The following is a 57,280-nucleotide window of genomic DNA, read 5'->3' on the forward strand; positions in this document are numbered from 1 at the left end:
CCGCCGCCGCGATCAATTCATCATGCGAGGGCTCACCGAAGTCCAGCTCAGGGTCGGGTCTTTCCGGAGCCGTTCTTTTCGCTGGCGCGACGCAAGGCTTCGGCAAGCGCCCCGCCGCCGGATTGCGTCGCGGGCTTGCGCGGCAACGACGCTTTCGTGGAGATGCGGGATTCGTCCAGCGACGATCCCTTCGCCTCCTTCTTGCGGCCGGTCTCATCGTCAAGGCGCAGTGTCAGCGCGATGCGCTTGCGGGCGACCTCGACCTCCAGCACCTTCACCTTGACGATGTCGCCAGGCTTGACGACCTGGCGCGGATCCTTGATGAAAGTTTTCGACATCGCCGAGATGTGGACCAGCCCATCCTGGTGCACGCCAATATCGACGAAGGCACCGAATGCGGCGACGTTGGTGACGGTCCCCTCCAGGATCATGCCAACCTTGAGATCCTTGATCTCCTCAACTCCCTCCTTGAACACCGCGGCCTTGAAGGCCGGGCGGGGATCACGGCCGGGCTTTTCCAGCTCGCGCAGGATATCCGTCACCGTGGGGAGTCCGAAGGTATCGTCGACGAAAGCCTGCGGCTTCAGCTGACGTACGATCTCGCTATTGCCGATCAGCGCCTTGATGTCGCTTTTGGTCGAAGCGAGAATCCGACGCACCACCGGATAGGCTTCGGGATGCACGCCCGAGGCATCGAGCGGATCGTCGCCACCATTGATACGCAGGAAGCCGGCGCATTGCTCGAACGCTTTGGCCCCCAGTCGCGGCACGTCCTTCAGCGCCTTGCGCGATTTGAACGCCCCGTTGGCGTCGCGATGCTGCACGAGACTTTGCGCGAGTCCCGGACCAATGCCCGACACGCGCGCCAGGAGCGGGGCAGACGCCGTATTGACGTCGACGCCAACCGCGTTGACGCAGTCCTCGACCACGGCATCGAGCGAGCGCGCCAAATGGCTTTCGCCGAGGTCGTGCTGATATTGGCCGACGCCGATCGCCTTGGGGTCGATCTTCACGAGCTCGGCGAGCGGATCCTGCAGGCGCCGCGCAATCGACACGGCCCCGCGCAGGGTGACATCGAGCTCCGGCAGCTCCTCCGACGCAAAGGCCGAGGCCGAATAGACCGAAGCGCCGGCTTCGGAAACGACGATCTTGGTCATCTTCAGATCCGGCAGCCGTTTTACCAGCTCGGTTGCCAGCTTGTCGGTTTCGCGCGAGGCGGTGCCATTGCCGATGGCAATGAGATCGACACGGTGTTCGATCGCCAGCTTTCCCAGGATCGCCAGCGCCTCATCCCATCGTCGTTGCGGTTCGTGCGGATAGACCGCGGTGGTAGCCACCACCTTGCCGGTCGCATCGACGACCGCGACCTTGACGCCGGTGCGGTAGCCGGGATCGAGACCCATGGTGACCCGGGCGCCGGCCGGCGCCGCAAGGAGCAGGTCGCGCAGGTTCGAAGCGAACACGCGCACGGCTTCCGTCTCTGCCGCCGTCCATAGCCGCATCCGCAGATCGATATTGAGATGCACCTGAATCTTGGTGCGCCAGGCCCAGCGCACGGTCTCAGTCAGCCAGTTGTCGCCGGGACGGCCCTGTTGAGAAATGCCAAAGCGCTTCATGATCTTCAGCTCGTAGGGGCTGGAAACGCCAGGCGCCAACGGCTGCGCTTCGGGCTGGATTTGCAGATCGAGAATTTCCTCCTTCTCGCCGCGGAACAATGCGAGGATGCGGTGCGATGGCAATTTCTGCAGCGGTTCGCTGAAGTCGAAATAATCCTTGAACTTCTCTCCTTCCCTCTTCTTGCCTTTGCGGACAGTGGACGCCATGCGCCCCTGCGACCACATCTCCTCGCGCAGCGCGCCCTTCAGATCGGCGTCCTCGTCAAAACGCTCGGTCAGGATGGCGCGGGCGCCTTCCAGCGCCGCGGCAACGTCCGCCACCCCTTTCTCGGCATCGACGAAAGCGGCGGCTGCGGCCTGCGGATCGTGTTGCGGCTGCGTCAGCAACATCTCCGACAAGGGCTCGAGGCCGGCTTCCTTTGCGATCTCGGCCTTGGTGCGGCGCTTCGGCTTGAACGGCGCATAGATATCTTCCAGGCGCCCCTTGGTGTCGGCGGCGAGGATCGCGGCTTCGAGGACCGCATCGAGCTTGCCCTGCTCGCGGATCGAATCGAGGACGGCAGCGCGGCGCTCCTCGAGCTCGCGCAAATAGGTCAGTCGCTCTTCCAGGTTGCGCAATTGTGCATCATCGAGCGCGCCGGTCAGTTCCTTGCGATAGCGGGCGATGAAGGGAACCGTAGCGCCGCCGTCGAGCAACGTCACCGCGGCCTCGACCTGCTGCTCCCGAACGCCAAGCTCCTGCGCAATCTGCTGATGAATGTTTGCCACGGAAACTCCCACCGAACCACTTGCAGGCAACCGGGCTACCGGCTGCGGGGACGCTGCTTATGGACCATGTTCGAATGATTCATCAAGCCGATTTGGCGTCGCCGGTGTTCATAGAGATTCCGGAAATTTTCCGCGTTCGAACCGCGCCGCTCTTTGCCGCCGCGCGTCGGGGAGTGAGACGAAAAGAGAATGTCAAGCGGCCAGCCTTTCATGGCGAATGTGGACCCATCGTCGCTTTCGCCGCTCGCGATCATGCCGACACACGTCCGCGCTCCCGCGGCATGAATTTGCCCGGGTTTTGAATTTCAACGTCGCCCTCGGATGTCGGAGGGCGCAGGGAATGCCGGATGCAGGCCGCACCCGTGAGCCTTGCGTGCAAAGAAAAGTGCACTTTGCGCACGCAAGCAACAACAGGGCAGCCGGAACAACCGACATTCCCCGCGCGATGGTTTACGGCTTATACGCGATCTCCCCGGAGCGCCGGGCTTGATAGCCTCCGTCGCCTCGCGGTCATCATCCGCAAGACTTGACGCCAGCGTCGGGGCGCCGGGACCACGCGATTTCGCTCGTCCGTGAGAACTGCTTTCGTCGGCGCGGCAAGCCGCGCTGAACACCCTCACGTCCACCGCATCCCAACTCCCACGTCCGTGACGATCGCGAGCCGCCCCTCCTGTGGAATCAGGATGGGCGGGAGAGAACCATGATTTTCTGGAAAACGGAAGCAAAATATTTTTGCACTGAGGGCTGGACAGGGCAAATCAGGTTGATTCCGTTGACGAAAATCGCTGTTTTGGCGCAACAAGTCCTTAGGCACCTTGCCCTTGCCAATCGCCCGTTGCGGAACATCCGCCAACGACGAAGCCGTCTACCGTAGCTTTGGAGCTACAGCAATCAGCACGTCCCGATCCTGCGTGGTGGAGAGGCAGGCGGCTTATCAAAGGAGTCAAACACCCTGTAACATCGGCCTCAGCGTATCTCGCTCGATCAAGCGCGAAAACTTTTTGTAGTTTTGGTGATCGCGCTGCCATCGACCGGCGACGATCGCCACGTGGACGCGCGCGCGCGTTGCAACTGCAACGAGATCGTCGTGAGAACTCGCTGCGCTCCATTCCACTTGGCCTAAGAAATGGTCGGGAATGAGTGACTTGCGTGCAAATTCGTCTGCTTCGCGCTCCTGCATGTCATCGCTACGAATTTCCATGTCGTCGATAAACGGCTCCCTGTTCTGCATCAGGAAATCATAGTGGAGCGCGATATGAGCGACTTCGTGGAGTAGCGTGAACCAAAAACTATCAACTCGATCAAAACGCAATGTGAGGCCAATTACAGGAACTCCGTAGGCCGAAACCATCGCAGCACCATCTAGAAATGTTCCAGGCAAAGGCGGCAACACGGTCACGCAAACACCCAGTCCACTTAGCATTTTAGTGGCTCGAAGCGGGCCGTCACTATGCGTGCTCAGTCTCGCCAAACGCCGAAAATCAGTCGCCCGCAATTCGTTTATATCGAATGGCATTCTTTCGGTTGCTTCCTCGCACTTCTGTAGAACGGCTGCCTGCCAGAGCATCAAAGCCGACTGATCGGTTTTTGAAGAAGTGCGCTGCGTTCTTGTTTTTCGCAAAAGCGCGAGAGGCGCACCTTGATGAAGTGACGAGGGAATAAATGATCGAAGGTTATTTCTTTCAAGACTGAAGCCAAGCGCATTCAATTTATCCAACGCGGGCTCAGATACATGTTCTATTCCAATATTTCGTGGCCGCTCTGAGAAAAGTGACTCATAGGGAATGCGAAGTCCCTCATGCAGCGATCGGATCATGTCGATCGACAGGTGGCGTTTTCCGGATAGAACTTCCGAAACCCGCGCGCGCGAGCCAATAAAAGGTTCAAGCCCTCGCGGAGTTAAGCCTAACTCATCCATACGATATTTGATCGCAGCAATCGGCGTTGGAGCATCTATTCGTGAGAATGAGTCTTCATATTTTTCAACAAGTGTCGAAAGCACCTCTATGTCGTCGTCATGACGCCCCTCGATGTTTTCCGTAACGAGCGTAGCTAAGTGAGCTTTTGCTCGTTTCAAATCGCCAGAGTTTCGGATGGGCTTAATAATCACAAGCAAGCTTCCTATTGGATCGAAGGTTGAGATGATGGGAAGACGAGGCGATTGTCCTTTGGTCGCTGAATGCCGCGAAGAAGTACAACGCTGTTTCGAAAGTCGATAAGCGTCTCAATCTGAAGCGGCGGATCGCGAAGCTGAAAAATTGCTTGCGGCGGATTCGAGGTATCGACACTACGAAAATCGGCGGACAAGGACTCCGCGCTACTCCACTTCCGGTTGCGAATTTCAGACAGCCATGCCTGAATGCGATCGGTTTCCCCAGGCTGAGTGCGCAAAAATTCCGCCAATTCCGTTTGACCCAAAAATCGCATCCCACATCCTACCGCTCCCATTTTGGGAGCGATGACTTGATTCCGACACAATTGAGATCCACGCTCCCAATCTGGGATCGGTCATAGCACGTTTCGGAGCCGGACATGGCAAAAATCAAGATACTTGGAAAAGTCCTTACAAATGAGGAGGTTAAGCAGGCAACGGAATTGGCAGTTCAGGCTGGTTGCGTCGCCGACGACGTCGAAATCGTGGAATCAGTCGGTGACCCGACCGCCGACTGCGAAGAGGACGTTCTCATAGTCGTGATAACGCCGGCTGCATGCGGCGACCCGGGTCTGGAGGGCGAACTCGAGAAGCTCCAGAACGGCGGCCGCCGGGCGGTATGTGTCTGGCCGCGCGGCACCGAGGGTGCCGAGTTGCCCCAGGCCGCCCAGAAGTATGCCTACTCGATCGTTCCTTGGGAACCCAAGAAGCTGGCGGCGGTGTTGGCTGACGATGATGTCACTTGTTTCGAAACGCAGGCCGGCGAGGCGCTGCCGAAGGTCCCGATGGAGCACAACCTGTGCGTCGACGATCCCAAAAACACGAAGTGAGCGTCTTCACCTATGTGATCGAGCACGATCTCGGCTTCGCGCCTAACCCGTTCCACGGCGCGTGCACGCTGGCGTGCTGCAAGCCGGTCATCCGGAAAACGGTGAAGCTCGGCGATATCATTCTGGGTATGGGCGCGGTGAAGCCAAACCTATCGGGCCGCCTCTGTTATTGGATGCGCGTCGATGAAATTTTGACGTTTGACGAGTATTGGAGCGATGCGAGGTTTCGCCGCAAGAAGCCGGTCATGAACGGCACAACGTTTCTGCGCTACGGCGATAATATCTACCACAGCAACCGTAGCGGCGTTTACTGCCAGGAATATTCTTTTCATAGCCTCGAGAACGGTGAAATCTCACTTGGTGATCTTCACCGCGACACGGGCCGAACTGACCGCGTTTTGATCAGCCATGAGTTCGCGTATTGGGGGCGGCGCGGCATCCAAATGCCGGATGAGTTGAAACACTTCGCCATTCGCAGTTCCGGACACAAGCGCAACTTTGAGAAAGTGGAAGTGGCCGCCTTGATGGCGTGGCTCGGCCAGCATCCTGAGCGCGGCTATCTTGGCGAGCCTGCGCATTGGCAATTCCTCGACACACCGAAGCGTCGCCGGAAAAAGAAAGCTTGAGGTTCGCTATGAAAGTGAAGGACTACAACGCCTTCGTAAAGGGAACTGATCAGTACGCCAGCAAGCCGCCGACTGAACGGTACGCGATCGCACTCTATGGGCTGGTCGGCGAAATCGGTTCGATGGTTTCCGCGATTAAGAAGAAGCTGCTTGGCGAGGGCGGCGAAACGACGTGGGACCAGGCGAACGACGAAATCAAGGAAGAGCTGGGCGACGTGCTTTGGTACGTCTTTTCCCTCGGCCAAATCTTGAACAAAGACTACTTCGATATTCTGGCGAACGACATCTCGGTCTTGAGGGACGAAATCGGTAGCGAAAATGAGCGCGCGCGCAGAATCGCGATGGCGCTCGGTCCCGATACAAGGCTGGCTTTTCTCGAGGCTGCAAAGTCCTTCCCGCCAAGCCTTGATTACACATTCGATGACTACCAAAAGCTGGCTTTCAAGACAGCACGCACCGACGGGCGTGTCCTGCTTGAGGTCTGCATCACAGTGCTGTGGCAGCTCGGCGCGGAGCTGCTTCGGTCGAAGCTGCCGGAGATTGAGCTCGAGCTGAATAAAAAAGTAGCCGATAGGCCACCCAATATCGTCCTCGAAGAGATTACGTGGCACCTTTGCGCGATCGCAAGCCTCTACCACTTATCGATGGACGAAGTTGTCGCAGCGAACTGCAAGAAGGTACGGTTTCGCTCCCAGCGAGGGAGTGAGCCAACCCCATTGCACGATGATGACCGGGATCCGAAGGAGCAGTTTCCTCGCTCGTTCGACGTATCGTTCATACCCGTCTCTCCGCAGAAATCGCGTATGTACTTTGCGGGCCGTCCGCTTGGCGATGATCTTACGGACAATGCCTATAAAGACGACGGTTACCGATTTCACGACGTGCTGCACCTCGCTCTGATTGCGCACCTCGGCTGGTCGCCGGTCGTCAGAGGGCTCATGGGAAGGAAACGAAAAAGGGGAGACGAGAAAATTGACGAGGTTGAGGACGGCGGGCGGGCCCGAGTTGTCGAAGAACTGGTTCTGAAAGCAATCCACTCCGAAGGACAGCGACTTGCAGAGGAATCTGATCGATGCGCAATTGACGGCCCGCGCCGTCTTTTTTCGACGCGGAGCCTTATTTCCTTCCGCCTCCTCAAGATGATCCGCATGTTCGTGGAGGGTCATGAAGTATCCCGGAACAAGTTCTGGGAATGGGAGAATGCCATTTTCGAAGGCTGCGAGATTTTTGCACAGCTGCGCGCTGAAGGTCAGGGAACGGTACACGTCGATCTAATGAACCGCCGGCTCACCTTCGCTCCCACCGTGTCACCCGATGTACGGGGCGCCACTGTCGGTATGGGCATGACTGCAACCAGCATTGAAGGCGCGCAGGCACCGGCCGCGGGCCTACTCTCACCGGTAGAAATGGAGCGCACCACCACACCGGAACGGAGGGCTGAGCTCATCTCTATAAAGCAATCTGTCTTGGAAGCTTTGGGCGTGCCGAAAGCCGAACGCCACGATGAGATCGAGGTAACGTTGCTCCCAGAGAACCGCATCAGCGTTAAAGCGACGGGACAAGTACAGGCGCGAGCCTTCGCTCGGCGAGTCGTGGATTATAAATCCGCAGTGACCCGGGTCGGAGACAGCGTGATCAGCACCGTTACAGCGATTGCGGATGTCGGCGACATCGGCAATAGCTAGGCGACAATAGCCGCGTTGATGTTCCACTTTGGCGGATACCACGGCGTTGGCAATTCGCCGCGTTGAGCAAACTTTTGCTTGATGCGGGTCCGGCCAGCAGAGCCCGCTATCTGGGGGAATGCGACCCGTGCATACTTCGAGATTTCGCAGAACACATTCTGGCAGTCGATTAGTTGTAGTCGACGCCCCCAAAGCGTTTTGAAGTCAATCCCAAGTTCGGCAAAGTGCCGCTCCTGATTGTCACACATATAACGAATGACATCGGCCGAGTTCAGCGATTTGCCAGCGACAAAACACTTCTCGATACCATCCAGCGCGCCCGGTCCTGCCACGACAAAATCACCCTCCGAAAAATTGGTCAGCGTGCTGTAGTTGATGTCGGTCGCGTATTGGTAGGCAAGGAACGGTCCGAGCGTGGGAACCGTTCGGAGGAGCGCAAAGGCCTCCGCCATGTTGCGACAATTAGCAAGCCGTGCCGGATAGTCTTTCTTCACGAGGAATTCGAGGAGACGTAGATGATTTTGATGCTTCACATTATTGCCGAAAGCGCTTCCGCCTGACGGCATAATGTACGCGGCTGAATAAATGCGCTCACCCGCCGTACGCTGCGCCGAGAGCACGCGATCGTAGTCGGAAAAGCGATACGAGTCCCACGTGAGCGGACCGAGCCTTTGCTCGAGCTCCTCCCAGGTCTCAATCTTGTTGAAGAGCTTGAACAGCAGAATACGAAAAGCAATGTTCACCTCGTCCGACGGAAGATCGTCCCGGTAAATCACGTTGCGGATGAGGTATTGGCTCGCGCGATCGGATGCACGATAGGAGTTCGTAAACCGATACGTGCTGAGCACAGGATCATTCGTCAGCGCGCTATTTGCGCTCTGCAATCGTCGGAAGAAAATCTCCTGGCGTTCCGCCGCAAACCGCCAATAGGCCTGAAAAACGGGCGTTACGAGCACCTTGTGATCCGCGATCGTAACCGACTCACAAATCCAAGCCGATTTTGTTAAGCCAATGTCGTCGAAATCTAGTTGAGCATTGAGGTCGCGTTTCACAGATATCCATTCCGAATCGTGTAACCTATTTTGCTCTTGTCGCACGGGCCGCGCAACCGTCCAAAATGCCACGTCGTTCCCTATGTCTGGGTGTATGACTTCGCCCGCCTTATGGCGGATCTCGTCGAGCGAGAATCCGAACTCGCGGGCGCGGCGTATGAACACCAGCGTGCGGAGGTGGGTCGAGTCATAGATGCGGCGTCCGCTGCCGGATCGTGGCGGCGGCGGCAGCATCCTGATGCGTTCGTCATAGCGGATCGTATCGATGTTCGCGCCGCTCAGCGGTGACAGCTCGAAAGCGTGCCAGGATTGATCCCGGGGGCGGCTCGGGCCGCCAGGCTCGCGACCGCTTCCATGGCGGCGCAGCCACATGGTAAACTCACGACAGGATCAAGGGAGGAAACCATGGGAGCTTCGCAAGCTTTCAGAGCTGTGTCAGCCGATGACATCGCTCCCGCCGTGCTTGCGATAGGGCGCCCCTCGTTTCCGCAAACTCTGCTCGACACGCTGCGCCGCATCGCGAGCGTCGGCCACTGCATGGTCTTCGCGTTCGAGGGCGAGCGTTCGGCACGGTGCCTGCTGGATATCGGGAACATCCCGATCGGACCGGATCTCGGAGCAGCGTATTCCGAGCAATTTCATTTGGCGGACCCGAACCGGGAAGTGGTTTTTCGCCAGCGCAGCCACGCGTCATCGATTGTGCTCCCCGCCTTCGCGCGCCGCATGTACGACGAAAAGTACCTCAAGATCTTTTTCAACGATGCAGACATCGTCGACAAGTTCGCAACCGCGATCTGGGTCGGAGATGCCTGCTTCTATGTGAATTTCTACCGGACCGCGGCACAGGGCCGCTACAGCCGCGAACAGATCGAGCACCTCAAGCGGGTTGCGCCCACCGTCGGCGCGGCCGTGGCGCGCCACTTCCAGGAAGCGGTAGCGCCGAACCACGATCCGTTCCGCAGGCTCGAGACGTTATTCTCCACCAACGATCCGCTGTTGCGCCTGACCGGTCGGGAGAAGGACGTGTGCCTGCGCATTCTCTCGGGCTTCAGTTCCGAGGCGATCTCGGTCGACCTCGGCATCAGCCTGCAGTCGACCCTCACCTATCGCAAGCGCGCCTACGAGAAGCTCGGCATCTCCTCTCAGAACGAGCTGTTTGCGATCGTGCTGCGCCTTCTGACCTCGCCGCGCCGCCTGAACTGAATCGTAGGGTGGGTTAGCTTCCGCCGAAGCAGAGCGAAGGCGGAAGCGTAACCCACCGCTTCTCTCCCCACAGCTATGTGGTGGGTTACGCCTTCCGCCTTCGTTTGTGGAGCCACCGGCGGATGTGATCGGCTAACCCACCCTACGAGATTGTGTCACATACTCGCAGGATGTCCGGCGAACCCGGTACTTGTCCCATTCTATGGGGACAGACATCCGTTTGCGGCGGACCTACCCTGTGGCCACGAACCTTCGAGGGCAAGACCTTGAGCACCGCTCCGCGCATCGACATCGACGTCGCCGCATTCTGGAACGACCCCTATCCCATGCTCGCGCGGCTGCGCCAGGAGACGCCGATCGCCTTCGTGCCCCAGCTCGGCAGCACGCTTTTGTGCAACCGCGACGACATCTCCATCTCCGAGAAGAAGATCGACGTCTTCAGCTCCGATCAGCCGGAAGGCCTGATGACCAGGCTGATGGGCCACAACATGATGCGCAAGGATGCCGCTGCGCATATGGCGGAGCGCAGCGTGTTCTTCCCGGCCGTCTCGCCCAGGGCCGTCAAAACCCACTGGATGGCGCAGTTTCAGGCACATGCCGATCGGCTCATCGATGCGCCGCCGCGCTCGGGCACGGTCGATTTCGTCGCGGATTTCGCCCTGCCGTTCTCTGCAGAATGCCTGAAGTCGATCACGGGCCTTACCAACATGCGCTATCAGGACATGAACGCATGGTCGCAGGGGATGATTGACGGCATCGCGAACTATGTCGGCGATCCCGCCGTTGAGGCACGCTGTCATGCCGCGACGGCCGGAATAGACGCTGCGATCGACGACATGCTGCCGGTGCTCAGCAAGACGCCCGACAAGAGCCTGCTCGGCGTCATGGTGGAAGCCGGCATGCCTATGGAGAGCGTGCGCGCCAACATCAAGCTCGCGATCAGCGGCGGCCAGAATGAGCCGCGCGACGCCATTGCCGGCACCGTCTGGGCGCTCCTGACGCATCCCGATCAGCTCGCGCTGGTTCGCGGCGGGACGATCCCGTGGCTGCAGGCCTTCGAGGAATATGCGCGCTGGATTTCTCCGATCGGCATGTCGCCGCGCCGCATCGCCAAACCCTGGACCATCCGCGAGGTCGCGTTCGAGACAAACGATCGCGTCTTCCTCATGTTCGGCTCGGCCAATCGCGACGAGAGGCATTTTCAGCATGCCGATCGCTTCGACGTTCGCCGCGACAGCTCAAAAAGCGTGGCGTTCGGCGCAGGTCCGCATTTCTGCGCGGGCGCCTGGGCGTCGCGCGCCATGATCGCCGACGTCGCGCTGCCGGCCATCTTCTCCCGACTTGCCAATCTGCGCATCGTCGACGACCCGCCGGTGCGGATCGTCGGTTGGGCGTTTCGCGGCCTGCTGAACCTGCCACTGACATGGGATGACGTGCTGCCGGCGTCTCGGCGGGCCCGGGATGAGATTTGACGGAATCGTCATGCCCGCGCTTGTCGCGGGCATCCACGTCTTAAACCCGCGGCAAAACAAAGACGTGGATGGCCGGAACAAGTCCGGCCATGACGAGCGTGTGGTTCAATCCAAATACATCATGCGCCATCGGTTGCGGATCAGGCTATCTCCGCCTTGCGCAGAATCGGGATCACCTGCTCTGCGAACAGCTCCGTCGCGCGGATTCGCTGCTCATCAATGGCGCGGCCCAGAATCGCCGCGATATGGCCGGCGCCCGAACTGCGACATTGCGCAATGATCTGCTCGGCCACCCGGGCCGGCGTGCCCGCGATGAATTCATCGGCATGCACCGAGAAGCCGTTGGCGGACTTGGGTGCATCCAGAAGCGAGGACGACTGCTGGCGCACCCGCGGATCGCCCGCGAGCACCTTGAAGGCGGCCTCCCTCGCCATCTGCGATCGCTCCTGCGCCTCCGCTTCGCTCGGCGCGATCGAGATATTGCGGCGGATTGCAAGGTGGTCCGCGCCGCAGGCGATGCCGAGCCGGTCAGCCTCGGCGCGGTAAGCGTCGAAGATCTCCTTGACGCGCGCGACGGATTCGAAGGCCGTGCAGATCCTGGACCGTCGTGCGGCGGATTTGACGGCCGAGGTAGTGCTGACGACCGTGGTCCATTTCGGAGGCGACGGCTGCTGCAGCGGCCGCGGCACGATGCGAAGCTTGTCGAAGCTGTAGTACCGCCCCTGATGCGAGATCACTGGCTCGGCGAGCCAGGCGTCGAGGATCTGCAGGCTCTCGTTGAAGCGTTCGCGGTTCTCTTCCGGCCCCATCCCGGTCTGGATCAACTCCTGCGGCACGCCGCTGGCGCAGCCGATCTCCAACCGCCCACCCGTCAGGTGATCGAGCATGCCGATCTCCTCCAGAACGCGCCAGGGCTGGTAGAGCGGCAGCACCACGCCCATGGTGCCGAGGCGCAGCCGCGTGGTGGATTGGGCGATGGCGGCGATCAAGAGGTTGGGCGACGGGCTGTAGGACAAGCCGAAGTGGTGCTCGCTGAAGAAGATGCCTTCAAACCCGAGCGTATCCAGCCGCTTCCAAAGGGCGATGCCTTTGTCAAACACGGCGGTGGCGATCTGCCGCGCCACCTCTCCGCCGTCCTCGGCGGACGGAGCGTGCAAGAACTCGAAAATCCAGGGCTTGATCATTCGCTTCCAAGTGGTAAGGCAACCTGACTATTTCGTCAAGTCGATCCCGGCGTCCAGGGTATCGAACGTCTCGCCATAGGCTGCGAGCCCACGCAGGATCGTATCCATCACCGCCTTGCCGAGTTCGGCGCGCATCTCGCGCTCGGCGACATCCACCGCGTCGCGAAAGGCCTCCAGCCAGATGCGTCCGGCACCGGTAAACCTGACGATCCGCGCGCGGCCGTCGCTCGGGTCGGCAACGCGCTCGACCAGCCCGAGCTCCGTACATTGATCAACCAGTTCGCCCATGGCCTGCTTGCTCATGGAAGCGCGCCGGGCGAGCTCGGTCAGGCGCGTCCCCTCCACATCGAGATTTCGTGTCAGGCCGACATGAGCGATCCGCGTCCCGGCGTGGCCGCGTTCGTCCATGAGCTCAAGGACGCGGGCTTCGAAGCGACGCACCGCGTTGTTGAGAAGGCGACCGATATTGGCATGTCGCCACGCCGTCCCGGATTTTTTCCTCTTCAAATATCGTGCTTCCGAATCGCTCAGGCTGGGTTGTTGCAATTCTAGCACGAGAGTCTCGCGGCCCATGCCGCGTTTCGCAATTCCCCGCTTAAGGCGTGGGCAAACAAGCGGTGATCAGGAACCATCGAAGGGCACGTTCGCAACGCCGATCGTCTCTCGGGCGGGCGAGCGGATGAACGGAAGGGAAAGCCGGGTCACCACCAGCAGGGCGAATATCGCCAACCCGATCCAGATCATCCGCGCGCCCGCTTGTCTGTTCGATCTATCCCTGTAGCTGTCCGGTCAACCGCCCATGGAAGGCCAGGCTTCGCGGATCGAGGCCGGTCAAAGTGATGGCCCGGCCCAGGTTCCGATACCTGGTCTCGACCGCGTCGAGCGCGGCGACGCTGGATGCATCCCAGATCTGGGAGTGCGTAAGGTCGACCGTGATCTCCTCGGGGTCCATTGCATAGGAGAACTGCTCGACGAGGTCGTTGCTGCTGCCGAAGAAGAGCGGTCCGTGCACGTGGTAGCGGACGGCGCTGCCGTCCTCGCTCGCCGTGCGCTCGACGCGAATGACGTGGGCGACGCGCCGGGCGAACAGCGCCATCGCCAGCAACACGCCGCAGCCCACGCCGTAGGCGAGATTGCCGGTCGCCACGGTGACGATGATGGTCGTCAGCATCACCGAGGTCTCGGAGCGCGGCATGCGCCTGAAGGTGGACGGCGCGACGCTGTGCCAGTCGAAGGTCTTGACGGCAGCGATCATCATCACCGCCGCCAGCGCCACCAGCGGAATCCGTGCCATCAGGCCGCTCAGCACCGTCACCAGCACCAGGAGCACGATCGCCGCGGCCGCGGTCGAGATGCGCGACCGACCGCCGCCGATCTTCACGTTGACGACGGTCTGCGCGATCATGGCGCAGCCGGCGATGCCGCCGTAAAGGCCGGCCGCGATGTTGGCGAGGCCGAGCGCCCAGGATTCCCTGCCCTTGTGCGAGCGGGTGCTGGTGAGATCGTCGACCAGCTTCGCGGTCAGAAGCGTCTCGAGCAGCCCCACAAAGGCAACGCTCAGCGCCGTCGGCCAGATGATGCGCAGCGTGTCCAGGTTCAGCGGCACCAACAGCGGCGTGAGGCCGGGCAACCCCGGCGTCATCGCGCCGCTCTGGCCGCCGACATTCGGAACCGTCAGGTGACCGGAGATCACGATCGCGGTCGCGATCACAATCGCAATCAGCGGAGCCGGAATGATGGTGATGACGCGAGGCGCCAGCAGCACGATCGCGATCGTCAGCGCGAACAGGGGATAGACCGCCGCGGGCACGTGGAGAAGGTGCGGTACCTGGGCGAGGAAGATCAGGATGCCAAGCGAGTTGACGAAGCCGACCATCACCGAGCGCGGAATGAACCGGGTCAGGCGGGCCATGCCGAAGAGGCCAAAGGCGATCTGCACAGCGCCGGCGAGCAGGATGGTCGGCAGGATATAGGGCGTGCCGTAAGTCTTCACCATCGGCCCGATCACCAGCGCGACCGATCCGGCCGCGGCCGTCACCATCGCCGGACGGCCGCCCAGCGCCGACATCACCAGTCCCAGCACGATCGACGAGAGGAGCGCGACCTTGGGATCGACGCCCGAGACGAACGAGAACGAGATCACCTCGGGGATCAGCGCCAGCGCCGTCACCACGCCCGCAAGCGTCTCCCGGGTGAACTCGCGCGGAGAAGTCAGCACCGCGCCGATCGAAGGTGAGTCCTCGAACGCGAATTTGGCCGTACGGTCATCGACGTCTGTCATGTTCGACATCCGTCGTTCACACCGCGCGCCGCAGCGCATCGGCAAGGTCAGTCTTCTCCCAGGAGAAGCCGCCGTCAGCCTCCGGCGTCCGGCCGAAATGGCCGTAAGCGGCGGTGCGCGCATAAATCGGCTTGTTCAGATCGAGATGCCTGCGGATGCCGCGCGGTGTCAGGTCCATCGATTCCGCAACGGCCCTTTCCAGCCGGTCTTCGGCGACCTTTCCGGTGCCGTGCGTGTTGATGTAGATCGACAACGGCCGGGCAACGCCGATGGCGTAAGAGAGCTGCAGCGTCGCCTTCCTGGCGAGACCGGCGGCCACGATGTTCTTGGCAAGGTAGCGCGCCGCATAGGCCGCCGAGCGGTCGACCTTGGTCGAGTCCTTGCCGGAGAATGCTCCGCCGCCATGGGGCGCGGCGCCGCCGTAGGTGTCGACAATGATCTTGCGGCCGGTCAGCCCGGCGTCGCCATTCGGGCCGCCGATGTAGAATTTCCCGGTCGGATTGATGTGCCAGATCGTCTTGTCGGTGATCCAGCCCTCCGGCAGGGCCTGACGAACGTAGGGCTCGACCCGCTCGCGCACCTGGTCGGAGCTCATGTCCTCGACGAGATGCTGATGCGAGACCACGATCTCGCGCACGCGGACCGGCCTGCCGTTCTCGTACTCGATCGTGACCTGGCTCTTGGAGTCGGGGCCGAGCACCTTTTCCTTGCCGGCATGACGCGCTTCCGAGATCAGTCGCAGGATCTTGTGCGCGTAGAGGATCGGTGCCGGCATCAATTCCGGCGTCTCGTCGGTCGCATAGCCGAACATGATGCCCTGATCGCCCGCGCCCTCCTCGCGGTTGGTGCCGGGCGCATCCGCATCGACGCCCTGGGCGATATCCGCCGATTGCGGGTGCAGCAGCACCTGCACGTCGGCGTTTCTCCAGTCGAAGCCATCCTGCTCGTAACCGATGTCCTTGATCGCCTCGCGCGCGACCTGCTCGATCCGCTCAGGGGTCACCGAGGACGGCCCGCGCGTTTCGCCGGCGATCACCACCCTGTTGGTCGTCGCCAGCGTTTCGCAGGCCGCGCGGATGCTCCAGGGGTCGACGCCCTCCCGAGCCCCTTCGCGGAAGAACAGATCGACGATCTCGTCGGAGATCCGATCGCAGACCTTGTCGGGATGCCCTTCGGACACCGACTCTGAGGTGAACAGATAGGATGCGCGCATGGTTTCGATTTCCTTGTCGCTTAAATCAGCTCGGCTCGCGCACGATGCATCGAAATCCGATGTGACAGGTCGAGGAGTCTCTCGTCTCGCCCTGTCGTGCGGCCGGGCGGAAGCGCAGGCAGTAATTGGGAGCGCAGAGATGCGATCCGCCTTTCACCACCTGCAAATGACTGCGTTGGTCCAGCGTCTCACGATGACAGCAGGATTTCTCGGCATCATGGCTCGACGCATAGGGCGTGGAAGTCCACTCCCAGACGTTGCCGACCATGTCGTGAAGCCCGTAACCATTTGGCGGGAAAGCATCGACGGGCGACGTGCCTTCGTAGCCGTCCTCGGCGAGGTTCTCGAACGGAAATCGCCCCTGCCAGGTGTTGGCCATGAATCGGCCTTCGGGATTTGCGGCATCGCCCCAGGGATAGGCCGCACCCTCGAGCCCGCCGCGCGCGGCGTACTCCCACTCGACCTCGCCAGGCAGTGCCTTGCCCGCCCACGCCGCATAGGCAGATGCGTCCTCGTAGGCGACATGGACGACGGGATGGTTGTCCCGATGCGCAATCGAGCTGTTCGGACCGTTGGGATGACGCCAGTTGGCGCCGGGCACATAGGCCCACCAGGCGCGGTAGTCGCGCAAGCTGACCGGCCGCGGCGGCTTGACGAACACGAGCGAGCCCGGAACGAGGAATTCGGCCGCCGCGTCCGGATACATCTCACGCGTCGGCGCGCGCTCCGAAAAGGTAACGTACCCGGTCGCGTCGACGAAGCGGCGGAACTGCGCGTTCGTCACCGGAAAGCGGTCGATCCAGAATCCATCGGTGCTCACGCGTTGGACCGGCCGCTCCTCGCGGTAGAACGCATTCGAGCCCATCAGAAAGGTGCCGCCGGGAATGAAGACCATGTCTTCCCGGCCGACCGTCGCCGCCGCCAGCGCGCCGCGTTGCGGCGGCGCGCCGGGTCTCGAGCAGCAATCTGCTGCGACCTGTTCCACGGCTCAGCGCGCGTACTGTTTCGGCACGAAATCGAGCGGCGCGCCGGGTGGAATCAGCTCCTCCTTCTTCACGCTGTCCTCGAACTCGCGCACGACGCGGTGGGCGTGCTGCATGACCCACCAGCGCACGTAACGCTGGTTGACCGCCTCGCGCTCCTTCGGATCCTCCTGCAGGTGGGTGATGCGCGCAAAGCCGAGCGGCAGCTCGGGATCATGGAAGTGCTGCTGGCGCTTGAAGTTGATCTTGAAGTCCTTCCACTTCACCGCATGCAGTTCGTCCTTGAGCCAGACCATGCAGGACTCGCGGCTGGACTCCTTATGCTTGCCAAGGAAGAACCCGGTCTGATCCTTGCCGTCGATCAGCCGGTCCTTCGGCGGCTCGCAGCCGACGAACTTGAGCAGCGTGGTGAACATGTCGGTGACATGCACCATCTCGTTGCTTTCGACCCCTGCCGGGATGTGAGCCGGCCATCGGATCAGGAGCGGCGTGCGGATGCCGCCTTCGGCCGAGGAGAAGTAGGAGCCGTCGAAGAAGCCGCCGGTGCCGCGGCCGGCGAGATGATCTTCGGCGCCATTGTCGCCGCACATCACGACGATGGTGTTGTCGCGGACGCCGAGCCGGTCAAGCGTGTCCAGCAGGACGCCGAAATCGTGGTCCAGCATGAGCAGGCAGTCGCCCCAGTCGCCGTTGGTGCTCTTGCCGACGAATTCGTCGCGCGGGCTCATCGGGAAGTGCATCAGCGAGTGGTTGAAGTAGCAGTAGAAGGGCTTGTCCTCCTTGACCGCCTTCTCCATGAACTTGATGGCGCGCTTCTGGTATTCGAGGTCGCAGGTCTTCTTGGTCTGCATCGTGAGCTGCTCGTCCTTGAGCGGCCACGCTCCCTTGCCCTTCACGCCTTCATGCATATGCGAGTAACCGTCGCGCTCCGGCTCGTAATGCGGATCTTCCAGCCACATGCATTCGTCGTAGGTCCGAAGCGGCCCGTACCATTCGTCGAAGCCGTGGTCGGTCGGGAAACGCCCGTTCTCGGCGCCGATATGCCACTTGCCGTAGATCGAGGAGGTGTAGCCCGCTTCCGCCAGGATCGAGGCGATGGTGCGCTCCCAGGAGACGATGCCGCTCGCATTGCCGCCGAGCGCAATGGTGTGATTGCCCGAGCGGATCGGAAACCGACCCGTCATCAGCGCCGAGCGCGTCGGCGTGCACTGCGGCTCGACGACATAGTGCGTGAGCTTCATGCCTTCCTTCGCGAACGTGTCCATGCGCCTGGTGTCGGCACCGCGCAGGATGCCGCCGCCGTAGCAGCCGAGCTCGCCCATGCCGAGGTTGTCGACATGGAAGAACAGAATGTTTGGTTTGTTTGCCATCCAATTACTCCAAGTTGTTGGCGCGGCCTGGCGCCAGATCTTGATCCGCAAGATGGTTTCGGGAATACGCAGCTACGCCGGAATGGCGCTGATGCCACCTTGGACCAGGCCCGCGCATGTAGTGGCGTTCGGGCCGGTAGCCCATCATGGTTCCGGTGAGCCTGCGCCACAGCGCTGCGACGCGGCCGAGGCCGCGGTCCCAAAGGCCAAAAGCCCCGGACTGCGCACGGTGTCGCTCATTGCGAAAGCTGGCGCCTGGTCGCGGCAAAGCCTCTCCCTCATGCGGCGCATGTTTCAGCGCCGCATCCTCACGTCCAACGGATCAACAGTTACGTTTCGATCGCCGGTCGCAGATACCAACGAGCTCTGCGATGCAATCGTGCAGTTTCGCAAGATCGCGAGGCCTGCATGGCGATATTCAAGACGGGGCGGGCGAGATCAAACAGAGTTCGCAAAAGCGTGTCGATTAATTGCAAAATTTCTGGCGGCTGACGAAATTTTAGGCAGCCCGGCGCACGACACGCTCAAGAAAGCGGCTTACGCCAGTCCTCCCCGCAGCTCGTTAAGCTTGTCGAGGGAGTGAATCACGATTTTCGATTTGCTCGAGGTAAGAATGCCCTGTTCCTCGAAGCGTTTCAGGCTGATGGTGACCCATTGGCGCGTCGCGCCGACCATATGCGCAATGTCGGCATGGGTGAGCGCGGCGGAAATCACAATGCCGTTGTGCTGGCGCACACCGTAACTGTCGGCGAGATGCAACAAGAGATGCGCCAGCCGCTCGATCACCGAGCGGGTGCCGAGCATCTGCGCCAGCGCCGAATAACACTTGCCCTTGAACGCGAGACCTTCGATGACGCCGATCGCGAGGCTCGGTATCTGCAGCACCAGCCGGCGCAAGACCTTGCCCGGGAAGTGCACGACGCTGGAGTCGGCGACCGCCGCGCCGGACCACAAATGAAGACCCGATCCGAACACCTCCGGCCCGCCGACGAAATTGCCGGGATGCCAATAGGCCAGCGTTATCTCGCGCCCCGATGGTGCGGTATAGAACACGCGCATGCGGCCGGTCTCGATCAGGTAGATACCGTCGTGCGGCGTGCCTTGGGCAAACAGCATTTGCCGGCGGTGGATGACGCGCCGGATCCCCTGGGCCAGCACCTCCTTCTGCTCGCGCTCGGTCAATTCCTGAAACAGGGGCATCGGCCCGCCCGCGAGCTTCTCATTTTCGGCAAGCAGCATCGAGCGCGGCACGGACCGGGTGGTCCGGGCAATTCGCTGCGCTGTTTCGGGAGGCTTGGTCAGGGCCATCAGCTACTTCTTGATAGGATCGATCTAGCCATCCAAGGGTACGCCGGCACCCTCCTGCCCATATTCTTAGCATCTGACGTGCGTGCGAGGGCAATTAGTTGACCGACGGCGGAGCGAGCGGCATCCTACCGTGGCGTTTGGTTAAGGGCGTTTTTGAGACCCAACTGGAGGGGTGGCTACCCCGCTCGCAATCCGCCGCGGGCAAAACAGGCGGGACGTCGCGCAAGGCGGAGCAAGGCGGGATCACCGGTGGCCGGCGGCCGATACAAATACGTAGCGGTGCGCGATTCACTGCGTGAGCAGATCATTCGCGGCGTCTTCGCCGAAGACGATCGAATTCCCTCCGAAAGCGAACTCGGGGCCCAGTTTGGCGTCAGCCGCGTCACTGTTCGCCTCGCGCTCGATGCGCTGCGCAAGGCAGGTCTCATTGAAAGCCGCCAGGGCAAGGGCTACTTCGTGCGCCGGGTCCAGGTGGTGCAGGATCTCGGACGGCTGCAGGGCTTTGGTGAACTGGTCGCGCCACTGGGCATCGAGGTGCACTCCGAAGTCGTCGAAGTGTCGGAGCTGCGCGCCACGACCGAGGTGAGGAACGGGCTGCGGCTGGAACAGAACGCGTCAGTCGTTCGCATCTCCAGGGTGCGAATTGCAGGGGGCGCCGCATTCTCCTACGACGTCAGCCATTTCCCGCTCGACATCGGTCAGCGGCTGGCAAAACTCGATCTCACGCATGTCGATATCTTCGCCTTGCTCGAGCATGAACTCGGCATCGAGCTGAGTTATGCAGACATTTCGCTGAACGTCGCCGCGGCGGAAACCGACGTGGCCCAGCGGCTCGGCCTTCCAGGGCCTGATCCGCTGGTGCGGATCGTACGGCTAACCCATGATCGCTCGGGTCGGCCGGTCGACTTCGAGCGCCTCTATGCGCGGCCCGACTCCTTCCAGTTCCGCGTCCGCGGACCGCGCTGGTAACGAACCGCCGCAGCGCTTGCGGCGCGCGGTCGCCGCTCTCCGCCACCCCGTCACCGATGCGCCTGACTTGTATTGATCGCCGTCTTTGCCGGTGCAGATTTCTTAAGCAATCGTAAATGCGCCGCAGGTCAATCGGACAGCAGACGGGCAGCTCGGGTCTCCGCCGCCAAGAAAAAACAGCTACTATTACAATGACTTACTGGAAATGCCAGAGCCCGCAGGTCTGTGGCACGCGGCTTGCGTACTCATTAGTCAAATCTAAGACGAGTAACAGCAGGAGCAGGAGAGGTCATGATCAAGCGGACACTGGCCATCGTAGCAGCACTGAACCTGTCGACGATCGGGTTGGCGGCAGCCGAGACCATCCACATCGGCATCGGCCATCAGAGCATGTGCACCGACACCTATCCGGCGGGGATCATCGTCAAGGAGCTGAAACTCCTCGAGAAGCATCTGCCGCATGACGGCAAGTATGCCGATGCGCAGTATGACGTGACGTGGAGCGACTACGAATCCGGCGCGCCAATCACCAACCAGATGCTGGCGAACAAGCTGAGCTTCGGCGTGATGGGCGATTATCCGCTGGTCGTGAACGGGGCCAAATTCCAGCAGACCTCGAGCCTGCGGACGCTGCTGGTATCCGGCACCGCCTACAATCGGAAGGGCTCGGGCAACGCCATCGTCGTTCCAGTGAGCTCCGACATCCATTCGATCGCGGATTTGCGTGGCAAATCCGTTTCCACACCGGTCGGCAGCGCCGCCTGGGGCATGCTGGTCAAGGCGCTCGACGACGCGAAGATTCCGCTCTCCGATATCGAGCTCAAGAACCAGAGCCCGACGGTCGGCGCCGCCAACATCGCCGCGAAGAAAATTGACGCTCACGCCGACTTCTGTCCGTGGTCCGAGATCATGCAATTTCGCGGCACCGGCCGCGTGATCTACGATGGCAGCGAAACCGGGATACCGTACTTGCACGGCGTCGTCGTGCGAAAGGACTTCGCCGACAAGTATCCGGAGATCGTGGTTGCCTTCATCAAGGCGATCTACGACGCCGAGCAGTGGGTCAGGAGCGATCCGGTCAAGGCGACCGAGATGATGGAGAAATGGACCGGCGTCGAGAAGGAGGTGCTCTATCTGTATTACTCCAAGGGAGGCCATCTCACGCTCGACCCGACGTTGAAGCCGCAATGGGCAAAGACCCTCAAGTTCGACAACGACGTGCTGACCCATGCGAGCCTGTCTCCGGCGCTCGACGTCAAGCCGTGGATCGACGACCGCTTCATCAGGCAGGCCTATGCCGAGATGAAGCTCGACTACGACGCGCAGCAGGCCGTCGTCGTGGATCCGCTGACCGCGAACAAGGGCTTGCCGAACGAGATCTGGCACTCGCGCGACGGCATCCTGACGTACCCGACCGTGAAGGAATTTCTCGCCGCCGTCGCCAAATACCAGGCGTCCGGAGCAAAGCTCAATTCCACCTACGTGTATGACCAGACGAGCGGCCTCAAGATGTTCGGCAACTCCGCATTCTATGTGCTCGGTGCCGACGGCGCCTACGCGAGCTTCCTGCGCGAGGCGGACGCCAAGACATACGCGGCTTCGGTCAACGGCAAGGTGCTCAGCTACGCCGACGCGGTCACCAGCATCGCTTTTTGAGAGCCTTCGAAAATAACCCTGGCGTGAACAGGTCATAAGGATTGCGCAATGAGTTCACCTGCAAGTCCGATCCAGTTGGTCTCGTCGACGGACGATACGGCGGCATCACCCGCGGACAATGCGGAGCGGCCGCGTCAGGTCGCGCATGAAGAGCATGCCGAGCACGACGACGCACCGCCGCCGTCCGCGACCAGGGAATCGCGGCGCGAACGACTTGAAGCGGCGGCAAAGAGCTGGAGCATCAGCATTGCGTCGGTCGTGGTCGGCGTGCTGCTTTGGCATCTGGCGACGAAGAACAGTATCGAATGGTACATCCGCTTCTCGAACGTGCCGTCGCCGCTCCAGGTCGGACAGGCGTTCTGGGCCCATTTGCGCGAAACCACATTCTACCTGCACATCCTCGTCAGCATGCGCCGCATCCTCTACGCCTACGGGCTTGCGACCGGCCTCGGCGTATTGATCGGCCTGGTCATGGGCCGCTCGAAGCTCGCTCGCGATATCCTGATGCCGTATCTGGAGATCCTGCGCCCGATTCCGGCGGTCGCGTGGATCCCGCTGGCGATCCTGATGATGCCGACCGAGGAATCCTCGATCATCTACATCACCTTCCTCGGTGCGCTGTTCCCGATCATCCTGAACACCATCCATGGCGTGGAGCAAACCCCCGAAGTGCTGATACGTGCGGCGCGGACGCTTGGCGCGAACCGGCTTGAGGTGTTCTGGTACGTCGTCATTCCGGCGGCGTTGCCGAGCATCGCCGCCGGGCTTGCCATCGGCATGGGAGTGGCATGGTTCTCGCTGCTTGCGGGCGAGATCATCAGCGGCCAGTACGGCATCGGCTACTTTACCTGGAACGCCTATTCGCTGATCAACTATCCGGACATCGTCGTCGGCATGTTCGCGATCGGCGCGCTCGGAACATTCTCGACCTACGGCGTGCGCCTGCTGACGCGCCCCTTCCTCGCATGGCAACGCAGGACGCGCTGATGGCAAGGCTTGCGGTCATCACGCAGACGGTGGTCGCGCACAAATGGCGCTGGCTCGCGATCACGACGGGATTCGTCGCCGCTTACTACGCCGCGCTGGTGGCAAGCGTCGTCATCAGCTTTGGCGAGCTGCCGAACTACGTGAGGCTGCATGATTTCGTCCACAACGTCGTGGTGATCATCCGCTCGACGCCCTCGATCCGCGACATGATACCGATCGCGCTCGACGAATGGCTGCTCGAGATCGGATACATGAACCGCGATTACGGGCACGGCATTTCCGAATGGAGCGTCGAGCTCATCCCGTCGAAGCTGTTGATCGTCGTCGCACTCGGCGCTCTGGTCGCCACCAACGTGCTGCTGCTGCAGCGACGGTCGCGATCCTGTCCACGCACGACCCTCTACTCCGGCGCCACTGCGACGGGGCTCGGTGCCGCCCTGGTCGGCTTTACCAGCATCACCATGATGTGGGTGGTGTGCTGCGCATCGCCGACCTGGGTCGTCGGGCTAACTCTGCTCGGCGTCGGGGTTTCGACCGCTTTCGGGCTGCAGCCGTTCGGCGCCGATATCACCCTGGCCGGGTTCGGCCTGCTGGTGGCCGCAGACTACGCTCTGGCGGGGGACCATCCGATCGCATTCGGCGGCGACGCGGCGGCGCCCCGCCGCCTTGCCCAACATCAAGCCTGAGGACGCAAGATGCTCAAGAACATCATCACGCTCGGAAACGCCGTCCCGCCGCCACCCAAAATCAAGCCCAAGCACCGCGTTCGGTCCAGCAAGGGTCATGTCGTGATCAACGACGTCGGCGTGATGTTCGGCACCGGCGCGAAGCGCCATGCGGCCGTGGAGCGGACTTCGCTCGAGGTCAAGCCCGGTGAGTTCGTGTGCCTGCTCGGGCCGTCCGGCTGCGGCAAGTCGACCTTGCTGAATTGTGTCGCGGGCTATGTCAAACCCTCCGATGGGGTCGTCACGGTCGACGGCGTCGCGGTCGAGCGTCCGGGTCCCGACCGCGGCATGGTGTTCCAGCAATATTCGCTGTTTCCCTGGATGACGATCCGCCAGAACATCCGCTTCGGGCCGAAAGTGACCGGAGCAGCCTTTCCCGACGCCGTGGCCGACACGTTTCTGGAGCTGGTCGGTTTGTCGCGCTTCGCAGACCGTTATCCGGGCGAGCTGTCGGGCGGCATGCAGCAGCGCGTGGGCATTGCCCGGGCGCTGGCGAACTACCCGAGCGTGCTGTTGATGGACGAGCCTTTCGGCGCGCTCGATGCCCAGACCAGGGTGATGATGCAGGAGAGCCTGCTGCGCATCTGGAGCGAGTTCGGCATCACCGTGATCTTTATCACCCACGACGTCGACGAGGCGCTGTTCCTGGCCGACCGCGTGCTGATCATGAGCGCCAGTCCCGGACGGATCATAGCCGACCTCACGGTTCCGATCCCGCGGCCGCGCACGCTTGATATCGCTACCGACGCCGATTTCATCGGGCTGAAGCGGCAGTGTCTGGAGAAAATCCGCGCCGAAAGCATCCGGGCCTTCGAGCAGCAGAACCGATAACGTCGTTCGGAGCATTGGCGACTTCGGCGACAATGCCAGGGCGCTGGATCTGTTCAATACCTGCGCGCCGGCTTAATAGCACGGTGCTGGCGTATTGGATGATTCATCGCGCTTTGCCACCGGACTCGCCCCATGAAACTCGCCTTTATCGGAGCCTCGCATTGGCACCTGCCTCTCTATCTCGACCCTGCTCTGCAGATCGAGGGCGTGCAGGTGGTGGGCGTCAGCGACCCGGACGCCGCCTGTGTCAAGGCCTTGGCGGCGCGGCTCGGCTGCGCAGGCGATACCGACTTCCGCGCGCTGTGCCGCAAGACGCGTCCGGATTTCGTCGTCGCACTCGGTCGCCATTGCGACATGGTGGAAGAGGCGAGATTTCTGCTCGAGGAGGGAATTCCCTTCGCGCTCGAGAAGCCCTGCGGATTGAACGCGCGTGACGCAATCGAACTTGCCGCACTGGAGGAACGTACCGGCAATTTCGCCGCCGTGCCGCTGGTGTTCCGCAATGGTGACTTCACCCTGCTGCTGCGAAAAATTGCGGCGCAGGGTACCCAGTACATGAGCTTTCGCTTCATCGCCGGCTTTCCAGCGCGCTATCAGCAGGCGAACTGTCACTGGATGCTCGACCCCGCGCTCTCGGGCGGCGGCAGCACGATAAACCTCGGTATCCATTTCTTCGATCTCGCGCTGCTTCTGATGGGCGCGGACGCGCGGGTGCGCCACGCCACCATGTCCAATGCCGCCTTCGGACATCCGGTGGAGGATTACGGCCTGGTGGTGCTCGAACAAGGTGCTGATCTCTGCGTGATCGAAACCGGGTACCTCTACCCGGCCCCCACCAGCACGTTTGACATGCACTACGCCGTGCGCACGCCGCACGACTATCTTGTCGCGCACGATCCGGAGACCGTCGAGCTGGTACACAGTTCCGGCGAGCGACAAATGATCGCCAGCCACACCACCAACGTGGCCCATTATCGCACCTTCATGCGCGATGTGCTCGACCGCGTCCGCGCCGGCCGGCCGCCGCTGGCGAGACTGTCGGACATGGTCCCGATCATGCGGTTGGTGGGCGACGCCTATGCCAAGGCTGGCCCCTTGCGCAAGTCGACGGTCTCCGCCTGAAGGCAACGCCAGCAAACGTTACGCTGGTGGAACCGAACTCGCGCGGGCCTGTTAGGCGCTCATGGCCATCCGACGTGCCCTCTCGATCTCGCCGCCCCCTGCCCTGACCGCGGCGCTACTTGCATTTGCGCTGTTGCCGCTATCCGCTGCCTTCGCTCAAGACGGCTCGATTCTGACCTATCACGGTGACAACAGCCGAAGCGGCCAGTACGTCGTTCCGGCATTGTCTTGGGCGAAAGTCGGATCGGTCCAGCTCGATCGCACCTTCAACGCCCGTGTGGCGGGCGCGATGTATGCCCAGCCGCTGTACTGGCGTCCGCCCGGCGCCAGCACGGCAACGTTGTTTGTGGCGACGGAGGACGACGTCGTTCAGGCCTTCGATGCGACGACGGGCAAGGAAATATGGAAGCGCGCGATTGGACGTGCCGTGCGAGCCTCGTCATTGCCGTGCGGGAATATCAATCCGCTTGGCATCACCGGAACGCCGGTGATCGATCCGGCGACGGAAGCCATCTATTTCGATGCGGCCGTGGAGCAGGCAAACGGCCCGCGTCACGAAGTGTTTGCGCTCTCGACCAGGGATGGCACCGTTCTTCCGGGCTGGCCGATCGATGTTGCCGACGCTCTGCGGCGGTCGGGACGGCAGTTTGATCCGCGCGTGCAGAATCAGCGCGCGGCGCTCACGCTTCTTGATAACACGCTCTACGTCGCCTTCAGCGGCCACTTCGGGGATTGTGGAGATTTTCATGGCTGGGTTGTCGGACTATCCCTGCATGATCCGAGCAAGCTGGTCAGCTTCGAGACACGGGCGCGCGGAGGCGGCATCTGGTCGCCGGGCGGACCGAGCGTTGCCGGGCATGACATCTACTTTGCCACCGGGAATACGTTCGGCGCGACGAGCTGGAGCGACGGCGAAGCCGTGTTTCGTGTCGGGGCCGGTCTGCGCCGCAGCGATGACAAGAGGGACTATTTTGCACCATCGGATTGGAAAACACTCGATGCCCACGATGCGGATCTCGGAGGCAGCAATCCGCTCCCGCTCGACGTTCCCGGCGCGGGCGGCAACCGCGCTCTGATCCTGGCACTGGGAAAGGATGGCAAAGCCTATCTTCTTGACCGAAATCGCCTGGGCGGTGTCGGCGGCCAGCTCGCGGTCGAAACAGTATCGCAGTCATTGATCATCACTGCGCCGGCCACCTATCGAGTCGGCAACGATGTCTTTGTTGCATTCCGCGCGTCGGGAACGCATTGCCCGCCGGGCCGGGGTCACGATCTGACGGTCTTGAAGATCACGGCAGGCCCTCCGCCGGCGATGGCCGCCGCCTGGTGCGGCGCGGTTCGCGGCCGCGGCTCCCCCATTGCGACCACTACGGACGGGCACTCCGATCCGATCGTATGGATGCTTGGCGCCGAAGGCGACGATCGGCTGCACGCGTTCCGCGGCGATACGGGCGAGCCGATCTTTGTCAGCGAGCCCTTGAGCGGTCTCCGGCGTTTTCAGACGCCGATCGCAACGCACGACCGCCTCTATGTCGGCGCCGACGAGCAAATCTACGCGTTCAAATTCTGAATTTCACTGCGCTCACACGCCTGCTCAAGGGGAGTCGTCCCAACGACCAAAGCCATCGCATTGCACAACCGGCCTGCGGCCATCACCAATCTGCGTCCATGAGCCCTTGAGGTTCCGCAACGGAACCCCACGTTCTCGGCAAGGGAGTCCGTGCCGTGCAGACCATAAAGGCGGCCCTCGTTGCGGCGCTCGCGATCGTCGCTCTGCCTGTCTCCCTCCTTTCCGCCGCAGCGGGGGAGAGCGACAGTCTTGCACTGACGATTTCAATCGATGGGGCGATCGGACCTGCCACAGCGAGCTACGTGAAAGCTGCGTTTGCTACGGCAGCCAAGCGACACGCCGAGGTCGTCATTCTGCGTCTGAATACGCCCGGCGGCCTCGCCACCAGCATGCGCGACATCATCGCGGAGGTGATGGCATCGCCGATACCCGTCATCGGTTACGTCGCGCCGCCCGGGGCCCACGCAGCCAGCGCCGGAACCTACATTCTTTACGCGACCCACATCGCGGCAATGGCGCCGGGTACCAATCTCGGCGCCGCGACACCCGTTCAGATCGGCGGTTCGGTCCCGGGCTTGCCCGATCAGAGCGGCAAGGACAAGCCGAAGGATGCCATGACGGCAAAGATCACGAACGATGCCGTTGCTTTCATCCGCAGCCTCGCCGAGCTGCGTGGCCGCAATGCCGACTGGGCGGAGAAGGCGGTTCGCGAGGCAGCGAGCCTCTCGGCCGGCGCCGCGTTACAGGAGCACGTCATCGATCTCGTCGCGCCCGATCAGGTCCAATTGCTGAGGCAGGTCGACGGTCGCACGGTCGAGCTTCCAGGTGGCAAGACGCGACGCCTGACGACCAGGGATGCCGTGATCGCGCCGATTAAACCCGGCTGGATCTCGCGTCTCCTCGCTGTGATCACGGATCCCAATGTTGCGCTGATCCTGCTGCTGGTCGGCGTCTACGGCCTGATTTTCGAATTTGTGTCACCAGGCGCCGTTGCTCCCGGAGTGGTCGGAACGATCTGCCTCTTGCTCGGCCTCTATGCCCTCAATGTGCTGCCGGTGAACTACGCCGGGCTCGCGTTGATGCTGGTCGGGATCATGCTGTTGGCCATAGAAGCCTTCAACCCGACCGTCGTTCTCGGTGTTGGCGGAGTCATTGCCTTTGTGTTCGGAGCGGCAATGCTGTTCAACGTCCAGGCGCCCGGCTTCCACCTGTCGTTGTGGGTCGTCGGCATCGCGGCGGCGATGTTCATCGGCCTCATACTCGCCGTGTTCCGCTCGCTCTGGCGCGCCCGCAAGGGTCCAGTGCGGGTCGGCGCGCAGGCCATGCGCGGCCTGACTGCCGAGGTCCTCGACTGGTCCGAAAACCAGGGTCACGTGTTTACGCAAGGCGAACGCTGGCAGGCGCGCGGCGTCGACACCTTCAAGCCAGGAGAGCTGGTCGAGGTGGCCAGCGTCATGGATTTGACGCTGATGGTGCGACGACGGCCGGCACTGACCGGCAAAGGAGATGCGTCATGATACTCGATTATTTGACCTACGTAGCGATCGTAGTGATCGTCATCATCTTTTTGAGCTCGGCGATTCGCGTCCTGCGCGAATACGAGCGCGGCGTCGTCTTCACACTCGGCCGCTTCACCGGCGTCAAAGGTCCGGGGCTCATCATCCTCATTCCCGTCGTGCAGCAGATGGTAAAGGCTGATCTCAGGGTCGCGGTGCAAGTCGTGCCGCCACAGGACGTGATTTCACGCGACAACGTCTCGGTCAGCGTCAATGCCGTCCTGTACTTCCGTATCGTCGATCCCGAGCGCGCCATCATCAAGGTCGGCGATTACATGGCCGCGACCAGCCAGCTGGCGCAGACCACGCTGCGCTCGGTGCTCGGCAAGCACGATTTGGACGAGATCCTTGCAGAACGCGACAAGCTCAACGCCGACATCCAGGAGATCCTCGACAAGCAAACGGACGCCTGGGGCATCAAGGTTACCGGCGTCGAGATCAAGGATGTCGATATCAACGAAACCATGGTGCGCGCCATCGCCAAACAGGCCGAGGCCGAGCGACTGCGGCGCGCCAAGGTGATCAACGCGATCGGCGAACAACAGGCGGCCGAGAAGCTCGTCGAGGCCGGCCGAGCCCTCGCCCAGGAACCGCAGGCGATGCAATTGCGCTATTTCGCCGCGCTGCATGACATCGCGGGCGACCGGTCCTCGACCGTGGTTTTTCCGCTCCCGGTGAATCTGCTCGACCACCTTGGCCCGCGCAGCGCATCAAGCTGATGTCCGCCGCCGTTTGCCAAAAGCAGCGCTCGCATGAGGCTCGGCTGGCACAGACATGAATTTGGGATGTGGATCGAAACCAGGTGAAGGCGTCCTCGGTCGCCAAGGCTTCTGCGTGAGAGAGTGCTCCACGCCGCCGGGAACGAGCTAGCCGCTGTGGTAACGCGCAGCCATCCCGCCCATTCATTGCGAGCGCAGGGAAGCTTGATCGGCGCAGCAGGGCTCGAACCTGGGACCCACTGACGCGAGCGCTCGCTGTTGCGGAAGGATGTTTTGAAGTAAGCTCGCAGCCGTGGCGGAGCACGGCTAATGAAGCGACGAGCGCGCTGGATAGAGGGAATTGTAGAGCCCATCGCGGTCGCCTTGTTCCTGATGCTCGGGCCGGCGACTGCTCTCGCACAAACCGACGAAATACAGGTGTATGATGCCGAGATCGCCAAACCCGGCGTCTTCAACCTGATGGTCCATAACAATTTCACGCCCAAAGGGCTGAAAACGCCACGCTTTCCTGGCGGGCTGGTACCCGATCAAACACTCAATGGCGTCCCCGAGTGGGCTTGGGGTGTCACCGACTGGTTCGAGCAGGGCCTTTATTTGCCGCTCTATAGCGTAGCCAACGGGTCGGGGCCGACACTCGATGCGTTCAAAGTGCGCGAGCTATTTGTGGTGCCAAATGCAGCCGAGCGGACCTTCTTCTACGGCATCAATTTCGAATTCAGCTTCAATTCCAGACATTGGGATCCCAATCGATCCACTTCGGAGATACGGCCGATCATAGGCTGGCATTTGGGGAAATTCGATTTCATCATCAATCCGATCCTGGACAACTCCTGGCAGGGCTTCAATCAACTGGACTTCGCGCCGTCAGCCCGGCTTGCATATAATGTATCGAAAACATGGGCCGTTGCCGCCGAGGTGTATTCCGATTATGGAGTGATCAAGCACTTCCTGCCGTTTGAGCAGCAGCAGCATCAGCTATTCGGCGTCATCGACTACAGAAGCGAGCTCGTCAATATCGAGGCCGGTGTTGGCTTTGGACTCACCAGTGCGTCTGATCGGATGGTTGTAAAACTTATGGTCTCGCGAGACATCTACCAGCCGCCGCATAAAGCGGATTGAAAGTGGCGGGCATGGCCCTCGCCGCGCGTGGCCGATGCGATCCGCGCCAACGGTTCAAACGAGACGTTTTGCGTCCTCATTTGCGGCGCGCTACCCGGCGCGCTTCAATGAGTTTCTCAGCGCGGGCCTGATGTCGGCGGGATAGGTCGACGAAAAGGAGGTCAACTCGGCCAAATCGAAGTCCCGTGCGATGATCACGAGACCCTTTTTCCCTCCAGCCATTGATGAAATTTCCGTCGCGGTCGAGCACCACCATCGGATGGGCGCCGCGGTTGAAGGCGTAGATGCGGTCCTTGCTGTCGACCGCGACGGAAGCGACGTCGGTCAGTTGCCAGCCATCGGGCAGCTTCGCCCAGTTCTCGACCACGCGGTAACGATGCTCACCCGAACCAAGAATGGGCGGCATGGAGTCTCCTCTCGCCTGTCACGCCGAAGCGATCGATCTGCATCGCCTGCAGAGAAATGTCGGGCCAGTCGCCCGCCGTCTCCCGCTCAGGCAAAGGTACAATTCTTGGACTCAAGCACCTTGCCAATGCCGGACAATTCGAGAATGTCGCCACCAGCTTTAAGGGCTTTCATGACGCCGGCTTCCTTTTCCTCGCGCGCGGCCGACTTGGCGCAAACCTCGGCAATGTTCTCCTTGGGCACGATGACCACGCCGTCGTCGTCGGCGCTGACGATATCACCGGGCCGGACGGCAATGCCGCCAATGACGATCGGCTGATTGATATAACCAAGGGTCTCCTTGACGGTGCCCTTCATGCACAGCCCATAGGAGAAAACAAGGAAGCCGGTCTTGCGGATCGCCGGTCCATCGCGCACGCCGGCATCCGTGACCAGGCCGGCAATCCCCCTGGCGACGCAGGCTGTCGATAGCACCTCGCCGAAACCGCCCTGCTCCGGATGGTCGCCCGCGCTCACCACGAGCACGTCGCCCGGTTTGGCCAGCGAGATCGCCGTGATAAGCATCATGTTGTCGCCCGGGTGGCAGCTCACCGTAAGCGCCGGCCCACAGGCGCGCATTCCCGAATAGATCGGCTTGATCCGAGACGTCAGCGCACCCGTCCGCCCCTGCGCCTCATGAAGGGTGGATGGAGGAAATTGCTTGATGCGTTCGACGAGTTCTGCGGCGGGCCGATCGAATGTTCTGATGACGTGAACCATGGTCCCTCCAAGGGTCCGCAATCTGCGTTTCACCCCCAATAATCGATCGTCTCAGGTTGGAGAAATTCAGATTTTAGGATTGCCGCATCGCATTTCGTTATGGCTCGTCCTTCGAGGCGCCCAGAGGCGATGTTGGGGCGCACGTAGTGACGGCATTTGAACCGGCAGAGCAATCGAACTGCCCCCAGTTCTTGACGATGATCTCGAGCAATATCTTGTAAACGGCAAATGCGGCATCGGACAAAGCAACGTTATCAGAGATGCATAGCGACATTTGCAGCGATGCCGCCGGCGCATCGATCCGTCGAATACAGAGTTCGTCAAAATTCGGCAGTACCTTTGCGATGGACATGGGCAACACGGTGGCACCCATTCCGGCTGCAATCGCGGACGAGAGGGCCGATTGCGAATGGATCTCGGCGACGATGCGCGGACGGAGCCCGACCTCGGCACAGGCCCGCTCCACCGCCTGCCGCAGGAAGGATTCCCGATACGGAAGAAGGAGGTCGAATTGCGCAACCTCCGCCGCCGAAACGCTTTCCGACTGCGGCAGCTCCGAACACATGCTGTGCGGCGCGACGAGAAAAAAGTCCTCCCGCATCAGCGGCTTGTAATCGAGACCGGTCACCGGACGATCGCCGTAAAGGACAGCCATATCCATACTGCCCTTCAGCATCATTTCGCTGAGCACGATCCCGAAACTGTCGTAAATGTGCAGCACGATGCCGGGAAAGCGTTCGCGTACCTGCATCAGCAGCGGGGTCGCAAGCAAAGTCGCCGAGCTGAGCGGCGCCAGGCCGATCGTGATGTTGCCGGTGAGCTCGGGCTGGTTGTCCAAAATGGTACGCCGAGCCTCATCAATTTGCCGCTGGATCGACTTGGCATAGCGGTAGAGGGTTCGACCGGCGTCAGTCGGCCTGACGCCTCTGGCGCTGCGGTCCAGCAGCTTTCGCTTGAAGTCCACCTCCAGGCTGGCGATCTGCTGGCTCAACGCCGGCTGCGCGATATTGAGCAGCTTCGCCGCGCGCGACATGCTTCCGAGGTCGACGACTTTGACGAAGGCTTCGAGGCGGCGAGTATCCAATACAGGGTTCCCAGCGAGGAGGTCATCATGGCGGCAGCAATACGCTGGAGCTATGGGACTAGAACGAAATGTTCTTACCACCTGGAACCGGCCGGGCCTATAGGTAAGGCTGCACGGAGGAGCCGCAAACCAATGGGATTTTCGGACTATCGAACGGCGTTGGTGACGGGCGCATCTTCGGGTATCGGGGCCGCGACGGTTCGCCGCCTGAGCGCCGAAGGGCTAGACGTCTATGCGGCGGCGCGGGATGCGGACCGGCTGGCGAGCCTTTCATCCGAGACTGGGTGCCACGTCTGCGCCATTGATGTCAGCGACCTTGATGCGCTGACGGCGCTGGCAAAATCGGTCGAATTCGACGTTCTCGTCAACAATGCCGGCCAGTCCCGTCGCGGCAACGTCCTCGACACCACGCCTGATGATGTTGACGCGCTGATCGACGTGAATCTCCGCGCGGTCCTGCATCTGACCCGCCTGATCGTACCCGGCATGGCCAAGCGCGACCGCGGACACATCGTCAACATCTCATCGATCGCCGGCCATTATGCCTTCGCAGGCGGCAATACCGTGTATCACGCAACGAAGGCGGGCATCCATTCGCTCTCGCAGCAATTGCGTGTCGATCTCTACGGCACGCAAGTTCGCGTGACCGAGGTTTCGCCGGCGCGCGTGGAGACGGAAGTCTTCGGACGGCTACTGGGTGACCTTGCCGAGGCCAAGCGCCGCTTCTTCGACGACTACGATGCATTGCAGCCCGAAGATATCGCCAACGCGATCGGCTTCGCGATTGGCTCACCCGCGCGCATGAATGTCGCGTTCATGGAGGTACTGCCGACCCAGCAAGTCGTGGGCGGCCTGAACTTCGCTCAGAGGCATCGGCAAACTGCGGCATGATCGTCGAGAGGCGCAAATCGATACGCTAGGCAGGGGCGATGATCGTGGATCTCGCTAAAATCGAACAGCTAGTCGATCTGGTCTCGCGATCGCGCATCGCTGAGCTGGAGCTGACGCAAGATGGAACGCGCGTCCGTATCCTGAAAAGCCTGGCGCCGCGTGAGGAGAATCCCGTCCCGCGTCGTGCCCTGCATGGATCAGATGGGATGCGCGTTTCCCGGCACGAGCCGATCCCCTCGCCGGGCGTGTCGGATGTCGAAGAGACCGTCGTGCCCGCCCCGATGCACGGCGTTTTCTATCGGGCCGCGGCGCCGAACGAGCCGCCGCTGGTCGAGATCGGCGCCACAATCAAGGCCGGCCAGAAGATATGCATGATCGAAGCGATGAAAACGTTCATCGACGTCGCCGCTGAGACACCCGGTGTCGTCCTTGAGATCCTCGCCGACAACGGTGACGAGGTCGAGGCGGGACAGGCGCTGTTCCGGATCCGACCCGCAGGCCCCTCCTGATGTTCGATACCGTCCTGATCGCCAATCGCGGCGAGATCGCGCTTCGCATCCAGCGCGCCTGCCGGACGATGGGACTCAAGACCGTCGTCGTTCATTCGGAGGCGGATCGGGACGCGCGCTACGTTAGATTGGCAGATCAAGCGCTCTGCATCGGTCCGGCCTCGGCGAGCAGCACCTACCTGAATCCAGCAGCGATCTTGCTCGCGGCGGAAGTCAGCGGCGCGCAGGCGATTCATCCGGGTTACGGATTTCTGTCGGAAAGCGCGGAGTTCGCCGGCAGGGTTGCACAGGCCGGCCTCACCTTCATCGGCCCACCAGCGGACTGCATACGAACGATGGGCGACAAGGTCGCGGCCAAACGAGCGATGCGGGTGGCTGGCGTCCCTTGCGTGCCTGGCCCGGACAGCTCCTTGCCGGACAATCCGGTAGAGGTACACGCCATCGCGCGGGAGATTGGATATCCCCTTATCATCAAGGCAGCAGGCGGGGGCGGCGGGCGCGGCATGCGGATTGTGCGCGCCGAGCATGAACTCGATGACGCGGTCACGCTAACACGCGCAGAAGCGAGCCAGGCCTTCAAGAACGCCGCCGTCTACATCGAGAAGTTTCTCGAAAAACCACGCCATATCGAGATTCAGGTCTTATGCGACCAGCACGACAACCATCTTTGGCTCGGGGACCGCGACTGCTCGCTCCAGCGCAGAAATCAGAAGGTCGTCGAGGAGGCCCCCGCGCCCGGCATCGACCCCGCGCTCGTCGAACGTGTTGGACTGAGCTGTGTCGAAGCCTGTCGGCGGATCGGTTACCGGGGCGCAGGCACCTTCGAATTCCTCTATGAAGATGGGAGGTTCTTCTTCATCGAGATGAACACGCGCGTCCAGGTGGAGCACCCGGTCACCGAGATGACCACAGGGATCGACATCGTCAAGGAGCAGATTCGCATTGCGCGGGGCGAGCCGTTGCTGATCTCGCAGGCGGACATCGCGCGGATCGGTCATGCGGTCGAATTTCGCATCAACGCGGAAGATCCGGTCACCTTCGCGCCTTCACCAGGCGTGGTGACGCGTTGGGATCTTCCCGGCGGCATCGGCATCCGCATCGACTCGCACATCGTCGCCGGTGCCAATGTTCCGCGTCACTACGATTCATTGATCGGCAAGCTCATCGCCCATGGCGCCGGCCGCGATGAAGCACTGGCGCGCGCGCGTGTCGCGCTGTCCGAGCTGCACGCCGAGGGCATCCGGACCAATGTGCCGCTGCATCAGGCCATTCTGGCGGACCCGACGTTCTGTCGGGGCGGTTATGATATCCACTATCTGGAGCATTGGACGACCAAGCGGATGGCTGCGAAATGACGGCTCACGATCGACCACGGATCAGCCTTCTCGGCACCACCGCCCTCCTGTTCGAGGCGCCCGGCACGTTCGACCTGCCGCACCAAAGGCGAATCTGGGCTCTCGCCGCGACAGCCTCAAAATGGCCCGGAATCCGCGAAGCCATCCCGGGTATCACCAATCTGATGCTGACCTTTGAAACACCCCCGCGCGAGCTGGAGTCGCTGATCGCGGCCCTCAACGACGGTTGGGACGAAGCGCGGGAGCGTGGGATCGGAGGCCGCGAGATCACGTTGCCGGTCACCTATGGTGGTGAGATTGGCTCGTCACTCCAGGCCGTTGCCGATTATACCGGCCTGTCCGTCGACGACGTGGTGTCGATCCATGCCGCGCCCCTCTACACCGTGTTCGCGCTGGGAAGTCATCCCGGCTATTGCTACCTCGGCGGCATGGACCCGCGTATCTCCATGCCGCGGCGTCAGACGCCGCTCCAACGTTCCGCCGGCGGCTCGGTGTCCATCGGCGGATCCCAGACCGGGGTATCCGCTTCACCGGGCCCCAGCGGCTGGCATGCGATCGGGCATACGACCTGGAAATTCTTCGACCCATCCCGGGCAATACCGGCGGCGCTGGCACCGGGCGACACCATCCGCTTCGAGATCGAACGGGTGCTTCCTTGATCGAGATTCTGACCGTTCTCGGCCCGACCAGCGTCCAGGACCTCGGCCGCCTCGACCAGTATCGCTTTGGGGTCGGCACGTCTGGCGCGATGGACGACATCGCCTTGCGCGCCGGCAACATCATGCTGGCCAACGACGAGAATGCGGCCGGCATCGAGATCCCGATGATGCCGTTCAAGCTTCGTTTCCGCCAGGATATGGCCTTCGCGCTCACGGGCGCAGAGGTCGAGGCGGAGATCGGAGGACGATCGATCCTGCCGTGGTGGCGCTCGCAGGCGCGCGCTGGAGACATTCTCAGCCTGAAGGCGATGCCCCGTGGCGCAAGATCCTATCTGACCGTCAGCGGCGGCATTGACGTTCCAATGGTCTTGGGATCACGGAGCACCCAGTTTCGCGGCGAGTTCGGCGGCTTTCACGGGCGACCGCTGCAGCCGGGAGATATGCTGCCTTGCTCCACACCCAATCCCGCGGCGGGCATCGGAGAGCTCGGGATCGAGCCGGCCGACATCATCCTCGCCCGGTCGCATGTGCCGGCCGACGATACTTTGGTGAGGGTCGTGATCGCCGGCGAATACGAAGCGTTCGACGGCGCCACACAGGAGTTATTTTGGCGCAGCAGTTGGAAGATTACGCCACAGAGCAACCGCTACGGTTACCGCCTGCAAGGCCCTGCCGTGAAACCGATCTCGCCGATCGAAAAGCGCTCTCATGGCATCGTCCCCGGCGTCATCCAAATCCCGCCCAATGGGCAGCCCATCATCCAGATGCGCGATGCCCAGACCTCCGGCGGCTATCCGAAAATCGCAACCGTGATCAGGGCTGACCTTTGGCGCGTCGGGCAGGCGAAGCTTGGCGGCAGACTACGATTCGAGCAAACAGCGTATGCGGATGCACTTGCCGCCGAGGCCGATGTCTCGACTTATCTTGACCGGCTCAGGACCGACGTTCGACTTCTCCAGGAGCTTCGCCGATGCCGATAGATGCATCCCATATCGAACATCTGGCGAAGCTCCTGGAGAAATACAGCGTCGCGTCCATCGAGATCGAGGACAACGAGCAATCGTTGAAGCTCGTCGTGGAGCTCGGCGCGTCTTCGCCAGTGCCGGCGGTCACATCCGGCCCCAATGAAGATGGCTGCGTCGTCGCGATGGCGGACGTCGCGGGGCGCTTCCTCGCCGGGCACCCTTGGCGGGCAAAGCCGTTCGTCGAACCCGGCCAACGGATCGAAGCCGGCGCCATCGTCGGCCTCGTCAAAGTCGGCCTGATCTATGCGCCGGTTCTTTCCCCCGCTGACGGCATCCTCGATGCTGTCCTCGCAGAGACAGGTGCGACCGTCGGCTACGGAACGCCGATCGCCAGGATTCGTCCCATCGCCGGGAACTGCTCGGCTTGAACGACGGCATGCCAGGCCAAGCGGTGATCACTGCGCTTAGTTGACCAACACCGTCGCCGGGGCGACCTCGCCACCACCCTGCTCCACCACGCGTCGTACGGTGCCCGCGAGGTTGACGGAGCCGGGAGTGTCGCTGTGAATGAGGATCGAGCGCGCCTCGACCTTGATCGACTTGCCCTCGATCGTCTTGACCGTACCGCTGTCCAGAAACCTCTGAACCCGCTCCGCCACGGCCTCTGGCGAGGTGATGACCGAGTTAGGCAGCTTGCGGGACACAAGATGGGCGTTCTCGTCATAGGCACGATCGGCGAGAAAGAGCGTCAGGACCCGCAGGCCGACCTTGCGGGCGGCGCGCACAATTTCGGCGTCCGGCTGCGAAAACACGATGAAGTCTCGATCGATGATTGCGATCGCACGGGCGACGACGGCTGCCATGTCCGGATCGGCGTTCACCATGTTGCCCATCGCAGCGTGGAAGCTGACATGGGTCACGCGGTGGCCTGCATTGGTCGCGATCGCCTGCAGCGCACCAATCTGGTAGACCATATGCTTCTCGAGCTCGGCTGCATCCATTTGGATAACGCGGCGACCAAAACCGAGCAGATCCGGCAGACCTGGATGGGCGCCGATCTCGACGCCCTTAGCCTTGGCCATCCGGACCGTGCGATCCATGATGATCGGGTCGCCGGCATGGAAGCCGCATGCCACGTTGGCGGAGGAGACGATCTCCATGAGCGCCTCGTCATCACAGATGCGATAGTTGCCGAAGCCTTCGCCCATGTCCGAATTGATGCCGATTTTCATGTTTGAACCACCTTTCTTGATTGTTGCTTAGTTCCACTCACAGCGCTCGATAAAGATCGGCCGTCGCGCGCACCCTTCCGATGTAGTCGTTGATAGGAGCCATGGCCGCAACGGCGTCCTGATAACTGACCTCGCTGAAAGCGATGAATGATCCCGGCCGCGCCTGGCCGAGGCGCCAGAGATCGGCCTGGATCACGGCGGCCATCTTCGGATACCCCCCGGCTGTGTTGGCGTCGCTCATCTGGATGATCGGATCCCCGGACGGCGGCACCTGCACGACGCCCGCTACCACGCCGTGCGAACGCATCTCGACGGGCGCAGCCAATGTCAACTTCGCGCCGGTGAGGCGATATCCGCCCCGATCGCTCTGTGCGCTGATCTTCCATCTTGTGGACCAGAAAATGGCCCGCATCGCATCGGAAAACAAATCGTGCTCTCCGGCCCGCATGACGCGCACTCGCAGAACGCGATCCTGGTCCGAAGGATCCGACTCCGTGATTGTCAACTCAGGTGGTTCGGCGCCAAAATCGCAGCGGCCGGCGGTTTCTCGCTGCCCTCCGACCGGAACGACGTCGCCCGCTTGCAAGGCGCGTCCGTCCAGCCCACCAAAAGCTGCGCGAAGATGGGTACTCCGCGAGCCCAGCACGCGGGGAACGTCGATCCCTCCGGCGACCGTCACATAGACGCGCGCGCCGCGCCTGGGCGAGCCAATCGTGAGGACTTCTCCCGCTCTCGCCCGCATACACCACCAGGGCGGAACGCCCCGATCTCCCAGCCTTGCATCACAATCAGCGCCCGTGAGCGCAAATGAGATTCCGGCGTTGAAGCGCAGGCGGAAGGGAAATGTTTGCACCTCGATGCTTGCGGCGTCACCATCGTTACCGAGCAGCGCGTTTCCAGCTTCGAGAGCGACGGGATCCATGGCGCCGGACGTGCTCACGCCAAAGCGGCGCGCACCGCGACGGCCCAGATCCTGGATCGTATTGAATGCATGGCTGGTCAGGATCTCGATCACAGGTCGATCCGAGCGATTCTGAATTTGACACGGTCGCCGGGAACCATCAGCGACGGCTGCTTCCTCAGGGGATCAAACATCGTCATCTCGGCCCAGCCGATTGCGTTCCAGCCGTTCGGGCTTGTGAGCGCCGCGACACCGGTCTGCATCCCGCCGATCGTCACCGAACCCGCGCGCATGTTGAGCGACGGCACCGACTTGCGCGGCATGAAGATGCGAGGATCGAGACCATGCAGATAGCCGAAGCCCGGAGAGCTCGCGATCGCACAGACGGTATACTCACCCTCACTGTGGATTCTGATAACCTCTCGTGCCGATAGTCCCGAGCGAGCCACGACCGCAGGCAGGTCGAAGCCGAGTTCGCCGCCATAAACAACAGGTATCTCAATCAGCTTGCCATCGGGATTGCGCGGGCTCAAACGATGCCACAGTTCGACAATCGACGCCGCTAGGGCGCCGACGTCGTCTGGCGGCTGCTCAAACGTGAGCATGACGTTGGTCACGCCAACAACAGCCTCTTCGACGTTGGGCCAGGACGAGAGCACGTCGGCAAGCGACCAGATGCGGCCCTGTTGAACGAGGTCGAACTCCCCCTGTGCCTCCACCAGCATGGCCAGTGTGCCGATCAGGCTGATCTTTGGATCCTTCTCGAGCACGCCGACGAAGGGAGAGGCACGATGGTTGATCGACAAATGGCGCTCCGGAGATCAAACGCGCAGCAACGCCGCCGTATCCAATCTAGATGACCCGCAAGAAGTAAACCAACACGTTGTCGCTCTGTGGGCATAGCGGATATCGATTGCTGGCGAGACATCCCGTTTTCCTGCACCGCCATGCGCGCCGCCGAGCACATGCCATGCGCTTGCGGCCGAATGCGATCGTCTCCAGGCTTCCGTCCCCGAGTTCAGTGCTGCGCAATCACGTGATTGCTTGGTGCGTTCCAGCGCGCGACGACCTGCTGGCCTACCGCATAGCGGAGTCCGGAATGCTGCGATTGGTTTTGCTCGAAGACGATCAGTTGTTCGCCGCTCGCCGTCTTCAGATAATAATGGCTGACAAAGCCGCGATAGACGACCTGATCGACCCGTGCGGCAACGCTGTTCGCGCGACCGCTCCCAGCATCCTGATCGGCTTCCTCGACGATGATCGCTTCTGGCCGGATCGAAACCATCACGTCCGCAGCGGAAGCTGGAACCTGATCGATCTGGAGTTTCAGGTCCTCCGACACGCGAATAATCGCGCCATCTCCATTGCGCTGCTCGACCTTGCCTTCGAACAGGTTGGACGCACCGATGAACTTCGCGACGAATTTCGAGGCTGGTCGCTGATAGATCTCGGTCGCCGACCCGACTTGTTCGAGCTTGCCGTCGCGCATCACCACGATCTTGTCGGCCATCGTCAGGGCCTCGTCCTGGTCGTGCGTGACCATGATGGTGGTCAGGCCCAATCGGCGCTGCAGGGCTCGCAATTCGACCTGCATGCTTTCGCGAAGCCCCTTGTCGAGGGCTCCCAATGGCTCGTCGAGCAGCAGCATCGCGGGCTCGATCACCAGCGCCCGCCCCAGCGCGACACGCTGCTGCTGGCCGCCCGAGAGTTGGGCAGGATATCGCTTCCCAAAGTTCGAAAGCTGGACGAGGTTGAGCGCCGCGGCCACCTTCCTGGCGGCCTCGGCCTTGGCAATCCCGCGCATCTCCAGCCCGAATGCGATATTCTCCTCGATCGTCAAATGCGGAAATAAAGCATAGTTCTGGAACAACATCCCGATGTTGCGACGATGTACTGGCACATCGGTAATCCTTGCATTGTTCACGAAGACGTCACCGGATGTCGGGCGGATCAGCCCGGCAATCATGCGTAGGCAGGTCGTCTTGCCGCACCCGCTCGGACCGAGCAGGGCAACCATATGGCCGGGCTGGATCATCAGGGACACGTCGTCGACCGCGACCACGCGACCATATTCCTTGCTTAGGCGTTCAAGCCTGACTTCGGAAGACTTCATGGCCACCCGCCTCAGCTTGTGAAAACATCATTGTAACGCTCCAGCCACGGGCCGCGACGCGGAACGATGAACTTCCAATCCGGCGTGAAGAGCCCGAGATCGGTCGCCTTGGTTTCGGGATATGCAAGGAATTTTGCAATCTCGGGCTTAAAGTCGATACCGCTGACCGAAGGCGCGCTCAGCGTTCGCTCGGACAGCATCTTGGCGACCGACGGCTCCAAAACGCGGTTGATGAATGCGGCCCCCAATTCCGGCTCGGGTGCATTCTTGACCAGCGTCATGCTGTTGATACCCGTGAATGTGCCCTCCTTGGGGAACGTCATGTCGAGCGGAACGCCCTTCGCGGTGTGGGGATAGATCGCCTTCGAATACTCGATGCCGCCGATCGTTGCCTGTCCCTGGGCGACCTGCAGCACCTGTGCCTCGCTGTCATAAATCGTGAGGACGTTCGGCTTGAGCGAAGCCAGCTTGTCCCAACCCTTGTCGACCAGGTATTGAGCCTCCTTGAACGGCTTGCCCGTTACAAGGGCCGCCGCGACGATGAGCATCAGCACGCTCTGGGTGTTCTTGGGCGTGTTCAAGAGGATCTGCTTGCGATACTTCGCATCGAAGATCTCTTCGTAGCTCTTGATCGGCTTCGTCACCTGCGGATTGATGAATAGCGCCGCACTGGAGATCGAGAACCCGACGCCATAGCCGTCCTCGAAGATGTAGCGCGGATAGACCTTCGCAAGATTGGGAATCTTGTTGGGATCGAGCTTGTCGATCAACCCCTCCTGCTTCGCTTGAGGCACACCAACATCATCCATCATCATGACACTGTATCGCGGCGTGTCGCGCGTCGCGCGAAGCGCCGCGATGTTGGTGAGCGTCACTCCTTCCAGTGTAAAGACGCGACAGTTGAATTCAGCCTCGAACTTGGGAATGACCTCCGTTTCGATCAGCTTGCCCAGGGCGGAGTTGTAGACGCCAACCTGCAGTTGCTTGACGCCCTGTGACCGCGCCCGGCTGATGATCGTGGGGAAGGCAAGCGCGGATGCGCCGGTCTTGATGAAAGTCCTACGCGTCAGTCTCATGGGTCCAATCTCCATCTAAGTAGGTACATTAGGTGGCCAGCGCTCGACGAAGGCCAACCAACTTCTCCAGCAGCATGACGCCGACCATCGCCATCAGGATAATGATCGTCGACATCGCGGGCACGGAAGGATCAAAGACGTTGACGAGTTGCCGCATCAGCACAAGCGGCACCGGAGAGTATTCGGAATTCGCGAGCCACATGGTGACCGGGTAATTGTCGAACGACACCATGAAGGCGAACAGTCCCCCGGCAGCGACTCCAGACGCGATCTGCGGCAGCGTTACACGCCAAAAGGTCCACAGCCGGTTCGCGCCCAGCGTACGTGCGGCATCCTCCAAATTCTCGTCTACCAACTGAAGACTGGTGACGACCGTGCGGATGACGTATGGGGAAGTCACAACGACATGCCCGATCAGGAGGTTCACCCTCGCGTCTTCCGAGCCAAGCTTTGTGAGGACCTGGAGCAGCGCCAGACCTGTTACCAGGGCAGGGAATATCAGCGGCGAGAGCAAGAAGGCTTTCATGGCCGCCATGCCGAAGAAGTTTCCTCGCACCAGCGCAAAGGACGCCGGCACGCCGAGCAGCAGAGAGCCCGCTGTCGTGCTAAGCGCGAGCAGGATGCTCAGCCGCATCGCTTCAAGGAAGTCACGTTCCTGCAGGACCTTGATGTACCATTTCAGCGTGAAACCCTGGGGCGGAAACGTTACGAAATACGAATCAGAGACCGACACCGCCATGACAAGAAGTAGCGGCGCGATGATGAAGATCATCATCGCGGCCGTAATCGCGTAGAGGACATAGGCGCCGAAGCCTGAGAAATGCTCGTCCATCAACTGGGCCTCCGAAGACGGCGGCCTTCGAGAAGCCACATCGAGAAACCATTGACCGCGAAGACCACGCCCACGAGCACTACGGCAATCGCGGCGCCGAACGGCCAGTCGTACACGACAAAGATCTGCTGCTCGATCAGATTGCCCAGCATGAGCGCGGAAGCCCCTCCCAGGATCGCGGGGATGACGAAGGATCCGGCCGTCAACGAGAACACCAGGGTGAAGCCCGCCACGAAGCCGGGCATGCTCAGCGGCAGTGTCACCCGCAGAAAGACCTTCCACCACGGCGCGCCGAGCACGCGAGCCGCGTCCTCCAGATTGCGATCGATCTTGCCGAGCGCCGAGGCCAGCGGCAGGACCATCATCGGGAAGAAAACGTGTAACGATCCGATGACGACGGCCTTCTCGGTATAGAGGATCGATACCGGCGCTTCGACGATGTGCAGGGTCATCAGGATCCAGTTCAGCATCCCCTTCGGGCCGTTAGCCAGGATCAGCTGCCATCCGTAGCCGCGCACAACGACGCTGACGACCAGCGGAGCGATGACGATGAGCGTGATGATCCGGGTGACGAGCGGGCGGCTTTTCACCATGACCAGCGCGACCGGATAGGCCAGTACGGTCGCAAGCGCCGACGTGATCAGGCTGATCCTCAGCGTCGTCCAGAACACGCGCGCATAGAGTTCGATGTGGATGAGCCGCGCGTAGTGCACCGGCGTGAATGGGCGCCCGATAATCCCCTGACTGTTCTGGGTTTGTATACTCGAGAACAGCAGACTTATTGCCGGATAGAAGAAGAAATACGTCAGGAAGACCAGCATCGGGAGCGCCAGCAACCCCGCGGGCAAGTGGGGACGCCACCACGATCCCTGTCGGGTCTCTGGTTGGGCACCCACAACAGCCACCGCCTCGTCGCTGGTCATTGCTGGCCGTCTCCGACTGCGCGATACAAAGACCCACCCTTCTTTAAGTGAAGCTTAAACGCGGACACCTTACAGGACCAAGATTGTCTTCGTTTAGGGGCATCGCAAACGGTTATGACAATCGGCGCGGCATCCTGCCTGAACTTCGATCACTGAGCCCGCCTCATCCACACCTCCCGTTAGCGCAAGCCCTCGCAAAAATTCGCAATACGCCGGCAGCCCTCCTTCAAGGACTCGATGTCGGTCGCGTAGGAAATCCGGAAATACGGGCTCATTCCATAGGCCCCGCCATGAACGGCGGCGACATGCTGCTCTTCCAGAAGGGCAGATATGAAGTCGGCGTCGGTATCCAGCCGCCGCCCTCCCTTGGACGTCTTGCCGATGCAGCCGGCAATGTTCGGGAACACATAGAATGCGCCCTGGGGCTTGTGGCAGGTGATCCCGGGGATTCGATTGAGGAGCGAAACCACCAGATCGCGCCTGTCGCGATAGATGTCGGCGCGCTCTTTCAGGAAATCCTGAGGACCGTCCAGAACCGCCACGGTGGCCGCCTGGCTCAGTGTACAGATTCCGCCTGTCGCCTGACCGTGGACATTGGTCATGGCCGCAATCAAGGTCTTGGGGCCACCGCAATAGCCGACGCGCCAGCCCGTCATGGCGTAGGCCTTGGATGCGCCGTTGACGGTTATGACGCGGTCCTTCAGCCTGGGTTCGACCTGCGCGATAGTGCAGAACTCGAAACCATCATAGGTGAGATGTTCATAGATGTCATCGGTGAGGATCCAGACGTCGGGATGCTTCAGCATGACGTCCGCGATCGCGCGCATCTCGGCGTGCGAGCAAGCGGCGCCGGTCGGATTGTTCGGGAAATTCAGGATCAGCCATTTTGTCCTTGGCGTGATCGCGGCCTCGAGATCCGCCGGCCGAAGCTTGAACTGGTTATTCTCTGGACACGGCACGGCTATGGGTGACGCCTCCGCGAGCAGAACGATGTCGGCGTAGGTAATCCAGCCCGGCGCCGGAATGACCACCTCGTCGCCGGGATTGCAGGTGGCGAACAGCGCGTTAAAGATGATCTGCTTGCCCCCGTTGGCGATCAGGATTTCATCAAGAGCGTAGTCAAGGTTGTTCTCACGCTTGAACTTGCGCTGGACCGCGGTTCTCAGAGCCACGGTTCCGGGCATCGCCGGATACTTGGTGTCCCCCGCGAGCGCCGCCCGATGCGCGGCATCAATGGCATGTGCAGGTGTCGGGAAATCGGGCTCGCCGGAAGACAGGCTGACGATCTTGACGCCCGCATCGCGCAACTCACGCGCCTTGTCCGTCATGGCCGCCGAGGCGGATACCTTCACGGTTTTGAGGCGGTTCGCAAGTTCAGGCATTATCGGCTCCACTTCTTGTCTCCACAGGTTGCGCGGCCTCGGATCGACGCGCAAATCGCAACTCCCCTATGACCTGAAACGTCGGAATGACCTCGAGCATCGCCACGTTCATGCGCAGCGGCGATCCGACGGCGAACGCGATCGCGTCCGCAATGTCTTCGGGGTGAAGCGTCTCGAATGCACCAACAAAGCGGTCATTGCCGTCACCGCCGACGTTCCGGTTCTGGAAAATGGTGGTCGCGACTCGACCCGGCGACACCTCGGTAACGCGAACCCGGGTGCCGCAAAGATCAACGCGCAACTGCTGCGACAGCGAATGGATGCCTGCCTTGGTCGCGTGATGGGCAACCGAAGAATTGAAGGTCGTCGCGTTCTCGCCGAATGCGTAGTGACCAGCGATGGAGGAGATGTTTACGACGTGCCCGCGGTCACGCCTGGCCATGCCCGGCACGATCAGCCGCGTGAGATGGAGGACCGCCCGCAAATTCACGTCCACGAGTATGTCGACATCCTCCGCGGCGGTATTCAGAATGCTGCCGCGCCGGGACTGGCCCGCATTATTGACGAGAACGTCGAACTCGGCCGAACTCGCCAGTTCCGTCAAAGCGTCAAGGTCGCTGACATCGACAGCGCAGGCACGACACCCAGTCTCGGTCGACAAGCTCGCCAGCCGTCTCGCATCCCGAGCGACCGCGTAGACCTTTAGCCCGTCTGCGCTTAGGCGGCGAACAGTCGGAGCCCCGATGCCCGAGGACGCGCCCGTCACCAATGCCGTTCGGTAGTCCGCAAATCCCATCCGCATGGCTCTCTTGCGATCAAGCGGAGCGGCGGAACACTACGTTCACATGAACGCTCGCAGATAGAAGGGATTCGATCTGCCCTCATAAGGATGGCCGATGGCTCAACCGACCCGCACGCATCCCCATAAGCGCCACCGATACCGGCAGAGTGAATTGCTCTTACTCGCTTTCGGCCATGTCCCCCTACATTCGCTCCGGGTCCCCTTGCTCATCCTTGCGAGAGAAAACGTGCATGCTGGAGGTCAACAATCGGATCGTCATGGTCTCGGGCGCCTCGCGGGGCATCGGACGCGCCGTGGTCGATCGACTCGTGGCCTCGGGGTTCCGTGTCTCGGCAGGCCTTCGTGATCCCAACAGCCTTCAGCAGAGCGAGCGGGTCATGACGCACCACTATAATGCTGACGATACCGAGAGCCCGATAGCGTGGGTCAAGGCGACGCTCGGGCGATGGGGCGGCGTGGACGCTATCGTCAACGCAGCCGGCATCAATCCGAAGGTCCGAGTGTCGGACGAGGGCGAGGATGAGCTGGAAGAGATGTGGCGGATCAACGTCAAGGGCCCGCTGCGTGTCATCAGGGCCGCCCTGCCCCATCTGGCGGTCTGCGGCCACGGACGGGTGGTCAATCTTGGATCACTCGCCGGCAAGCGGGTAGGAAGCAATGTCGGCTACGCCATGACCAAATTCGCCGTGGTCGCACTCACGCACGGGATCCGCCGCGAGGGTCGCGCAACGGGCATTAGGGCCACCGTCATCTGTCCTGGCTATGTCGCTACGGACATGACGTTGAACGATGACGAAATTCCCCGCCATGAGATGAGCCAACCCGGCGACATCGCCCGGCTGGTCGAAACCGTTCTGATGCTGCCGAACAACGCCTCGGTCTCCGAACTGCTGGTGCATTGCCAGTTCGAACCGATGTTGTAGGTGAAATGACGGGTTGAGCGGCCGCTTGAAATTCTGGATGCCCGAGTTGTCTTCGAGAACTCCGGCATCCAATCGCGCACAAAACCAAAAGGGCCGTGGCTCGCTCACGGCCCATCCGGGAATAATTTCTACGAGATCAAATGCCCCAGCCCCCGGCGACCTGAACTTAGGCAAAAAGGCGGCGAAATGGGAGCATAGAATCGACCGCCGCATTGCGGAACATCCGCGATGTTGCCGTCCGGCAACAATATGAATTCGAGGACTTGTGAAGTTTGTGAGCGACCGGCGCCTACGCTGATCCGGACGTTGCAGCCGGCAACATCGCCGAACTCGCCAACGCAGTTGAGCCCGTTCAGACGGCTGCATCCACATCGAGAAGATCAACGGCCCGATGCTGTTCGAGCTAAAGGCGACAGCGGCGGAGTACAAGGCCCGCCTCTAAACAGGTATCTGCCGTCCCGGCGCCAAACATAGGCGCGGCGAGCCATCTTCAGGAATTTCCGGCCGACGCTACGCGTCGCCGCTGATCACATGATTTCGGCGGACCGGACATGCCATACTCTGAGATGCTTCCGCATCGTTCGTAGTGCCAATCTGGAAGAGATTCGGCGGGCTAACAGGATGCAAGCAGACGGAGAGAACTATGACCGAAACGTTGTCGGGTATGGCTATGGGCGCGCTTCGTGAACTATCCGACGTATTCGGGCGAATGCCGGACGACTGCGCCGACGAACTGATCGATGCAATCATTGCTGCAAGAAGGATTGTTCTCTTCGGCTGCGGACGGGAAGGATTGCAGATGCGAGGCTTCGCGATGCGTCTGTTTCACCTTGGTCGCGATGCCACGGTCTGGGGTGACATGTCGATGCCGGCACTGGGGGGCCGTGATTTACTCGTCGTCTCGGCGGGGCCGGGAGACTTGGCGACAGTGCGCGTCCTGGTTTGCAGGGCTCGGGAAGCCGGAGCACGTACAGCTCTGATTACAGCTCAACCAAAGGCGCCGCTGGCCGAGCAAGTCGACGTGGTGACCGTTATTCCTGCGCAGACCATGGCGGATGACAGTGTTGCCAATGCGTCGATACTGCCGATGGGTTCGCTATTTGAAGCGGCTCAGATGGTCTTCTTCGAACTCGTGGTCCTCAAACTTCGCCCTCTACTCCACGAGACTGTGGAGACGATGCGCGCGCGTCACACCAACCTAGAGTGATGTTAGGTCGCGAACGCGCGGCATCAGCCATTGTCCGCGCCGCATGCGCCGTTTTTCTGGACCAGCCGCTCCCCTACGCGGAGCTGGGGTTTCCAAGGCGAACGGATCATTCCGGTCAAGTTTCCGGCAGCGACACGTCAGACCTCCTCAGCGCGGCTTCAGCAGTTCGCGCGCAACAATCAGCTTCTGAACTTCAGTCGCGCCCTCGTAGATGCGGAGCGCGCGGACTTCGCGATAAAGGCTTTCGACAATCTCGCCCTTGCGCACGCCGCGACCGCCAAACATCTGCACGGCGCGATCGACGACGCGCTGTGCGGTCTCGGTGGCCGCGAGCTTGGCCATTGCAGCTTCGCGGGTGGTCGGCAGCTTCTGAACATCGCGACGCCAGGCCGCACGGTAGGTCAGGAGCGTCGCGGCGTCGGTCTCGGTCGCCATATCGCCGAGCGCCGCCTGGGTCAGTTGCAGGTCGGACAGGGTGGCGCCGAACATGCGCCGGTTCTGCGCATGCAGGCGCGCCTCCTCCAGCGCCCGCCGCGCGAAGCCAAGCGCTGCCGCCGCGACCGACGCCCGGAAGATATCGAGGGTCTGCATCGCGATCTTGAAACCGCCGCCCGACCCTCCAAGACGCCGGCTTGCCGGGATGCGGCAATTCTCCAGTCGCAATGTCGCCAGCGGATGCGGCGCGACGATATCAATGCGATCCGCTACCCTGAAACCGGGATCATCGGGGTAAATGACAAAGGCGGAGATCCCGCGTGCACCCGGCGCGTCTCCGGTCCGCGCGAACAGCGTGTAGACGTCGGCAATCCCGCCGTTTGAGATCCAGGTCTTCTCGCCGTCCAGAACGTAGCTGTCGCCATCTTCCCGCGCCGTGCAGCTCATCGCCGCAACATCGGAGCCGGCGTCCTTCTCCGAGAGTGCAAAGGCGGCAAGCCATTCGCCCGAACGGACCTTCGGCAGAACTGAATTTCGCAGCTCCGGCGATCCGGCAAGAGCGATCGCCCCCGACCCCAGCCCCTGCATCGCGAATGCGAAATCGGCCAGACCATCGGCGTAGGCCAACGTCTCGCGCGACAGACAGATCGAGCGGGAATCGATCGTGGTGACGTCGCCATCAGGCGATGCCACGGCGCAATCCAGCAATTTCGCCGCGCCAAGCGCGCGAACGAGCTTGCGGCAGGCGCTGTCGACGTCGTTGTGATCAACGGTGTCGAGGCCACCCCACATCACGAACCGGTCGAGTGCCTCGCAGACCGAACGGTGACGCGGCTCGAAAAAAGGCAAATCCAGCCAGTCCCGGGAGATGGTCTTTGCAATGGAGCTCATTTATCGCCCTCAAAGGATTGGTTCGCGCACCCCGCAGGCGTTGCAACCCTCGACCCGGGGCGCAACGGTCCGCATGGAAAGCTTCATCCCTCACCGGACCTCCGCGGCTGCGGACGTGCGAGATTGACGATTCAGACGATGCGCTTGATCCCTCGCTTTCGCGTACCCACCGCACCGCATGCAGAGCTTTCCGGTAATTATTTTAAACATAAAATATTTTGACGAAGAGCCGATTGTCAAGGCGCTTCCGTGCGAACCGCGCCGACGGAGAGCCTTGGCGGCATCAATCTGCTGAAAGGCCGCAAATTCATCACCCAGCGGAGTCGATTCGAAGGCGCTCCGGCCGCGTCTTGAATTTACTTTTGGCACGAACTATCCTGCCGACCATCCACGAAAGCCGTCAACAGGCCAAGTGACCCCGGAGATTTGATTTGGCACTCGCGAAGGAGTTCCCGCCTGTTTCAATCAGGAATGGGGCCGATCAGGAGACCGAGTATCGGGCTCAAACACGGCTTTGGCTGCGGCTGCTTGCCTGCACGACGCTCATCGAGGGCGAGCTGCGGCGCCGGTTTCGCGAAGAATTCGATTTCACGATGCCGCGCTTCGACGTTCTTGCACAGCTTGACCGCGAGCCCAGTGGACTGGTGCTCGGCGAACTGCCCAAGCGCCTGATGGTCTCTGCCGGGAATCTCACGCCGATCGTGGACCGCCTGGTCGAGGATGGGTACATCACCCGCACGCCATCAAACCTGGATCGACGCGTGCAGATCGTCTGCATGACGGTGGAGGGACGGAAGGCCTTCAGGCGCATGGCCAAGCGCCATGGCTCGTGGCTGGCTGAACTTCTGTCGGAATTCCCGACGGATCGGCTCGACGGGTTGATCGGCGAGCTCGACGACCTCAAGGGTGCTGTCAGGGGGACAATTCGGAAATCGTGAGCCTGCGCAGAGTCCAGGCGCGACGGCTAGCGGCGCACGCGAATCCCAGCCGCTTCGCGGTCCCATGTATCCGCCGTCACGCCCGCATCGCGCAGCACGCCCTTCTTGATCTTGCTGTTCTCCGTCAGCGGCATCTGGCTCACGATGCGTACATAGCGGGGGATTGCGAAATAGGCGATCTGCCCTTCGCAATGCCTGACGATGTCGGCGGGCTCCAGCGATTGCCCCGGCTCCAGCAGGATCGCGGCCGCAACCTCGTCCTCTCCCAGTTCGGACGGCAGCGGGTAGATGGCGCAAGCAGCGACCGCGGGATGGGACAGGATGGTCTGCTCGACCTCCCAGGAGGACACGTTCTCGCCGCGCCTGCGGATCGAATCCTTCATGCGGTCGATGAAGCGATAATGGTAGTCCGGATCTCGAACGACGCGATCACCAGAGTGGAACCACAGATTTCGCCAGGCCTCCACCGTCTTGTCCGGCATGCCGTAATACCCCGTAGCAAATGCAAAGGGTTCCCTGGCACGAAGGACAAGCTCACCGGCTTGCCCGTCGGGCAACTCTGAATCGTTTTCATCGACGATCCGGGCTTCAACGCCGTCAGCCAGGTAACCCATCGTCCCCGGACGGTCTGACGGGATCGCCCCGGCGAACACAAAGTTGGTCTCCGTAGAACCATAGCCGTCGACCAAAGGCACGCCGAACCGCTCAAGAAATGGCCGGTGGATTTGGGGCGGTACACCGCCGCCAAGTGCGACGCGAACGCGATGGGCGGCATCGTCCTCCGTCGTGGGCTGCGCCAGAAGCATCGACGCCATCGCTCCGAGCAGATAGCCGACCGTCGCATTGTGTCGTCGCGCTGCCGGCCAGAAGCCTGACGCGGAGAACTTCGGCTCCAGGACGTAAGTGCATCCGTTCAGGACCGCCTGATAGAACGCATTCAGCGCGTTGGTGTGGAACAGCGGCAGCGTCGTGAACAGCACGTCGCCTTCGCGGATGCCAAGCGCCCGCGCCGAGTAGATACCCCACCAGAATAGCTGCGCCTGCGGACAGCACACGCCTTTGGCTGGGCCCGTGGTGCCCGATGTGTAAAGGATTGCAACGGTATCGCCCGGACGCAGCGCCCCCGCGAGGGCTCCAGCTCCAAGCGCCGGCAGCGGAACCGACCTCGCGTCGCCGGTCCCGGTGACAGAACCGACGGTCCACGTCTGAGACGGCAGTTCGACGTCTGCCTCCACAGTCCCGATCGCGGCAAGAAATTGCGCCTCGACGACGAGGAGCGCGGGGCGCGAGTTGCGGAAGATATGAGATAGCTGAAAGCCGCGCAGCGCCGTGTTGATCGGCACCACGATCGCACCGAGCCATGCGCAGCCCAGATAGACTTGAAGAAACTCCGGCCGGTTCGAGGACATCAGCGCGACCCGGTCGCCGGGCTTGATCCCGGCTTCGAGGAGTGTCCGGGCAGATGCGGCCGCAATCGCAGCAGTCTGCGAATAGGTCCAGCTTGCCTCCCCCGAGACAAGCAAAACGCGATCTTGGTAGCGCTCGGCCTGTCGCGTGAGGATAGTGGAGAGGATCCGATCCGGCGGCGGAAACAGCTCGACCGCGCGCGCCCAAGCCGGCGTCACGTTTGCCTGCCCGGCCGCATCTTGATGAACAGCGCCATTCATTCGCTTCAGCTCGAGGAGACCAGTGCGATCACGCGGAGCGGACTGCCGGAGCCGTTCTGGATCTTCAAGGGCGAGGCCACGATGACAGCGCCTGTGGCGGGAAGCTGATCCAGGTTGCAAAGACACTGCAGGCCGTAGCGGCCTGCGCCGTGCAGGAAGTGATGCGCCGGATACGGCGGCTCGAAGTGTCCTGCCTGTCCGGCATCGGTGCCGATGGTCTCGGTGCCGAAGCCGATGATGCCGCGCTCCTCCACCAGCCATTTCATGACGGCCGGATTGGGACCGGGTGTATGAGCACCATCATCCCTGAGGCTTGAGTAGTCGCGCCATGCCTTCTTGGACCAGTCGGTTCGCAGCAGGACCCAGTGACGCGCGGGGATCCGTCCGTGCTGCGCCTCCCAAGCCTCGACGATCGGCATCGTCAGAAGGAAGTTCGGATCCTGAGCTGCCTGCACGGAGCAATCGATGACGCAGGCCGGCGCGATCATGTCCTTTGCCGGCATCGTGTCGACGGCGTTGTTCGGCAGATTTTTTCCGGTGAACCAGTGTATCGGCGCGTCGAAATGCGTGCCCGTGTGCTCGCCGAACGTCACGTTGTTCCAGTACCAGGCGGGTCCGCGACCGTCGTATCGCGAAATCTCCTGGATGCGGACTGGAGCCGCCTGGCCGAACTCCGGCGGAAGCACGATGACAGGAAAATCCGGGCTGAGCGTAAAGGTCAGATCGACAACGCGCACCGCGCCGGAAGAAATCGCACCCGCCAGCTCCAGGAGATCCTTGCTTTGCATTGTCATGCCCTCCGGTTCGGTTGAAATCCGCTTCTCACCTGTCGAGCTCGCGCTCGAGCGCTTTTGGATTGGACGCCAGACGTTGCCGAATTTCTTCAGCGACATCTCCGACATACATCTCTTCAAGTCCGTTTTTGAGCCCCGATACGATCGCCTGCGCAATGGCGCGTGGCGCAACCTTCGGCGGCGGCACGGTCTGGAACCACTCGATATCAACAGGCCCCGTGAACAGGTTCATGACTTTGACGCCGCCGGGCCTGAGCTCCGCGCGAAGACAGTGAGAGAGCGACAAGCATGCGGCTTGCGACGCCGAATACGCGCCGAAAGCAGGCCAGTTCGCCAGCGCATAGACGGAGAGAATGTTGACCCAGGCGACGCTGTTGTTGATGCCATCCGCGCCACGCATCCGCATCGCCGCTCCGAAGGCCTGCGCGAGATTGATGAAGCCAAGATAGGCCTGATCGATCTCGTCCCGCGCGATGCTCGTACCCCTGCGATCCAGCAGGCCGCCCGGTCGCACATATTCTGTCGTGTTGACGAGAATATCGACCTTGCCGCCGATGTCGGCTGCGAGATCGGCAACCGCCTTTTCATCGGCCGCATCAAGGGTGACGATCTCGATCCCCTCCTGAGCCCGCAACTGCGCCTCGCCGGCAAACGGCCGCCATGGTTCGGCGACGCCGACGAACACCGTTTTTGCGCCCGCCGCCTTCAATGCAGCGACGGCCTCCTGGCCAACCACACTGCGGCCGTTCGTCACAAGCACCCGCCGGAACTTCGGATCGGCGGTCATTTCCCGCCACTGCCTGTCGTCTGCCATATTGGGAGTCTCCTCCTCGGGTCGGGCAAAGGCCACGGCCTGACCGCTCTTGTCGAGTTGCAACGACATGCGGACCGGCGCTCCCTCCACACAATCGGTGTGGAGGTGAGCCACAATGGTCGGGCCACAGTCCATCTTGACAAGACCGATGCGCCAGGGCGCCCGCTCGCGGAAATAGACGTCGCTCGGCACGCGCGCCGTCGTCTCGGCGAGAAGCATGCCCTGACACGGCGCATTGACGAATGCGAGACTGGCCGACAGGCACGAGGGGCACGCTTCGCGCGCCGGATAAGCAAAGGTGCCGCAGGCCTCGCAGCGCTGCAGCATGAAACGTCCTTCGGCGGCCGCGCGCGTAAACCCGTGCGACTTCCTGCTCCGCGGCCTTGGCGGCGACGTGGGCAACCGTGTCCGCAACAGCGGGTTCTTGCGCCGGGGCGGCTCAATCGGATCGATCATTGCGAGGGCCCTGCAAAGATCGCGGCGCCGGAGGCCAGACCGCGGTCATAATTGATCATACCGAACCCAGAGGCCAAACCGAGGCGTGCATTCTTCACCTGCGTGGGGCCCGCGATACCCAAGACCTGCCGCAGTCCTTCGACAAGACCGAGATAGGCGCCGGCCGCGCCGGCCTGTCCGACCGAAAGCTGTCCGCCCGAAGTGTTGTGCGGAAAATTGCCTGCGATCGTCAGATCGTGCTGGCGCACGAACTCCGCGCCCTCGCCTTTTTTACAGAAGTCGAGATCCTCGAACTGCATCATGGTGATAACCGGATAATCGTCATAAGTCTGCACGACATCGAGATCGTCTGGCTTCACGCCGGCCATCGCGTAGAGCTCACCGACATCCATCGCCCAGCCGCCGCGCACCTGCATCGCGTCCTCGGCAAACGCATTGTGCCGTTCGATCGTCGAAAGCAGTCGGGCGGCCGGCAACCCCAGAGAAGTCGCCGTCTCGTCCCGCATCACCAGAAACGCTTCCGCGCCGGCGCAGGGCATCACGCAATCGAACAGATGGATCGGATCGGAAATCGGCCGGGCCGCAAGATATTGCTCGATCGTCAGCGGCGCCTTCATCAGCGCGTACGGGTTGCGCAGCGCATTGGCGCGCTGGGCGACTGCAATCCTGCCGACATCCTCGCGCGTGACACCGGAGCTCCGCATGTAGTTGCGCGCAATGAGCGCGAAGCTCGAATTGGCGCCTCCCGCGCCGTAGGGATAGACGGCGTCCTGGTTGAAGCGCGAGAAGTTCTCGAGCGTCAGGCGGAAGGAATCGACGTGGTTGGTGTCACCGGCCACGCAGGCCACGATGTCGGCGTCGTGCGCCTGGACCGCGCGTGCCGCCCGGCGCAAGGCAGCGATGGCGCTTGCGCCGCCGAGCGGGATCGTGTCCAGCCATCGTACACACAGCCCGAAATGCTGGGTCAAGCCGATCCCGCTGTCGGGGCCCATGGTGAAGCTGGATACGCAGAGACCGTCAATGTCGGTGGGCTTGATGCCGGCCTGCGCGACGAGCGCGCTCAGTGCGCGGCCGATCCACCACTGCGCGCTTTCGATGGAGTAGCGCACATAGGGAATCGTGACGGGAGCCGCCATCACGATGCCGTTGTAAGGTGTGCGCAGCGAAGTCTTCACCGGTTGCCCGCCTCGCCTGTCCGCCTCAGATCACCGTCAGCTTCACGTCAATGTTGCCGCGGGTCGCATTCGAATAGGGGCAACGCTCGTGCGCGCCCGCGACGACCTCTTCCGCCAATGATTTGGCGACGCCAGGCAGACTGACCGTCAGTTCGACCGCGAGCGCGTAGCCGACAGGAACCGGCCCCATGGCGACTTTCGCTGTCACCGCGGGCTCCGCGGACGGCACGACCTTCCTGGTGCTCGCCACGAGCTTGACCGCACCGAGAAAGCAGGCGGCATAACCGGCCGCAAAGAGCTGCTCGGGATTGGTTCCCTCGCCCCCGGGGCCGCCCATCGATTTCGGCACGGACAGCGACACCGAAAGCAGACCGTCGGCGCTTGCAGCCTTGCCGTCCCGACCTCCGGTCGCCGTCACTTCGGTTTCGTACAGAATCTTCTCAGGCGTCATCATGTCGTTCTCCCAGGACCGGCCTCTGCATCCGGCCTAGCGGCTGTTGCGAGCAAGCAGTGCACGGAAATCGCTGCGGGCCAAGGCGCTGGCCCGCTTGAAGCTCGGCCCGCGGCTGGGCTCGGTACCATTGAGCCGCCGGAGCTGCACCCACATCTCTGCGCTCTTCAGCGCCACGGCGGCACAATTGACCACGGGCGCGTGCCCGACCTTCAGGCCGTGCTCACGTCCAATCAAAAGGCCCGGCAGCACACCGGCCGGGATCACGACATCGGCGCCCCGCTCCACAAGCGGAAGCGCGCAGGCGACAAAATCCTTGATCATGCGGGTCTGGGCGGCCTGATCGCCCGCAAAGGCACTTGCGAAGTCCTCGGGCTTGCAGCCGAGACCCGTCACGTGGATGACGCGATTGCCGAGGCCGTAACGCTCGGCCTGCTCGTAGTGCCAGACCTCGAAGACGGGATCGAGCGTCACGAGGCCGAGACGCCGGCCAAGTTGCGACGCCGCAAGGAGCGAGGCCTCGCCGGTTCCGATCACAGGAATATCAAGCGCCGAGCGAAGCTCATAAAGTCCGGGATCCTGGAAATGTCCCATCACGAAGGCATCGTACTCGCTCTCTTCAGCAGCAATTCCGTTGTCGATCG

At 61.8% G+C, this 57,280-nt stretch carries 54 protein-coding genes and 1 pseudogene (1 of these 55 cut by a window edge); 25 read left to right on the forward strand and 30 right to left on the reverse strand.

The window, feature by feature from the left end; genetic code table 11:
• Positions 1–47: 47 nt before the first annotated feature.
• Both VKR55_RS02260 and VKR55_RS02265 read right to left on the reverse strand, forming a co-directional pair.
• Positions 48–2,384 (reverse strand): Tex family protein, encoded by a 2,337-nt coding sequence (locus VKR55_RS02260; protein ID WP_324399233.1) that lies wholly within the window; start codon positions 2,382–2,384, stop codon positions 48–50.
• A 943-nt stretch (positions 2,385–3,327) separates the two neighbouring features.
• Positions 3,328–4,494: an ImmA/IrrE family metallo-endopeptidase gene (locus tag VKR55_RS02265; RefSeq protein WP_324399235.1), complete on the reverse strand. Its 1,167-nt coding sequence runs from the start codon at positions 4,492–4,494 to the stop codon at positions 3,328–3,330.
• Positions 4,495–4,916: 422 nt separating this feature from the next.
• Between VKR55_RS02265 and VKR55_RS02270 the strand changes: the two genes are divergently transcribed.
• The 3 genes from VKR55_RS02270 to VKR55_RS02280 are packed head-to-tail and all read left to right on the forward strand — an operon-like array spanning position 4,917 to position 7,677.
• Positions 4,917–5,366 carry a hypothetical protein gene (locus VKR55_RS02270; RefSeq protein ID WP_324399237.1) on the forward strand — a complete coding sequence of 150 codons (450 nt, stop codon included), beginning with the start codon at positions 4,917–4,919 and terminating at the stop codon, positions 5,364–5,366.
• A complete protein-coding gene (locus VKR55_RS02275; RefSeq protein WP_324399239.1) occupies positions 5,363–5,992 on the forward strand; it encodes an Nmad2 family putative nucleotide modification protein in 630 nt (209 codons plus the stop codon). The genes VKR55_RS02270 and VKR55_RS02275 overlap by 4 nt, the downstream gene beginning before the upstream one ends.
• An 8-nt stretch (positions 5,993–6,000) precedes the next feature.
• The gene (locus tag VKR55_RS02280) at positions 6,001–7,677 is read left to right on the forward strand and encodes a MazG nucleotide pyrophosphohydrolase domain-containing protein (protein WP_324399241.1); all 1,677 of its coding nucleotides are present in this window, start codon (positions 6,001–6,003) and stop codon (positions 7,675–7,677) included.
• On the opposite strand, the gene VKR55_RS02285 is transcribed toward VKR55_RS02280, so the two are convergent.
• The gene (locus tag VKR55_RS02285) at positions 7,674–9,101 is read right to left on the reverse strand and encodes a nucleotide kinase domain-containing protein (RefSeq protein ID WP_324399244.1); all 1,428 of its coding nucleotides are present in this window, start codon (positions 9,099–9,101) and stop codon (positions 7,674–7,676) included. The genes VKR55_RS02280 and VKR55_RS02285 overlap by 4 nt on opposite strands.
• A gap of 33 nt (positions 9,102–9,134) precedes the next feature.
• Here VKR55_RS02285 and VKR55_RS02290 point away from each other — a divergent pair, with 33 nt between their 5' ends.
• Together VKR55_RS02290 and VKR55_RS02295 are read left to right on the forward strand one after the other, a co-directional pair.
• Positions 9,135–9,932: a helix-turn-helix transcriptional regulator gene (locus tag VKR55_RS02290; RefSeq protein ID WP_324399246.1), complete on the forward strand. Its 798-nt coding sequence runs from the start codon at positions 9,135–9,137 to the stop codon at positions 9,930–9,932.
• Between the two features lie 266 nt (positions 9,933–10,198).
• The gene (locus tag VKR55_RS02295) at positions 10,199–11,404 is read left to right on the forward strand and encodes a cytochrome P450 (protein WP_324399248.1); all 1,206 of its coding nucleotides are present in this window, start codon (positions 10,199–10,201) and stop codon (positions 11,402–11,404) included.
• Between the two features lie 140 nt (positions 11,405–11,544).
• Here VKR55_RS02295 and VKR55_RS02300 read toward each other — a convergent pair whose 3' ends face one another.
• The 7 genes from VKR55_RS02300 to VKR55_RS02330 all read right to left on the reverse strand — a co-directional run bounded on the left by VKR55_RS02300 (position 11,545) and on the right by VKR55_RS02330 (position 18,435).
• Positions 11,545–12,528, reverse strand: coding sequence for an LLM class flavin-dependent oxidoreductase (locus VKR55_RS02300; protein ID WP_324399250.1), 984 nt, complete (start codon positions 12,526–12,528; stop codon positions 11,545–11,547).
• A gap of 87 nt (positions 12,529–12,615) precedes the next feature.
• Positions 12,616–13,095, reverse strand: a complete 480-nt coding sequence (locus VKR55_RS02305) for a MarR family winged helix-turn-helix transcriptional regulator (protein WP_324399374.1) — start codon at positions 13,093–13,095, stop codon at positions 12,616–12,618.
• A 114-nt stretch (positions 13,096–13,209) separates the two neighbouring features.
• The gene (locus VKR55_RS02310) at positions 13,210–13,332 is read right to left on the reverse strand and encodes a hypothetical protein (protein WP_324399252.1); all 123 of its coding nucleotides are present in this window, start codon (positions 13,330–13,332) and stop codon (positions 13,210–13,212) included.
• Positions 13,333–13,357: 25 nt separating this feature from the next.
• The gene (locus VKR55_RS02315) at positions 13,358–14,869 is read right to left on the reverse strand and encodes a SulP family inorganic anion transporter (protein WP_324399254.1); all 1,512 of its coding nucleotides are present in this window, start codon (positions 14,867–14,869) and stop codon (positions 13,358–13,360) included.
• A gap of 16 nt (positions 14,870–14,885) precedes the next feature.
• Positions 14,886–16,082, reverse strand: coding sequence for a methionine adenosyltransferase (gene metK, locus VKR55_RS02320; protein WP_324399256.1), 1,197 nt, complete (start codon positions 16,080–16,082; stop codon positions 14,886–14,888).
• 25 nt (positions 16,083–16,107) lie between these two features.
• Positions 16,108–16,977: a formylglycine-generating enzyme family protein gene (locus VKR55_RS02325; protein ID WP_324399376.1), complete on the reverse strand. Its 870-nt coding sequence runs from the start codon at positions 16,975–16,977 to the stop codon at positions 16,108–16,110.
• A 93-nt stretch (positions 16,978–17,070) separates the two neighbouring features.
• Entirely contained in the window at positions 17,071–18,435 is a 1,365-nt protein-coding gene (locus VKR55_RS02330) for an arylsulfatase (RefSeq protein ID WP_324399259.1), read from the reverse strand.
• Between VKR55_RS02330 and VKR55_RS02335 the strand changes: the two genes are divergently transcribed.
• Entirely contained in the window at positions 18,416–19,018 is a 603-nt protein-coding gene (locus VKR55_RS02335; RefSeq protein ID WP_324399261.1) for a hypothetical protein, read from the forward strand. The two genes, VKR55_RS02330 and VKR55_RS02335, sit on opposite strands and share 20 nt — an antisense overlap.
• Here VKR55_RS02335 and VKR55_RS02340 read toward each other — a convergent pair.
• Entirely contained in the window at positions 18,973–19,743 is a 771-nt protein-coding gene (locus tag VKR55_RS02340; RefSeq protein ID WP_324399263.1) for a Crp/Fnr family transcriptional regulator, read from the reverse strand. The two genes, VKR55_RS02335 and VKR55_RS02340, sit on opposite strands and share 46 nt — an antisense overlap.
• A gap of 249 nt (positions 19,744–19,992) precedes the next feature.
• On the opposite strand from VKR55_RS02340, the gene VKR55_RS02345 reads away from it, so the two are divergent.
• The 10 genes from VKR55_RS02345 (at position 19,993) to VKR55_RS02390 (ending at position 30,997) form a co-directional block, all read left to right on the forward strand.
• On the forward strand, positions 19,993–20,712 hold the full coding sequence (locus tag VKR55_RS02345) for a GntR family transcriptional regulator (protein WP_324399266.1): 720 nt from the start codon (positions 19,993–19,995) through the stop codon (positions 20,710–20,712).
• Positions 20,713–21,003: 291 nt separating this feature from the next.
• Complete coding sequence (locus VKR55_RS02350; protein WP_324399268.1) at positions 21,004–22,368, forward strand: ABC transporter substrate-binding protein; 1,365 nt, start codon at positions 21,004–21,006, stop codon at positions 22,366–22,368.
• A 48-nt stretch (positions 22,369–22,416) separates the two neighbouring features.
• Positions 22,417–23,355: an ABC transporter permease gene (locus VKR55_RS02355; RefSeq protein WP_324399270.1), complete on the forward strand. Its 939-nt coding sequence runs from the start codon at positions 22,417–22,419 to the stop codon at positions 23,353–23,355.
• A complete protein-coding gene (locus VKR55_RS02360; protein WP_324399272.1) occupies positions 23,355–24,041 on the forward strand; it encodes a hypothetical protein in 687 nt (228 codons plus the stop codon). The genes VKR55_RS02355 and VKR55_RS02360 overlap by 1 nt, the downstream gene beginning before the upstream one ends.
• Positions 24,042–24,050: 9 nt before the next feature.
• On the forward strand, positions 24,051–24,911 hold the full coding sequence (locus VKR55_RS02365) for an ABC transporter ATP-binding protein (RefSeq protein ID WP_414642285.1): 861 nt from the start codon (positions 24,051–24,053) through the stop codon (positions 24,909–24,911).
• Between the two features lie 132 nt (positions 24,912–25,043).
• Complete coding sequence (locus VKR55_RS02370; RefSeq protein WP_324399274.1) at positions 25,044–26,033, forward strand: Gfo/Idh/MocA family protein; 990 nt, start codon at positions 25,044–25,046, stop codon at positions 26,031–26,033.
• 61 nt (positions 26,034–26,094) lie between these two features.
• Positions 26,095–27,603, forward strand: coding sequence for an outer membrane protein assembly factor BamB family protein (locus tag VKR55_RS02375; RefSeq protein ID WP_324399276.1), 1,509 nt, complete (start codon positions 26,095–26,097; stop codon positions 27,601–27,603).
• Between the two features lie 155 nt (positions 27,604–27,758).
• Positions 27,759–29,120 (forward strand): NfeD family protein, encoded by a 1,362-nt coding sequence (locus tag VKR55_RS02380; protein ID WP_324399278.1) that lies wholly within the window; start codon positions 27,759–27,761, stop codon positions 29,118–29,120.
• Positions 29,117–29,878, forward strand: coding sequence for a slipin family protein (locus tag VKR55_RS02385; RefSeq protein WP_324399280.1), 762 nt, complete (start codon positions 29,117–29,119; stop codon positions 29,876–29,878). Before VKR55_RS02380 ends, VKR55_RS02385 begins: the two co-directional genes overlap by 4 nt.
• A 309-nt stretch (positions 29,879–30,187) precedes the next feature.
• The gene (locus tag VKR55_RS02390) at positions 30,188–30,997 is read left to right on the forward strand and encodes a hypothetical protein (RefSeq protein WP_324399282.1); all 810 of its coding nucleotides are present in this window, start codon (positions 30,188–30,190) and stop codon (positions 30,995–30,997) included.
• Positions 30,998–31,219: 222 nt separating this feature from the next.
• On the opposite strand, the pseudogene VKR55_RS02395 reads toward VKR55_RS02390, so the two are convergent.
• From VKR55_RS02395 to VKR55_RS02405, 3 genes and pseudogenes are all read right to left on the reverse strand, one after another.
• Positions 31,220–31,403, reverse strand: a pseudogene (locus VKR55_RS02395) (hypothetical protein); the annotation flags it as partial.
• An 86-nt stretch (positions 31,404–31,489) separates the two neighbouring features.
• A complete protein-coding gene (locus VKR55_RS02400) occupies positions 31,490–32,161 on the reverse strand; it encodes a 4-carboxy-4-hydroxy-2-oxoadipate aldolase/oxaloacetate decarboxylase (protein ID WP_324399284.1) in 672 nt (223 codons plus the stop codon).
• Positions 32,162–32,258: 97 nt separating this feature from the next.
• A complete protein-coding gene (locus VKR55_RS02405; protein ID WP_324399286.1) occupies positions 32,259–33,245 on the reverse strand; it encodes a LysR substrate-binding domain-containing protein in 987 nt (328 codons plus the stop codon).
• Positions 33,246–33,377: 132 nt separating this feature from the next.
• Here VKR55_RS02405 and VKR55_RS02410 point away from each other — a divergent pair, with 132 nt between their 5' ends.
• Genes VKR55_RS02410 through VKR55_RS02435 form a run of 6 tightly spaced genes read left to right on the forward strand, consistent with a single transcriptional unit; the run spans position 33,378 to position 38,052 of the window.
• A complete protein-coding gene (locus VKR55_RS02410; protein WP_324399381.1) occupies positions 33,378–34,136 on the forward strand; it encodes an SDR family oxidoreductase in 759 nt (252 codons plus the stop codon).
• A gap of 38 nt (positions 34,137–34,174) precedes the next feature.
• The gene (locus VKR55_RS02415; protein ID WP_324399288.1) at positions 34,175–34,645 is read left to right on the forward strand and encodes an acetyl-CoA carboxylase biotin carboxyl carrier protein; all 471 of its coding nucleotides are present in this window, start codon (positions 34,175–34,177) and stop codon (positions 34,643–34,645) included.
• Positions 34,645–36,000 carry an acetyl-CoA carboxylase biotin carboxylase subunit gene (accC, locus tag VKR55_RS02420; protein ID WP_324399290.1) on the forward strand — a complete coding sequence of 452 codons (1,356 nt, stop codon included), beginning with the start codon at positions 34,645–34,647 and terminating at the stop codon, positions 35,998–36,000. The genes VKR55_RS02415 and accC overlap by 1 nt, the downstream gene beginning before the upstream one ends.
• Positions 35,997–36,659 (forward strand): 5-oxoprolinase subunit PxpB, encoded by a 663-nt coding sequence (gene pxpB, locus VKR55_RS02425; protein ID WP_324399291.1) that lies wholly within the window; start codon positions 35,997–35,999, stop codon positions 36,657–36,659. Before accC ends, pxpB (VKR55_RS02425) begins: the two co-directional genes overlap by 4 nt.
• Entirely contained in the window at positions 36,656–37,639 is a 984-nt protein-coding gene (locus tag VKR55_RS02430) for a 5-oxoprolinase subunit C family protein (RefSeq protein ID WP_324399293.1), read from the forward strand. The genes pxpB (VKR55_RS02425) and VKR55_RS02430 overlap by 4 nt, the downstream gene beginning before the upstream one ends.
• The gene (locus tag VKR55_RS02435; protein WP_324399296.1) at positions 37,630–38,052 is read left to right on the forward strand and encodes an acetyl-CoA carboxylase biotin carboxyl carrier protein; all 423 of its coding nucleotides are present in this window, start codon (positions 37,630–37,632) and stop codon (positions 38,050–38,052) included. The genes VKR55_RS02430 and VKR55_RS02435 overlap by 10 nt, the downstream gene beginning before the upstream one ends.
• Before the next feature lie 36 nt (positions 38,053–38,088).
• On the opposite strand, the gene VKR55_RS02440 is transcribed toward VKR55_RS02435, so the two are convergent.
• From VKR55_RS02440 to VKR55_RS02480, 9 genes are all read right to left on the reverse strand, one after another.
• Complete coding sequence (locus tag VKR55_RS02440) at positions 38,089–38,856, reverse strand: LamB/YcsF family protein (RefSeq protein WP_324399298.1); 768 nt, start codon at positions 38,854–38,856, stop codon at positions 38,089–38,091.
• A gap of 37 nt (positions 38,857–38,893) precedes the next feature.
• Positions 38,894–39,871, reverse strand: coding sequence for a 5-oxoprolinase subunit C family protein (locus tag VKR55_RS02445; RefSeq protein ID WP_324399300.1), 978 nt, complete (start codon positions 39,869–39,871; stop codon positions 38,894–38,896).
• A complete protein-coding gene (gene pxpB / locus VKR55_RS02450; RefSeq protein WP_324399302.1) occupies positions 39,868–40,527 on the reverse strand; it encodes a 5-oxoprolinase subunit PxpB in 660 nt (219 codons plus the stop codon). Before pxpB (VKR55_RS02450) ends, VKR55_RS02445 begins: the two co-directional genes overlap by 4 nt.
• 248 nt (positions 40,528–40,775) lie before the next feature.
• Positions 40,776–41,870, reverse strand: coding sequence for an ABC transporter ATP-binding protein (locus VKR55_RS02455; RefSeq protein WP_324399305.1), 1,095 nt, complete (start codon positions 41,868–41,870; stop codon positions 40,776–40,778).
• A gap of 11 nt (positions 41,871–41,881) precedes the next feature.
• Positions 41,882–42,946, reverse strand: a complete 1,065-nt coding sequence (locus tag VKR55_RS02460) for an extracellular solute-binding protein (RefSeq protein ID WP_324399307.1) — start codon at positions 42,944–42,946, stop codon at positions 41,882–41,884.
• A 28-nt stretch (positions 42,947–42,974) separates the two neighbouring features.
• Entirely contained in the window at positions 42,975–43,778 is an 804-nt protein-coding gene (locus VKR55_RS02465; RefSeq protein ID WP_324399309.1) for an ABC transporter permease, read from the reverse strand.
• Entirely contained in the window at positions 43,778–44,701 is a 924-nt protein-coding gene (locus tag VKR55_RS02470; protein ID WP_324399311.1) for an ABC transporter permease, read from the reverse strand. The genes VKR55_RS02465 and VKR55_RS02470 overlap by 1 nt, the downstream gene beginning before the upstream one ends.
• Before the next feature lie 179 nt (positions 44,702–44,880).
• Positions 44,881–46,083: a pyridoxal phosphate-dependent aminotransferase gene (locus VKR55_RS02475; protein ID WP_324399314.1), complete on the reverse strand. Its 1,203-nt coding sequence runs from the start codon at positions 46,081–46,083 to the stop codon at positions 44,881–44,883.
• Complete coding sequence (locus VKR55_RS02480) at positions 46,076–46,879, reverse strand: SDR family oxidoreductase (protein ID WP_324399316.1); 804 nt, start codon at positions 46,877–46,879, stop codon at positions 46,076–46,078. Before VKR55_RS02480 ends, VKR55_RS02475 begins: the two co-directional genes overlap by 8 nt.
• 236 nt (positions 46,880–47,115) lie before the next feature.
• On the opposite strand from VKR55_RS02480, the gene VKR55_RS02485 reads away from it, so the two are divergent.
• Positions 47,116–47,808 (forward strand): SDR family NAD(P)-dependent oxidoreductase, encoded by a 693-nt coding sequence (locus tag VKR55_RS02485; protein ID WP_324399318.1) that lies wholly within the window; start codon positions 47,116–47,118, stop codon positions 47,806–47,808.
• 643 nt (positions 47,809–48,451) lie between these two features.
• Complete coding sequence (locus VKR55_RS02490) at positions 48,452–49,015, forward strand: phosphoheptose isomerase family protein (protein WP_324399320.1); 564 nt, start codon at positions 48,452–48,454, stop codon at positions 49,013–49,015.
• A gap of 147 nt (positions 49,016–49,162) precedes the next feature.
• Here VKR55_RS02490 and VKR55_RS02495 read toward each other — a convergent pair whose 3' ends face one another.
• Positions 49,163–50,341 carry an acyl-CoA dehydrogenase family protein gene (locus VKR55_RS02495; protein WP_324399322.1) on the reverse strand — a complete coding sequence of 393 codons (1,179 nt, stop codon included), beginning with the start codon at positions 50,339–50,341 and terminating at the stop codon, positions 49,163–49,165.
• Between the two features lie 431 nt (positions 50,342–50,772).
• Between VKR55_RS02495 and VKR55_RS02500 the strand changes: the two genes are divergently transcribed.
• Positions 50,773–51,279 carry a MarR family winged helix-turn-helix transcriptional regulator gene (locus VKR55_RS02500; protein ID WP_324399324.1) on the forward strand — a complete coding sequence of 169 codons (507 nt, stop codon included), beginning with the start codon at positions 50,773–50,775 and terminating at the stop codon, positions 51,277–51,279.
• Between the two features lie 26 nt (positions 51,280–51,305).
• On the opposite strand, the gene VKR55_RS02505 is transcribed toward VKR55_RS02500, so the two are convergent.
• The 6 genes in view from VKR55_RS02505 to VKR55_RS02530 are tightly spaced (at most 34 nt apart) and all read right to left on the reverse strand, a layout consistent with a single transcriptional unit that may run on beyond the window.
• Positions 51,306–52,946, reverse strand: a complete 1,641-nt coding sequence (locus tag VKR55_RS02505; RefSeq protein ID WP_414642286.1) for an ATP-dependent acyl-CoA ligase — start codon at positions 52,944–52,946, stop codon at positions 51,306–51,308.
• A 5-nt stretch (positions 52,947–52,951) separates the two neighbouring features.
• Entirely contained in the window at positions 52,952–53,734 is a 783-nt protein-coding gene (locus VKR55_RS02510) for a cyclase family protein (protein ID WP_324399328.1), read from the reverse strand.
• A 34-nt stretch (positions 53,735–53,768) separates the two neighbouring features.
• The gene (locus tag VKR55_RS02515; protein ID WP_324399330.1) at positions 53,769–55,010 is read right to left on the reverse strand and encodes an SDR family NAD(P)-dependent oxidoreductase; all 1,242 of its coding nucleotides are present in this window, start codon (positions 55,008–55,010) and stop codon (positions 53,769–53,771) included.
• Complete coding sequence (locus tag VKR55_RS02520) at positions 55,007–56,185, reverse strand: thiolase family protein (protein ID WP_324399333.1); 1,179 nt, start codon at positions 56,183–56,185, stop codon at positions 55,007–55,009. Before VKR55_RS02520 ends, VKR55_RS02515 begins: the two co-directional genes overlap by 4 nt.
• A 25-nt stretch (positions 56,186–56,210) precedes the next feature.
• Positions 56,211–56,639 carry an organic hydroperoxide resistance protein gene (locus tag VKR55_RS02525; RefSeq protein WP_324399335.1) on the reverse strand — a complete coding sequence of 143 codons (429 nt, stop codon included), beginning with the start codon at positions 56,637–56,639 and terminating at the stop codon, positions 56,211–56,213.
• Positions 56,640–56,672: 33 nt separating this feature from the next.
• Positions 56,673–57,280: the 3' portion of an aspartate/glutamate racemase family protein gene (locus VKR55_RS02530; RefSeq protein WP_324399337.1), read on the reverse strand. It continues 175 nt past the right edge of the window; the window shows 608 of its 783 coding nt (coding positions 176–783); its start codon lies beyond the right edge, outside the window; it ends in the stop codon at positions 56,673–56,675.

The organism is Bradyrhizobium sp. (assembly GCF_035309285.1).
Classification (GTDB): domain Bacteria; phylum Pseudomonadota; class Alphaproteobacteria; order Rhizobiales; family Xanthobacteraceae; genus Bradyrhizobium.

Excerpts from the sequence above, each read along its gene's own strand:
- VKR55_RS02270 (WP_324399237.1), top strand. The coding sequence starts at position 4,917 with ATGGCAAAAATCAAGATACTTGGAAAAGTCCTTACAAATGAGGAGGTT.
- VKR55_RS02280 (WP_324399241.1), top strand. The coding sequence starts at position 6,001 with ATGAAAGTGAAGGACTACAACGCCTTCGTAAAGGGAACTGATCAGTAC.
- VKR55_RS02285 (WP_324399244.1), bottom strand. The coding sequence starts at position 9,101 with ATGTGGCTGCGCCGCCATGGAAGCGGTCGCGAGCCTGGCGGCCCGAGC.
- VKR55_RS02290 (WP_324399246.1), top strand. The coding sequence starts at position 9,135 with ATGGGAGCTTCGCAAGCTTTCAGAGCTGTGTCAGCCGATGACATCGCT.
- VKR55_RS02310 (WP_324399252.1), bottom strand. The coding sequence starts at position 13,332 with ATGATCTGGATCGGGTTGGCGATATTCGCCCTGCTGGTGGTGACCCGG.
- VKR55_RS02315 (WP_324399254.1), bottom strand. The coding sequence starts at position 14,869 with ATGACAGACGTCGATGACCGTACGGCCAAATTCGCGTTCGAGGACTCA.
- metK (WP_324399256.1), bottom strand. The coding sequence starts at position 16,082 with ATGCGCGCATCCTATCTGTTCACCTCAGAGTCGGTGTCCGAAGGGCAT.
- VKR55_RS02325 (WP_324399376.1), bottom strand. The coding sequence starts at position 16,977 with ATGGTCTTCATTCCCGGCGGCACCTTTCTGATGGGCTCGAATGCGTTC.
- VKR55_RS02335 (WP_324399261.1), top strand. The coding sequence starts at position 18,416 with ATGTTTGGTTTGTTTGCCATCCAATTACTCCAAGTTGTTGGCGCGGCC.
- VKR55_RS02330 (WP_324399259.1), bottom strand. The coding sequence starts at position 18,435 with ATGGCAAACAAACCAAACATTCTGTTCTTCCATGTCGACAACCTCGGC.
- VKR55_RS02340 (WP_324399263.1), bottom strand. The coding sequence starts at position 19,743 with ATGGCCCTGACCAAGCCTCCCGAAACAGCGCAGCGAATTGCCCGGACC.
- VKR55_RS02350 (WP_324399268.1), top strand. The coding sequence starts at position 21,004 with ATGATCAAGCGGACACTGGCCATCGTAGCAGCACTGAACCTGTCGACG.
- VKR55_RS02355 (WP_324399270.1), top strand. The coding sequence starts at position 22,417 with ATGAGTTCACCTGCAAGTCCGATCCAGTTGGTCTCGTCGACGGACGAT.
- VKR55_RS02360 (WP_324399272.1), top strand. The coding sequence starts at position 23,355 with ATGGCAAGGCTTGCGGTCATCACGCAGACGGTGGTCGCGCACAAATGG.
- VKR55_RS02365 (WP_414642285.1), top strand. The coding sequence starts at position 24,051 with ATGCTCAAGAACATCATCACGCTCGGAAACGCCGTCCCGCCGCCACCC.
- VKR55_RS02370 (WP_324399274.1), top strand. The coding sequence starts at position 25,044 with ATGAAACTCGCCTTTATCGGAGCCTCGCATTGGCACCTGCCTCTCTAT.
- VKR55_RS02375 (WP_324399276.1), top strand. The coding sequence starts at position 26,095 with ATGGCCATCCGACGTGCCCTCTCGATCTCGCCGCCCCCTGCCCTGACC.
- VKR55_RS02385 (WP_324399280.1), top strand. The coding sequence starts at position 29,117 with ATGATACTCGATTATTTGACCTACGTAGCGATCGTAGTGATCGTCATC.
- VKR55_RS02390 (WP_324399282.1), top strand. The coding sequence starts at position 30,188 with ATGAAGCGACGAGCGCGCTGGATAGAGGGAATTGTAGAGCCCATCGCG.
- VKR55_RS02400 (WP_324399284.1), bottom strand. The coding sequence starts at position 32,161 with ATGGTTCACGTCATCAGAACATTCGATCGGCCCGCCGCAGAACTCGTC.
- VKR55_RS02410 (WP_324399381.1), top strand. The coding sequence starts at position 33,378 with ATGGGATTTTCGGACTATCGAACGGCGTTGGTGACGGGCGCATCTTCG.
- VKR55_RS02415 (WP_324399288.1), top strand. The coding sequence starts at position 34,175 with ATGATCGTGGATCTCGCTAAAATCGAACAGCTAGTCGATCTGGTCTCG.
- accC (WP_324399290.1), top strand. The coding sequence starts at position 34,645 with ATGTTCGATACCGTCCTGATCGCCAATCGCGGCGAGATCGCGCTTCGC.
- pxpB (WP_324399291.1), top strand. The coding sequence starts at position 35,997 with ATGACGGCTCACGATCGACCACGGATCAGCCTTCTCGGCACCACCGCC.
- VKR55_RS02435 (WP_324399296.1), top strand. The coding sequence starts at position 37,630 with ATGCCGATAGATGCATCCCATATCGAACATCTGGCGAAGCTCCTGGAG.
- VKR55_RS02440 (WP_324399298.1), bottom strand. The coding sequence starts at position 38,856 with ATGAAAATCGGCATCAATTCGGACATGGGCGAAGGCTTCGGCAACTAT.
- VKR55_RS02455 (WP_324399305.1), bottom strand. The coding sequence starts at position 41,870 with ATGAAGTCTTCCGAAGTCAGGCTTGAACGCCTAAGCAAGGAATATGGT.
- VKR55_RS02460 (WP_324399307.1), bottom strand. The coding sequence starts at position 42,946 with ATGAGACTGACGCGTAGGACTTTCATCAAGACCGGCGCATCCGCGCTT.
- VKR55_RS02465 (WP_324399309.1), bottom strand. The coding sequence starts at position 43,778 with ATGGACGAGCATTTCTCAGGCTTCGGCGCCTATGTCCTCTACGCGATT.
- VKR55_RS02470 (WP_324399311.1), bottom strand. The coding sequence starts at position 44,701 with ATGACCAGCGACGAGGCGGTGGCTGTTGTGGGTGCCCAACCAGAGACC.
- VKR55_RS02475 (WP_324399314.1), bottom strand. The coding sequence starts at position 46,083 with ATGCCTGAACTTGCGAACCGCCTCAAAACCGTGAAGGTATCCGCCTCG.
- VKR55_RS02480 (WP_324399316.1), bottom strand. The coding sequence starts at position 46,879 with ATGGGATTTGCGGACTACCGAACGGCATTGGTGACGGGCGCGTCCTCG.
- VKR55_RS02485 (WP_324399318.1), top strand. The coding sequence starts at position 47,116 with ATGCTGGAGGTCAACAATCGGATCGTCATGGTCTCGGGCGCCTCGCGG.
- VKR55_RS02490 (WP_324399320.1), top strand. The coding sequence starts at position 48,452 with ATGACCGAAACGTTGTCGGGTATGGCTATGGGCGCGCTTCGTGAACTA.
- VKR55_RS02495 (WP_324399322.1), bottom strand. The coding sequence starts at position 50,341 with ATGAGCTCCATTGCAAAGACCATCTCCCGGGACTGGCTGGATTTGCCT.
- VKR55_RS02505 (WP_414642286.1), bottom strand. The coding sequence starts at position 52,946 with ATGAATGGCGCTGTTCATCAAGATGCGGCCGGGCAGGCAAACGTGACG.
- VKR55_RS02510 (WP_324399328.1), bottom strand. The coding sequence starts at position 53,734 with ATGCAAAGCAAGGATCTCCTGGAGCTGGCGGGTGCGATTTCTTCCGGC.
- VKR55_RS02515 (WP_324399330.1), bottom strand. The coding sequence starts at position 55,010 with ATGATCGATCCGATTGAGCCGCCCCGGCGCAAGAACCCGCTGTTGCGG.
- VKR55_RS02525 (WP_324399335.1), bottom strand. The coding sequence starts at position 56,639 with ATGATGACGCCTGAGAAGATTCTGTACGAAACCGAAGTGACGGCGACC.